The organism is Corynebacterium sp. BF-R-2, assembly GCF_024586525.1.
GTDB lineage: Bacteria > Actinomycetota > Actinomycetes > Mycobacteriales > Mycobacteriaceae > Corynebacterium > Corynebacterium singulare.
The window spans coordinates 1-57,671 of sequence record NZ_JAMFTP010000009.1 but is presented as its reverse complement, the minus strand read 5'-3'; the positions used below and the strand labels follow the sequence as shown (position 1 = coordinate 57,671).

The following is a 57,671-nucleotide window of genomic DNA, read 5'->3' as shown; positions in this document are numbered from 1 at the left end:
ACTCGCCTGGGCTTTGAGGCCACGACCTCCATTAACCGCACCGACTTCGGCATCGACTTCAACGCCCCGCTGAAGACCGGCGGCGTACTGGTCTCCGAGGAGATCAAGATTGAGCTCGAGATCTCTGCCATCAAGCAGTAAGCCATCAAGCACGAAACCTGCCCGTAGGCAGTAATTTTTAGTTGTTGCCCGTAGCGCCCATGTCGGCACTACGGGCAACAACTTTTCAACAATGAGAAGCACAATAATCGAGTAATAAACAACTCTGAAACAACTTCCAAACAACGTGTACAACTCTGTTACCTGCATGTTTCAGAGTGATTCTGCGGCAGAGAGCGCCATATTAGCCAATAGTTGTTTATTAGTTGTTGCGGAGTTGTTTGAAACAACTCCGCTATACTACAGGGCTATGAGAGAGGACGAACTCGACTTCATCATCCAGGCGCTGCGCTCGATTGAAGCCGGTGCAACCGCCGATAGCCTGGAAACCGAGATTCTCGATTTTAAAGAGGACCCCGCCGTCCACCCGCGAAATCGAAACCCAGACGCATCCCTTGTTGAATTCCTCATCGATGAAGCAGTGTGCTTCTCTAATGCCGATAACGGTAACGCCTTCATCGTGCTCGGAGTCGCAGATAAGACACCTGGGCCAGCGGCTTTTACAGGTACCCAGCGGGAATTGGACTGGCTCATAAGAAAAATCTTCGAAGGAACACAGCCCAACATCCACGTCGAGGCGGAGGAGTTGGAGTGGTGCGGAGCCCGGCTCATCGTTTTACGCATTCCCCGTGGCATCACGCTGTATCAGCGCCCGAAGGGACAGGCAAGCAAGCGAGTTGGCACTCGCTGCGTGCCGCTCTCCGAACATCAACGCCGCGCACTCTTTTTTGACCGCGCCAATCCGGATTACACCGCTCACCCCTCCCGGCGAGGACTCGAAGAACTCGATATGACGGCCGTCGATCAGGCTCGACACCTTTTAGCTCAAGCGAGGGCAATGTCCGGTTCCCAGGAACCTGTTCCCGCAACAGCCCGCGAACTCTTGGGAGAATTGGGGCTGCTCGATGGCTCACAAAACCCCACATACGCGGCCGAAATCCTTTTCATGCCTCCGGTATCCCAGCAGGTTACAGTTCGACACCTCCTCCGTCTTGTACCTGGCGGTGAGCCGAGAACAACGGAAATCTCTGCACCCCTCATCACCACATACTTGCGGTTGAAAGAGCTAATTCAAGTCAATGCCCAGCAAGAAGTGGAGCGCATCGCCCTTGCCACGGGTCAAGAAGTATCGATCAAGGCTTTCCCAGACACCGCTGTCGACGAGCTTGTCTCTAATGCCTTAGCCCATCGCGACTGGGACGCGTCGGCTGCCGTAGTCATCGATCAATCTCCCATAGCCTTCTCTGTATGGTCTCCCGGTGGTCTCCCCACAGGTGTACAACGCGATCGGGTTCTCACAACAAAATCAATTCCTCGAAATCCCCGCCTTATGACGGCGTTAAGGATGCTGGGGTTAGCAGAGGAATCCTCCCGTGGATTCGACCGCATGTGGGCATCCATGCTGTCGAGTGGTCGCCATATTCCGGAACTTCGCGCCGAGGATTCCTTCGTCGAAGTTCTTTTGTCCTCTGGGCGCGTTGACACCGCGTTCGTTAAGGCCTTGACCGAACTCAAAGGTGCTTTCGGCGCTGAGCCTTTCGACAGCGTCAATGGCCTCATCATTGCCCGTCACCTCATGGACAACCAGATCCTGCTGTGCCACACTGCTGCCCAACTCATGCAAGTCAGCGAAGATCAGGCTGCGGATACCCTTCGGTGGTATGAGAGCCTCGGTTTCGTAGAACAACTACGGGAAGCGCGAGAGTGGATACTTACCACAAGGGCCCGATCGCTGATGGGGCTTCACATAGAAGGACATATTGCAGCGACCTCCGTTCAGGATTGGATCCTGGCTCAACTCAAAGAAGGAGCAGCACTGACCACGCGCGAAGTCGCCGAAGAACTGGGAGTAGACCGGGCAATTGTCACAGGAATACTGCGCCACCTACGAACTATAGGCCAAGCGCGCATCGATCCCGATGGCCCACAGCGCGGTCCCAACACGCGGTGGATTCTTTCCTGACCACTCTGTGATGCGCACCGCAGCGGCGTTTAAGATGTAGCGCATGACTACCGCCAACCTCACTCACGCAGAAGCCACCGCCCGCAGCGCCGCGCTGCGCTTGAGCACCTATGACCTGCACCTTGACGTCACGAACGCGCCCACCGACGTTGATTCTTACGAGGTCACCGCGCGTATTACGTTCACGACCACCGAGCCCGAGACCTTCGTGGACTACCTGGGCAAAGCCGTGCATTCGGTGCGCGTTAACGGTGAGGAGGTGGAGAACACCTTCGACGGCGGCCGCGTGTACCTCCGGGATCTCCCAGTGGGGGAGGAGCTCACCGTGGAGATTACCGGCTCTTCTTACTACACCCGCACCGGCCAGGGCCTGCACCGCATGCACGACCAGGCCGATGGCACGACGTACCTCTACTCGCACCTCGAGCCCTCTGACGCGCGCCGCATCTTCCCCTGCTTTGACCAGCCGGATCTCAAGGCTTGTTACACCGTGCACCTCACCGGGCCGGAGGGCTGGCAGCTCCTCAGCAATCAGCCCGAGGTCGCCCGCGAGGAGGCGGCAGACGGCAACGTCACGGTTCACTTCGCCGAAACCCCGCTGTTGTCGACGTATCTGACGGCGTTCGCGGCTGGGCCGTACGTCGCCAAGCACAGCACCTGGACCGCGCCCGATGACTCCCTCACGGTGGAGTTGCGTGCCTTTGCCCGCGCCTCCATGGCGGAGTACCTGGATGATGAGATCCTGCAGGTCACCGCGCAGGGCATGGACTTCTTCCACGCGAACTTTGGCTACCCGTACCCGTGGGGCAAGTATGATTCCATCTTCGTACCGGAGTACAACCTGGGCGCGATGGAGAACCCCGGCCTGGTGACCTTTACGGAGCACTACCTCTACCGTTCCGCCGCTACCCGCGCGCAGCATGCCGCGCGCACGAACACCATCCTGCACGAGATGTCCCACATGTGGTTCGGTGACCTGGTCACTCCGCAGTGGTGGGATGACCTGTGGCTCAAGGAATCCTTCGCGGAGTTCATGGGCGCGGATTCCTCCGTGCACGCCACCGAGTACACCGAGGCGTGGGTCAACTTTGCCGGGCAGCGCAAAAACTGGGCCTACCTGCAGGATCAGCTGCCCACCACGCACCCCATCAAGGCGGACATCCCGGACGTGGATGCCGCGCGCCAGAACTTCGACGGCATTACTTATGCCAAAGGTGCTGCGGTGCTCAAGCAGCTGGTCCACTACGTGGGACGCGAGAACTTCTACGCCGGCGCGCGCGACTACTTCCAGGAGCACGCCTTCGGTGCCGCCACCTTTGATGACCTCCTCAAGGCGTTGAAGAAGCACACCGATCGTGACCTCGACGCCTGGTCCACGGCGTGGCTGCGCACGTGGGGTCCGGACACGCTGACCCCGGAGCTGCACACGGATGGTGACACGATCCACGAGCTCGCCATCACCGTGGATGCTGAGGACACCACGCGCCCACACCGCCTGAACCTGACGCTTTTCGACGCCTCCCTCACCAAGTACGCCACCCTCGACGTCGATCTGGAGGGTGAGCGCACCATCCTCGACGAGGTGTCGGGGCTGGCCGCGCCGGGGTTGCTGCTGCTGAACGACGGCGACCACACCTACGCCAAGGTCCGCTTCGACGAGACCTCTCTGGAGACCATCCGCACCCGGCTTTCCGAGGTGCCCGATGAGCTCTCCCGCGCGGTCATCTGGACCTCCCTGTGGAACCTCACCCGTGATGGCGAGTGGCCAGTGCGTTCCTACCTCGATACCGTGCTCAATCACGCCCCGGCGGAGGCCAACCCGACTCTTCTCACCACCGCCTTTGCCAATGCGCGCTACGCCATCGACCACTTCGTGGACGAGGAGTCGCGCGAGGACATCCGCGCCGACTACGCAGAGCGCCTGTGGCAGGTGCTGCAGCAGGCACCGGCCGCATCCGACGCGCAGCTCACCTTGGCTCGCGCCGCGATCCAGGCGTTGGCTGCGACCCCCGAGGAGTCCGGTACGCAGCGCCTGCGCGCGCTTTACGACGGCTCCCTCGACGGCCTCGCCCTCGACCCAGACATTCGCTGGTCCATCCTCCGCGCGCTGGCCGCCCGCGATGCCGTCAGCGCCGAAGAGCTGGATGCAGAAAAGGAGCGTGACAACACACTGACCGGCGCCGCCGCCTACTTGGGTGCCTCTCACGCCTTCCCGTCGGCCGAGGTAAAGCGGGAGGTCTTCGACCTCGTGCGCACGCCGGGTAAGTACTCCAATGCGGAGGTGGACTCCCTTCTCGCGGCATTCAACGCTCCACGCTCAGGCCACCTCACCGAGGTTTTTGCTCAGGAGTACGTCGACTCCCTGGCCCAGCTGTGGGAGGAGCACCCGATCGAGATTGCCAACCGCCTCGTGCGCGGCCTGTACCCGGACGTTGCCATGGCTGATGGCGCCACGAGCGAGTTCCTCAGCTCCGAGCGGCCCCGCGCGCTGCGTCGCGTGCTGCTGGAGTGCCAAGACGCGCTGCGCCGCGCGGCCCGCGTCCGGGCCGCGCAGTAAGCTTCCGCTTTGCGTAGCGGACAGAAGAAACTTCCCGTAAACTCGCAGACACATTAACGGGGGGACAATCACACCAATAGGCTGCGGCCAGGGCATGTGGTGACCCGTTTGTTATTTGTAGTTTCCGGGGGGATTCTTCGTGTCAACACAGCCGACCGATCGTGAACTTGTCGATGCCTTCATTGGCGGAGATACCAAGGCTTTCTCGGCAATCGTCGAAAAGCACCGCGCGCGCCTGACCGCCATGGCGCGGCGCTATACGCGCAACGATGACGATGCCCAGGACATCGTGCAGGAGGCGCTGCTCAAGGCCAGCTGCAATATGCAGTCCTACCGGCACGATGCCACGCTAAGCACGTGGCTGCACCGGTTGGTGATGAACTCCGGCTATGACTTCCTCAACCACCGCTCCAACCGAGAGAACGCCTCCTTGGATGCAGAAATCATCGAAGACGACCGCAACTACGCGCTAGCGCACAATCCCAGCGAGCACCTAGCCGAGCACATCACCGTGGCGGATGCCCTGGCTCAGCTGCGCGAAGACCAACGTCAAGCGCTGTATCTCACGGATGTTGCCGGCTATCCCATCGACATGGTGGCCAAGGTCCAGGGCGTGGCCCCAGGCACGGTGAAATCTCGCCGAGCCCGGGCTCGGCAGGCGCTGCGTGCGGCGATAGACTAGGCCCGAGTAGAATCTTGGTGTCTTCCGCGCGCGAAGCACGGACACGAACCAAGATTCTGTATAGGAATTGTCGTCTCAAGGGAGTTTTTAGTGACCATCCACGATGTCGCCATCGTCGGCTCCGGACCTGCCGGCTACACCGCAGCGCTGTACGCGGCGCGCGCCGAGCTCAACCCCATCGTCTTCGAAGGTTTCGAATACGGCGGCGAGCTCATGAACACCACTGAGGTAGAGAACTACCCGGGCTTCCAGAAGGGCATCATGGGCCCGGAGCTCATGGAGGAAATGCGCGCTCAGGCCATCCGCTTCGGCGCGGACCTGCGCATGGAGGTTGTGGACTCCGTCGAGCTCGAGGGCGAGATCAAAAAGCTGCACGTCGGAGACGAGGTATTTGAAGCCCGCTCCGTCATCCTCGCCACCGGTGCCGCCCCGCGCTACCTAGGCATTCCGGGCGAGTCCGAGTTGGCCGGCCGCGGTGTCTCCGCCTGCGCCACCTGTGACGGCTTCTTCTTCAAGGGCCACAACATTGCCGTTGTTGGTGGTGGAGATTCCGCTATGGAGGAGGCCACCTTCCTCACCAAGTTCGCCGAGTCCGTGACCATCATCCACCGCTCGGAGAACTTCCGCGCCTCCAAGATCATGCTGGAGCGCGCCAAGGAGAACAAGCAGATAAAGTGGCTGACCAACACCACCGTCGAGCGCGTCCTGGACAAGGACGGCAAGGTGGGCGGCCTCGAGGTCAAGAATGTCCTGACCGGCGAGACCAGCGAACTGGATGTCACCGCCATGTTCGTGGCGATTGGCCACGAGCCGCGCTCCGGATTCCTTGAGGGACAGGTGTCCACCAACGCTAACGGCTACGTTGAGGTGGAGCAGCCGTCCACCAAGACCTCCTTGCCGGGCGTGTTCGCCTGCGGTGACCTTGTGGATGACCACTACCAGCAGGCCATCACCGCTGCTGGCTCCGGCTGCCGCGCGGCCATTGATGCGGAACATTTCTTGGCCGACAACCGTTAGTAGTCACATGAGCAACATTAAGAACGTCACTACTGATTCCTTCCGCACGGACGTCGTCGAGGCCGGCAAGCCCGTCGTCGTGGACTTCTGGGCCGAATGGTGCGGTCCCTGCAAGAAGCTGTCCCCGATCCTCGAAGAAGTTGCCGATGAGCTCGGTGACGACGTCTCCGTGGTCAAGGTCAACGTGGACGAGGAGCGCACCCTGGGTGCCATGTTCCAGATCATGTCCATCCCGTCTGTGCTGATTTTCAAGAACGGCGAGAAGGTCGACGAGTTCGTGGGACTTCGTTCCAAGGCGGACATCGTGGCACAGGTGAAGAAACAGCTCTAACTGGTAGTCTTTAACTCGTTGACGGCGCACCTAGGTGCGCCAACCTTGATCACGAAAGGGGTAGGTGTGAATCGCGTTTTACGTGTTGGTGACCAGAGCGTTCGGGTCGCCGAAGCACGCGCAACTCTTGCCCGCCTCGGCCTCATGAAGGACTACCAGGGGACGTTGTCCGACTGGAAGAAGCAGAAGTACTCCGAAGCCGATAAGCACTTCGATGCGGAGCTGTCCGAAGTTCTCAAGGCCTTCCAGCAATCACGCGGTATTGTTCCCAGTGGCGAGATCGATGACCTCACCCTCCGCGAATTGCGCCAGGCCTCCTACACCTTGGGCGCCCGCGTGCTTGCCTATGAGCCGGGCAACCTGCAGGTGGGCGATGATGTCGCGCAGCTCCAAGAGCAGCTGCAGGAGCTCGGTTTCTACCAAGAGCGCATCGACGGGCACTTCGGCCCGGACACCTACGCTGCCTTGGCGGAATACCAACTCAACTGTGGTCTGCGCAGCGATGGTGTGTGTGGGCCCAACACCATCAATGCGCTCAGCCTTCTGGGCCGCCGCATTACCGGTGGCTCTGCCCACAACATCCAGGAGCGCGAGCGCGTACGCAACGCCGGCCCGAAGCTCGCCGGCAAGCGCGTCGTCATTGACCCGAGCCTCGGCGGCTTCAACAAAGGCCGCACGGTCAAGGGCCGCTACGGCGACATCACGGAGGAAGAAATCCTCTGGGACTTGGCTGAGCGCGTTGCCGGCCGGATGATTGCCGCCGGCATGGAGACCATCATCTCCCGCCCACGCACCGATGACCCGTCCATCCGTGACCGCGCGGGCCTGGCTAATGCTTTCGGCGCTGACCTGGTTATTTCCCTGGCCTGCGATGAGTATCCCACGGACAAGGCCAACGGCGTGGCCACCTTCTACTTCGGTTCGGAGTCCGGCAACTCCTCACTCATCGGCGAGACGCTCTCCGGCTTCATCCAGCGTGAGATCGTTGCCCGCACCGAACTGGGTAACTGCCGCAACCACGGCCGCACGTGGGCATTGCTGCGTCTGACTCAGATGCCAGTTGTACAGGTGGTCTTGGGCTATCTGACGAGCCCGAAGGATATTGCAGTCCTCACCAACCCGGACTGCCGCGATGACATTGCCGAAGCAATCGTTGTCTCCGTTAAGCGCCTGTATCTTCTTGATGATGACACCGCCGTCACCGGAACCTATCGCTTTGACGAGCTCCTGCGCGCGGAACGATCTTCTTGAGAAGTGGGGCAACGGGACGTTGCTCCACAAAACAAGAATTCCTGCACAATATAGGTCTCTACTATTCACGCTTTACGACATTCCAAATATCTAACTCGCCCCACTCAGCGGGGAACCCCATATCTTTCTCAGGACTTATGCCTTCGATGGTTGGAAAGTCCGCCATCAGCAGTGTCAACTTGCGGCGCCAGCTTTCTCCATCTCCGATGGACAACAAAACATATGCGATCAGAGCAAGTGTGGGATAGATTTTATTGAAACTTGCGCTGGATTCACTGGCACGGTCTTTGGCACCTTCTTCTCCTTATACACAGACAACGGCTGTCTAGTTCCCTGGTGGCTGTTTTCTGACCACAGCGATCGTGGCTTGCATCCCGCCATATGGAAGTTGTCTTTGAAGGCTAGGCTACGATTTCAGGGTGGAATCACAGCTAGTCGCCTACATCGATGAGTCCTCCGCCCTTAGACCCCCAGACCGGCAGGAGTACATGGTGTGTGCAGCCATCATCGACACTCAAGACTTGGAAAAAATACGCGAGGAGCTGCGTCCACTACGACTTCCTGGCCAGGTCAAACTTCACTGGACCGACGAACGTAAGAGCCGACGCCGAAAAATCGTGGACACCCTTTCTGAGATCGACTCCATGCAAGCGATCATCACCCACCGGAGTGAAGTGAGCAAGAAGACGGAGAGGCACCGCAGGAAATGCTTGGAGCAGATGTACTTCGAGCTCTCCGAGATGCACGTCCACAACGTCACTTTGGAAAGCCGGCAAGAAGCACAAAACAGGCGAGACGTCGCCCATATAGTTGCCCTGCAGGGCCAGGGACAAAGTGCTGGCATCCGACTGCGACACGTACGCGGAGGCGATGATCCCCTGCTCTGGATTCCAGATGCCGTTCTGGGAGCACTGAACTCCGTCCATCTAGGGGAAGAGCAGTACTGGGAGAAGCTGCACGAGAAAGTGGTCCTCAAACGTCCCACCCCGGATTCCCTCTAGAGGCAGGCGAAGACCCTGGGTCCAGTCGTCCGGCTGGGGTCCCAGGGTCTTCTTCCGATCCTGTCGTAACAGGTGGCAATAACACTAGGGTAGCACCATTTGGCACCATTTGGCACCGATAGGCCCCGTCCGTTTCCTTAGCTGGATCGGCGGCCTCATCCTGGTTTCCTGACGAAATCCACATCGACCAAGCCGAACGCAGCGGGCTAAATATCACTCTGCTCAATACCCCTAGACGTTGGCACCGATAGGCCCCGCCGAGATACAGCAGTGAAGTGCCCCGAGTTTTGTTCCTAGGCATTTGCCTTGATTTCTATTATTTCCTGTGGCGGGTTCTGCTTCCAAAATTCGGTTTCGACCTCGACCGGGGTTCGGTATCCCAAGCTTTGGTGGAGTCTATCTTCGTTCCACCATGACACCCACTCGAACGTCGCGATTTCTACCTCGACAACATCATCCTACCTGCGAGTATGGATCAGCTCGTTCTTGTAGGAACCATTAACGTTTTCTGCCAGAGCATTGTCATAAGAATCCCCGACAGTTCCGGTGGAAGTGGCAATCCCGTGCTGGGCAAGTCGCTCGTTGTAGACCACGCTGACGGACCTGTTCATTGAATAGGTCTTTGAAGCCTAGGCCCTACGCCAGGGCGCGGGCGAGGAGATCCTCCACCGCAGCTGCGGTAAGCAAATCGAAGGCAGGAGGCAGCTCGAGGCGCAGGCGTGGCGTAATGGGGTGATCCTGCACCACCATGAAACCCGCGGATTCCAGCGTTTCCACAGAAAGCAGACCGATGCGGCCCGGCTTGTCCCGCAGCAGATCCTCAGCCTTGCCGTGGTCACGATAGCCAAAAGCCTCGATAGCGGTGGCATCGCGGGAGGTGAGGTGCATTATTGTGGCGTCGAGAAGCACTGCTTCCAAGCCCTTGGCCGCACGCTCCGATTTCACAAAGAGGGACGACACCAGCACCGCGTCCTCCGAGACAGGGGAGGTGGGCAACTTTGCGGTACCCGGGGCCAGATCCGGCGGGCAGAAGAAAACGGTCGCCTCATCACCCACGGTGAAGCCGCAGTCACCGTAGCGCAACAGGGTAGCGCTGAGCCAGGCTTCTTTCTCGAAGGCGGGATCAGCGACGGTGGTCTTCATCTCCCAGAAGATAGATCGGGCCGCCAAGGGATTGATGGCAACACCTTCCTTGACGGCCTGAACGAACATGGTTGGGCTAGCTGCTTTCGGTGCCTTCAATAAGCGCCATGATGCGCTCGAAGTCTTCCTGGTCGCCGAATTCGACGACCATCTTTCCCTTACGCTTGCCCATGGTGACGGTGACCTTGGTGTCGAAATGATCGGCCAGGCGCTCGGCGGACTCGGTGAAGAACTGCGGCTGCGGGACCGCAGGCTTCTTTGTGGCCTCGGCCGGTTTCCCATCGCGCTTGTACAAGGTGACAGCTTCCTCCGTAGCGCGCACGGAGAGACCCTCCGCCACGATGCGGTTAGCAATGAGCTCCATGGCCTCTGCATCCGGCAGGCCCAACAAAGCGCGGGCGTGACCACCGGACAGGGTGCCGGCAGCCACGCGCTTCTGTACGTTCACCGGCAGCTTAAGCAGGCGGATCATGTTAGTCACCTGGGGGCGGGAACGGCCGATGCGATCAGCCAGCTCATTCTGAGTCACACCAAACTCTTCAAGGAGCTGCTGGTAAGCGTGTGCCTCTTCCAGCGGGTTGAGCTGCACTCGGTGGATGTTCTCCAGCAGGGCATCACGAAGGAGGTCATCATCCTTGGTGTCACGGACGATGGCCGGAATGGTGGCTAGGCCCGCCTTGGAGGAGGCGCGCCAACGGCGCTCACCCATGATGAGCTCGAAGCCGCCTTCCTCAGAAGGACGAACCACAACTGGCTGCAGCAGGCCGAACTCCTTGATGGAGTGGACCAGCTCTGCCAGCTCGTCCTCATCAAAGACGGTACGCGGCTGCTTCGGGTTGGGGAGAATGTCACCGACAGAGATCTCGCGGTACGTCGCACCAATCACCGAGGGCTTAGCCTGGCGCTTCTTGGAGCCGGAAGATTGCTGGATGGTTGGCGCACCCTGTATCTTCTTCGGGCCGGAGTCCTTGGGTGCGCCGGTAGAGGCGCCCAGAATGATGTCCGCGGCGGAATCTCCCAAACGCGGCTTGCGGGAGGGAGCGCCCGGGCCGGAGGGGATAAGCGCGGCTAGGCCCTTGCCTAGGCCGCCCTGGCGCTGCTCCGGCTTCTGGTCTGCCTTCCTATCTGCAGTGCGATCTGCCACAGTGTCCTATCCTTCCAATTCCGCGAAAATCTCGGGGCTCACGCCAATAGCACCCGTGGTGGGGTGCGGCGTGTAGTCCCCGCGTCTGTCCAGTTCGCGCGCGGCGGCCGCGTATGCGCGGGCACCGGTCGACGACGGGTCATAAGCGATAACCGTCTTACCATAGCCCGGAGCCTCCGAGACGCGCACAGAGCGGGGGATAACGTTACCCAAGACAACGGCACCAAACTGCTCACGGACCTCATCCGCAACCTGCTGGGCCAGCTTGGTGCGGGCATCAAACATGGTAAGGAGGACGCCGGAGATATGGAGCTCTTCATTGAGGTGCTCCCGGATCATCGAGATGTTGCCCAACAGCTGGCCCACGCCCTCCAGCGCGTAGTACTCACACTGGATGGGGATGATGACCTCTTCGGCGCAGGACATCGCGTTGATGGTGAGCAAGCCCAGGGAAGGGGGGCAGTCAATGAACACGTACTCAAAGCCGTGGTCCTCCAAGAAACCCTTGTGCAAGGCATCATAAAGACGGAATTCACGGCGTACGAGGGACACCATCTCGATCTCCGCGCCGGCTAGGTCAATGGTGGCGGGGATGCAGTACAAGTTCTCATTATCGGGGGAGTGCTGCAGCGCATCGTCAGCAGTGCAGTCCCCCAAGAGCACCTCGTAGCTGGATTGAGTACCGGAGGTGTGTTCAGCGCCCACGGCGGTGGAGGCGTTGCCCTGCGGGTCCAGGTCGATCACCAGTACCTTCTTGCCGGCCTCTGCGAGCGCGGCGGCAAGGTTGACGGCGGAGGTAGTTTTACCCACGCCACCTTTCTGGTTCGCGATGGTGATAAGACGAGGATGAGTCATGCCGTCTACTCTAGTTCACGCGGGGGACACGGATAATCGTGGTGCCGTGAATGGTCATGACCTCGGCTTTTCCTCCACCGGCGCGCTTGATATCCGCAGCGTCACGCTCAAGTTCCTCATGGACAGAGGAACCTTTAAGGGCAATCATTTCGCCACCTTTGCGAACAAGCGGCAGCGACCACTTAGCGAGCTTGCCCAGCGGCGCCACCGCGCGGGAGGTCACAATGTCTGCACCCTTCACGGCCTTCTTGACCGGGCCTTCTTCGGCGCGACCACGAATGACGGTGACGTTGTCTAAGCCGAGCAGGTCGACGACCTCGTTGAGGTACGTAGAGCGCTTGAGCAGCGGCTCAATGAGGGTGATCTGAAGGTCAGGTCGCGCGATGGCGAGGGGGATGCCGGGGAGGCCGGCGCCACTGCCGACGTCGATAAGCACGGCGTCCTGAGGCATCACCTCTGCCACCACGGCGCAGTTCATGAGGTGGCGCTCCCACAAGCGCGGGACTTCGCGGGGGCCAATAAAACCACGAGTGGACCCGTCCGTGGCGAGTGAATCGTGGTACTTCTGCGCGAGCGGCAGACGCGATCCAAACACGTCAGACGGGTCCAGTGGCACAGTGTCGGATACAGTGTCGGTCACTGTGAATTCTCCTGGGTAGTTCTAGTTATTCTTGCGGCGCTGCTTCTTGGAGCGATTATCCTTCTTGCGAGCGCCCGGCTTAGGAGCGGAGGTGCGCTTGAGCTCAGCCTTAGCAGCTGCTTCCTCTTCCTCCTCGCGGTCCATCTTGGCGTAGACGAGGCGCGTCTGGAAGAAGGTCCACACGGTGTTGGCCAACATGTAGAAAAGAAGACCAATCGGCCAAATAAAGCCGGAGAAGACCAGCATGGCCGGCATAAACCACAGCATCATCTTGTTCATCATGGCCATTTGCTGCTGCATCATCTCAGCGTTCTGGCCCTGCGGAGTTGCCGTCTTACCAGCAGCGCGACGCGCCTCCTGGCGGTTGAGAGACATACGCGCGTTGAAGTGGGTCAGCGTTGCAATGATGGCGATCAGCGGCACGATGATGACAGCAACCTGCGTCGTCGTGGTTTCCTTGACGATCTCCAGACCAGAGTTCAGGCGCAGGTTGGCCACGAGGGGCACACCGAAGATCTTCGCGTCAACAAATTCTTGGACCTGCTCCGGCTTGAAGATGTAGTTCGCGATGGAGGCATTCATCTCCTCCGACATGGCCTCGCCAGCCGGGTGGCCAAAGCCACCGGCGACGGCGACAGTGCGGTCAAAGGATCGCAGCACGTGGAAGAGACCAATGAACATGGGAATCTGAGCGAACATCGGCAGACAGCCTGCCACCGGACGCACACCGGACTCTTTGTAGATTCGCTGCATCTCCTGTGCAGCCTTGGTCTGATCATTGCCGTACTTGGCACGGATTTCCTGGATCTGCGGCTGGATCTCCTGCATCTTGCGTGAGGAGCGCAGCTGCGTGATGGTTGGCTTGACCATGATGGCCTTGAGCGTCCACGTCAGAAGAACGATGGCGATAATCCAGGTTCCACCCCAGGCGGAATCAAGGACGAAGCTCAAGAGCCAATGCCAGAACCAGAGGACGGCTGAGATTGGCCAATAGATGAAATTAAGCACGAGTGTTGTTTACCTTCGTTGTTGTTTGGTCGGTACCGGATCGAATCCGCCCGGATGCCAGGGCCCACACTTGCAGAGCCTGGCGACGGCCATGCCCGTTCCCTTGAGCGCTCCGTGGACGGAGATTGCCTCTAGGGCGTAGGCACTGCATGTCGGTTCAAAACGACAGGTCGAAACCATCTTAAGGGCTGAAACATGCTTTTGGTAGAAGCGCACCCCGTGAACTAGGACTCGCCCGAAGCCACGAGCTTCAGGGATCTCTTCCCCCTGAGAGTTCAGATATCCCATTTAGCTAGGGCTTTGCGGATATCGCGCTCAAGGCGCTCACTAGTAGCCTCTGCGCTGGCGGGCAAGGCGCGGATAACAATGTCAGTATGCGGGGGTAAAGGTGCGCCATGAGCGCCATCCTTCATGACCGCCATGCACACATGACGAAGCCGCCGGGAGGTGCGGTGGCGAACCACGGCATTCCCGACGGCCTTCGAAACGATGAGGCCAAATCGCGGGCCAGTGGCCGCGATGGCGTCCTCACCATCGTTGATGCGCATATGCACGACAACGGTGCGCGTGCCCGCCCGGCGTCCGCCCTTGATGGTCCGCCGAAATTGTCTCGGGGACGTGAGCTTGTGCTGGGCTGGAAGCATGAATTAAGCGGTGAGCTTAGCGCGACCCTTCTTGCGACGAGCAGCGACAATGGCGCGGCCAGCGCGGGTGCTCATGCGGGTGCGGAAGCCGTGCTTACGAGCACGACGACGGTTGTTCGGCTGGAAGGTACGCTTACCCTTTGCCACGATTAACTCCTTGAAGTTGTGCGCAGATAACCCAAGACCACCGCCGAATGCGGTGGGGCCTGTGCATCCACTGATGAATGGTGTTCGCGGGGATGAGGCTTCGCCCGGAAGGCGCCGCAAGGCGGGGCGAGGCAGTCCCACATGCAACATGTGCTCCATGCACTGCTGCGATAGACCATCACAGGTTACGTGACAGGTGGGGCGTAGAACAAATCGACACACTGGGTGTACCCGAAATGACATCGATGTTTTTATCCGCAGCTAGAGCGCTACTTTTCGCCCTCATGCTGCGGGTCAAGCGCGTTCCGGCAGCAACGCCAAACCGTCCCTGCTCGCTCCGGCTGAACCCTGCATAAAAAGTGCGTTAGACAGCCTCGGATCAACACGGTAGAACTAAGGAATCAAATTCCACAGCCGTCAACAGGGTGTGGATAACTCTCAATCACACCTTGAGACTTTTAGAGTTTTCGCAGCTCAATGGCATTAGGGTGCCGATTGAAAGTTATCCACAGCCATGAGATAGGCTGTGAATAAACCGCCTTTCCACACCTGTGGATAACTTTGTGGAAACCGAGGTGACGCGCTAAAACATCGTGTGGAATCTTCGGTGGAAACCCGGTGGAATTCTCACTCTCTTCTCAGTCCATCCGTCCATCCCCATCACTACAAGAATCACTGCGTTACCCGAGTTACCTGAATACCCGCGCAGTGGTCGAGTACGTGTCATGTGGCCTCGTACCAATGGCACTGTGTGAACTCGAACTACACAGAAGGTAGGCGTCTTGTCTGATCCGCAAGCGGCCCTCAGGGCCAGCTGGAAAGCAGTGGTCACTGACCTGCTAGCACAATCCGAGCAACCCAACTCGGCCGTGCCGAATTTCACCCACAGCCAGCGCCTTAACCTGCAGCTCGTCGAACCCATCATGATCGGCGATGGCTACGCACTCATCGCCGCTCCGCACGAGAATGCAAAGAATGTCATTGAGACCGAGCTGGGGGAGCACATTTCACGCACCTTGTCGCAGCACATGGGCAGGCCGTGTTCTTTAGCCGTGACCATCACCGCCCAGCAGGCGGCCCCAGAGCAGCAGGCACCGCAACCGTCCGAAGCAGCTCAGGAAGCAGCACCACAGCGCCCCGTCCAGACCGAGGCACCACAGCACGGCATGGGTCACCAGACTGAACCGACCTATCAGCAGCCACAACGCCCTGCGCAACGGCCAGCAGAGCAGTCAGCACAACCCCAGCAGCGGCCGATTAATTGGGATTCCACCTATTCACCGGCCAGTTTGGACGAGCTGGCCCAGCACTACACTGAACAGCAAGCAAGCGGCCCGGCCGGCTACCCGGAGGCCTCCGGTCCGCGCATCCCCCGCGAGGAACCTGCTCATAACCCGAACCGCGAGAAGTCCCTCAATCCGAAGCACACGTTTGAAAACTTCGTCATTGGTTCCTCAAATCGCTTCGCCAACGGTGCGGCCGTGGCGGTGGCGGAGAATCCCGCCCGTGCTTATAATCCGCTGTTTATTTGGGGTGGATCCGGCCTAGGCAAGACACACCTACTCCACGCCGCGGGCAACTATGCCCAGGTGCTGCATCCGGGCCTGCGCGTGAAGTACGTCTCCTCCGAAGAGTTCACCAATGACTACATCAACTCCTTGCGTGATGACCGCCAGGAGTCCTTCAAACGCCGCTACCGTAACCTGGACATCCTCATGGTGGATGACATCCAATTTTTGGAGGGCAAGGAATCCACCCAGGAGGAGTTCTTCCACACCTTCAACGCGCTGCACCAGGCCAATAAGCAGATCATTTTGTCCTCTGACCGCCCGCCGAAGCAGCTGACCACGCTGGAGGATCGCCTCCGCACGCGTTTCGAAGGTGGTCTCATCACAGATATTCAGCCGCCGGACCTGGAAACGCGTATTGCGATTCTCATGAAGAAGGCTGCGGCAGACGGCACCGACGTGGACCGTTCGGTCCTGGAGCTCATTGCCTCGCGCTTCGAATCCTCCATTCGCGAGCTAGAAGGCGCACTCATTCGCGTTTCTGCATACTCCTCGCTGGTCAACGAACCGATCAGCATGGAAATGGCGGAGATTGCGCTGCACGATCTCGCGCCGGATTCTGCTGATCGCCAGATCACCGCGGCCGCCATCATGGAGGTCACCGCGGAGTACTTCAACATTGACGTCGACACCCTTCGCGGCTCTGGTAAGAAGCGCGCCGTCGCCCATGCCCGCCAGCTGGCGATGTACCTGTGCCGTGAGCTCACCGAGCTGTCTCTGCCCAAGATCGGTGATCAGTTTGGCGGCAAGGACCACACCACGGTCATTTATGCGGATCGCAAGATCCGCAAGGAGATGACAGAGAACAGAAATACCTACGATGAAATCCAGGCGCTGACCCAACGCGTAAAGAATCACAACAGTCACTAAGACGTCGTGCACTAAATCCACGGCGCCACGTGCTTGCCGACGCCCCTCCCACCAGCACCATCTCACGGTGTCACCCGGGGAGGGGCGTTTGTTGATCGTTATCCACAGAGTTATTCACAGCTGTGTAATTCCACTGTTGTAATTCATAGATCCTGGTCACATTTTCTGCATCCACAGCAGATCAGAAGCGGTTCTTCGCGTGTGGTTAACCCTGTGATCAGCGCCGATGGATCTGGGGATGAATTGTGGATAACGTCGGCCCCCGGAGGGTTACTCACATTTTGTGTCATTTGATCACAGCAATCCCACACCCTGACTCACAGATCGCTTCGCCGGAACGAGCTTGGGATTTACATGGTTGTCCACAGATCTCACAGCGGTTATTACTACTCCTATTTTGTTTTCTCCCTAACCAAGAAGAAAAAGGATGTGTGTGATTCGCTGGTGCCCACCTGGCCGCCCGGCCCCAACGAAGAGCTACGAAGTGGAATGACAAAACTCCTGTGGTTCGGTGGCGATCCTGTAAGTTGGAGTGAGCTTCCAAGAATTTATCCATCCGCAACTAGAGGAGCGTCTCACCACCATGGACCAGTCCGTGTCATTTCGCGTTGCCAAAGATGACCTCGCCAACGCCGTCGCGTGGGTCGCGCGCAGTCTGCCGTCGAAGGTCACCCAGCCGGTACTTCGCGCAATGCTGATCACCGCGGATGACAATGGTTTGGAATTCACCGGCTTCGATTACGAAGTGTCCACTCGCGTGCGCATTGCCGGCATGGTGGATGAACCGGGACGCATTGCCGTGGCCGGTAAATTGCTTTCTGACATCGTTGCCTCATTGCCCAACAAGGAAGTGGAGATGACGCAGGAGGATTCCAAGGTCCTGCTTACCTGTGGTTCTTCCCGCTTTGAACTGCCACTTATCCCGCTGGATGATTACCCGCAGCTGCCTGTGCTCCCGGAGGTCACCGGCACCATCAATCCGCAGCTCTTCGTTGAGGCAATTAGCCAGGTCGTAGCCGCAGCCGGTAAGGATGACACGTTGCCGATGCTCACTGGTGTGCACATTGCGATCAACGGATCCCACGTCGAGATGACCGCCACGGACCGCTTCCGCTTGGCCATGCGCACCTTCGAGTGGGAGCCGGTGTCTGAGTCCGTTGAGGCTAAGCTTCTTGTCCCAGCCAAGACCCTCCAGGAAACCGGCCGTTCCCTGGATACCCACCTCAACATCCCAGTGGAGATCGCCGTGGGTACTGGTGAGAACATCGCTGCTGAGGGCCTGTTTGGTCTGCACGCAGATAACCGCGAAACCACCACCCGCATGCTCGATGCGGACTTCCCCAACGTGGCACCGCTACTGCCCAAGACCCACACGGCTATGGCCAGCATCGAAGTTGCCCCGCTGCAGGAAGCCATCCGCCGTGTGTCCCTTCTGACAGACCGCAACGCGCAGATCCGCATGGAGTTCAGTGAAGGCGAGGTCACCCTCGCCGCCGGCGCTGATTCCGGCCGCGCCACGGAAACCTTGCCCTGTGCGTTCAACGGCCGCGATAGCTTCGTCATCGCCTTCAACCCGTCCTACCTCAAGGACGGTTTGGCCGTGGTTCACACCGATCGCGTCGTCTTCGGCTTCACCGAACCTTCCCGCCCGGCGATCATGATTCCGGAACCGGAGGAACTGCCGGCGGCCACCGAGGATGGCACGTTCCCGACTCCGGAGACGGACTTCACGTACCTGCTGATGCCGGTACGTCTGCCAGGCTAGGCCGTATGTACATTCGCGAACTCGATGTCAGGGACTTCCGTTCCTGGCCCGAGCTCACCCTCGAGCTGAAACCGGGGATTACCCTTTTCGTTGGCCGCAATGGCTTCGGCAAAACCAATATCGTCGAGGCCATTGGTTATGCCGCGCATCTGTCTTCGCATCGCGTTGCCCACGATGCCCCGCTGGTGCGCCACGGGGCAGCCAACGCGCGTATTTCTGCAACCGCGGTTAACCAAGGCCGTGAGCTCACCGCGCACCTGCTCATCAAGCCGCATGCGGCGAACCAGGCGCAAATCAACCGCACCCGTCTCAAATCTCCGCGGGAGGTGCTCGGCGTGGTCACAACCGTGTTGTTCTCCCCCGAAGATCTCTCCCTCATTCGCGGTGAACCAGCAGCAAGACGCCAGTATCTCGATGACATCATTGCATCGCGGACCCCGCGCCTGGCCGGCGTGAAGGCCGACTACGATAAGGTGCTCAAGCAGCGCAATGCTCTGCTGAAGTCGGCGTCGCCTAGCTTGCGCCGCGGCTACAGCGACAGTGATGGCGCCTCAGCCCTGGCCACGCTCGACGTCTGGGATACCCAGCTCTCGTCCCTCGGTGCACAGGTGATTCAGGCACGCCTCGCGCTTGTCGACGCCCTCCAGGATCTCATCCCCGCCGCCTACTCCGGCCTTGCTCCGGAGTCCCGCCCGGCCAGCATCGAGTACAAGTCCACCGTGGACGTCACTGATCGCGATGTCATCGAAGCCATGATGCTTACGGAGCTCGCCTCCATGCGGCAGCGAGAGATCGAGCGTGGCATGTCGCTGGTGGGCCCGCACCGCGATGACCTCGTAGTGAACTTGGGCACGGCCCCTGCGAAGGGCTTTGCCAGCCACGGCGAGACCTGGTCTTATGCCATTTCCCTGCGCCTAGCGGAATTCAATCTGCTGCGCCAGGATGGCACCGATCCGATCCTCATCCTTGATGATGTCTTCGCTGAGCTGGATGCCAAGCGCCGCGAAAAGCTCGTGCACCTTGCAGCTGAGGCTGAACAAGTGCTCATCACCGCAGCCGTTGACGAGGATCTCCCTGGCAACCTGCGGCCCATCGAGCGTTTCACAGTCACCGTGAAGGACACGGAGGAGGGCCGGATTTCTGAACTTACGCCGCACGACCAGGTGGATCAGGCGACTGCTGGTGATGACGATGACTGAGCCGGAATTCGATCCAGTCAAGGCCCTATTCGAGCGCACGCGAAGTAATTCTAAGAATGCGCCCAAGCTCAACAAACCAGCGCCGAAGATGAACCTGGCGCCAACGCCAGCGGAACAACAACCCAAGCCTTATCGCCGCGGTCGCCCGAGCGGACCTGATGGGCGCCGTCGTCGTCGCAGCCTTGATGTGCCAAGCCTGGGTGCCCAGATTCAGCGTGAAATTGGAAAGCGTGGCTGGGAGCATGAATTGGCCCATGGTTGGGTGATGGGCAATTGGGACAACCTCGTCGGTGAGCGCATCGCTGCGCATACCCAACCTCTCACCATTAAGGAACACGTGGTCTACGTAGCGTGTGATTCCTCGAGTTGGGCCACCGAACTTCGCTACCTCCAGCGCCCAATATTGCAGAAGATCGCGGACCGTCTCGGCCCGGATGTGGTGGTTAAGCTGCACATTCAAGGCCCTAAGCAGCACCGCAATTACGAGGGCCGCCAGTGGGTAAAGCCGCAAGGCTCGCAGGATACCTACGGGTAATCCCGATACTTATGGGTAATTCTGTCCCTGGACAGCCAGAAGAATCTTCATATTAAAAATATGGAATTTTAGGAAACCGCGAAATTCCGTCAAATTCGCCGCTCTCACTGGCGTGCAGTGTCTCTGCGTGGGGGGACACAGTGTAGAATGATTGAAGTCTTAGATTTAGCTCTAGCCAAAAGGAGAACACGAATCCGTGGCTGAACAACACGCATATGATGCGGGGTCAATTACGATTTTGGAGGGCCTTGAGGCCGTCCGTAAGCGCCCCGGCATGTACATCGGTTCCACCGGTGCCCGCGGCCTGCACCACCTGATCTGGGAGATCGTTGATAACTCCGTCGATGAGGCCATGGCCGGCTACGCCGACAAGGTCATCGTCACTCTCTTGGAGGATGGCGGCGTCGAGGTCATCGATAACGGCCGTGGTATCCCGGTGGAGATGCACGCTTCTGGTGTTCCGACTGTCCAGGTGGTCATGACCCAGCTGCACGCCGGTGGCAAGTTCGACTCTGAGTCCTACGCGGTCTCTGGTGGTCTTCACGGTGTGGGTATTTCCGTGGTCAACGCATTGTCCACCCGCGTTGAGGCGGACATTAAGCGTGATGGCAAGCACTGGTACCAGAACTTTACCAACGCCATCCCGGACGATCTCGTCGAGGGCGACAACGCCCGCGGTACCGGTACCACCGTCCGTTTCTGGCCGGATCCGGAGATCTTTGAGACCGTCGAGTTTGACTACGACACCATCGCCCGTCGCCTCCAGGAGATGGCCTTCCTCAACAAGGGTCTGACCATCGTTCTGCGTGATGAGCGCGCCATCTCCAAGGAGCAGGCCGAGCTCGATGAGATTGCAGAGGCCGGCGATGAAGCTGTAAGCCTGAGCTCCCTGGATGAGAAGGATGCTAGTGGGGAGGACAGTGAGAAGAAGGCTTCCAAGAAAAAGAAGGAAGTAACCTACCACTACCCGAACGGTCTGCAGGACTACGTTGAATACCTCAACCGCAACAAGTCCTCTATTCACCCCACCATCGTTGGCTTTGACGTCAAGGGCGAGGATCATGAGGTCGAAATCGCACTGCAGTGGAACCAGGGCTACAAGCAGTCCGTCCACACCTTCGCCAACACCATCAATACCCACGAAGGTGGTACCCACGAGGAGGGCTTCCGTGCGGCGCTGACCTCCCTGATGAACCGCTATGCCAAGGAACACAAGCTCCTGAAGGAAAAGGATGGCAACCTCTCCGGTGATGACTGCCGCGAGGGTCTTGCTGCCGTCATTTCCGTCAAGGTGGGTGACCCGCAGTTCGAGGGCCAGACCAAGACCAAGCTCGGCAACTCTGAGATCAAGGGCTTTGTCCAGCGCGCAGTCAACGAGCACCTCAATGACTGGTTTGATGCCAACCCGGCTGAGGCCAAGGTCATTATCAATAAGGCTGTTTCTTCGGCGCATGCCCGCGTCGCTGCGCGCAAGGCCCGTGAGCTGGTTCGCCGTAAGTCCGCCGGTGACCTCGGTGGTTTGCCCGGCAAGCTGGCGGATTGCCGTTCCAAGGACTCCAAGCTCTCTGAGCTCTACATCGTGGAGGGTGACTCCGCAGGTGGTTCCGCAAAGGGCGGCCGCGATTCCATGTTCCAGGCCATCCTGCCGCTGCGAGGCAAGATCCTCAACGTGGAGAAGGCCCGTATGGACAAGGTGCTCAAGAACGCCGAGGTTCAGGCCATCATCACTGCGTTGGGTACCGGTATCCACGAAGAGTTTGATATTTCCAAGCTGCGTTATGACAAGATCGTGCTCATGGCTGATGCCGACGTGGACGGCCAGCACATCGCAACGCTGCTTCTCACCCTGCTCTTCCGCTTCATGCCGCAGCTGGTTGAGGATGGTCACGTTTACCTGGCTAACCCGCCGCTGTACAAGCTCAAGTGGGCTAAGGGCCAGCCAGGTTATGCCTTCTCCGATACCGAGCGTGACAAGCTTTTGGCAGAAGGCCTAGCTGAGAACCGCAAGATCAACAAGGATGACGGCATCCAGCGCTATAAGGGTCTCGGTGAGATGAACGCTTCCGAGCTCTGGGAGACCACCCTGGATCCGACTACCCGTATTTTGCGCCGCGTGGATCTTGAGGACGCCCAGCGTGCCGACGAGCTCTTCTCCATCCTCATGGGTGATGACGTTTCTGCTCGCCGTTCCTTCATTACCCGTCGTGCGAAGGACGTGCGCTTCCTCGACGTGTAAGCCGGCAACTGCACCAGCACGGCACCAGCACAGCACACGCACAGAGCGAAGCACAGGCACAGAGAAACGAGAAAAGACCAGCCCTCGCGATGAGGAGCTGGTCTTTTTGTCTGATTACCCTATGTCATTGCCTATACAGTGCTCATGTGGCGCTGTAGGACACGGCCGATGGTCGGAACGTTGGGCTCCAAGATGGAGGAAGCCTTGCCGCGCAGTGACTTATAGGTGCGCGCGATGCCTGGTGTTTTAATGTCCTTTGCGGATTCATCTGCAGTGGCCATGATGGTGTCAGTAATTTCAGAGCTGCGACCATCCAGGTAGGTGCCAAAATCGGATTGCTCAGAACCTTCGAATTCCTTCCAATAGGAATCTAGGGCATTGAGAAGCTCCGGGAGCAACTGGTTGATTCCTTTAGAGAGGACCTTGGAATCTGCCTTCTTTGCGGCGGCCAAGGCGCCTTTGAAGGCCATTCCGGAAATGCCACTGAGGGAAGAAACGGCCTCATCGGCGGCTGTGGACAAGTCCGCAACCACGGCATTGCGGGTGGGGGACTGGAGAAGCTGGGTGAGGTTTGTCATATACCTGAGCTTACTGTGCTGGCGCGCTGGAATTAGCCTTGAGCGCGGCGAGCTGGTCAGCAATCTCCGGGAAACCATTCGTGCGGGCAAGGCGCTCAAGATCAAAATCAAGACCACCCTGGTTGAGACGGCTGTCCTCAGAGGATCCGGAGGAACCGGCTAGGCCAATCTGTGCGGCGAATTCGTCAACCTGCGCACGCAGGGCAGGAACGTTGTCCGTGATGAGCTTCAGAAGCAGGGCAGCACCGGCAATGGAACCACCAATGATGAGAGTGGTGTCAATAGGAGAGGAGCCAGTCAGGGAGGAGCCGGCCTCGCCCTGCTGGAAGTCAGGATTAACGTTCTTCTTCCAGTCATGGTTGGTGGTCTCAGCACTAGCGACCGGAGCGACCGCAGTCGCGAGGGTGGTGGCGATAACTCCCGCGGCGAGAAGCTTCTTCATGGACATAGGGAATTCCTTTCTGCAGGGGGTTGGGTGGTGGTCATAGTAGAACCACCGCCAGGGAACGAGACGGAACAGTCGTCGTGCCCTTCTGTATCATGTTTAACTTACATAACTTCTGCCACAGAGAGATAGACCTCCGCGCAAAAGTGGGCGAATTCTTCATTCTTTCCGCTCAAGGCGGCAACCGCTCGTAAAACGGTCTCCAGCGACCGGGCGGCATCCTGGTGACTCCCGTGGATGCGTATTCCTTCCACCGTCGCCGTACTAGCACCCGCTGCCGCGGCAAGGGCCGCAAAGGACACAATGCGCACTCGATAAACCCGACAAAATTCCCGAGCTATCAGCACTAAGTGCTCAACGCTCATGCGTGACCACGTGCCTGACGAATTTCTGCCTCCAGCTCCGAGCGGCCGGGAAGCAACCTGCGTGCGGTGTCTTGTACTGCAGCATCCGACAGCGTGCGCGATGCCGCAGCGACAACGGCCCGCACCACAGCCTCATGTTTCGAGGTTCCTTGCGCGGAAGCCAACAGCGTGAGTGCGTGATCCTGCTCTGGAGTCAGCCTTAAAGTCATTGCCATACCTACGATGCTAGCAAGATGATACCGCAGTGATACCACTCGTGCGCACAACCCGCGCCATACACAGCCTCAGGGAGTTATAGCCGGTAGGATAAGGCGTTATGAGTGATAACAACGGCGATCTTTTTGATCGTATTCATCCGATTGACATCAATGAGGAGATGGAGTCGAGCTATATCGACTACGCCATGTCCGTCATTGTCGGCCGTGCTCTGCCGGAGGTTCGTGATGGCCTCAAGCCAGTACACCGCCGCATCCTCTACGCCATGTTTGACTCCGGCTACCGCCCGGATCGCGGTTATGTGAAGTCTGCCCGTCCGGTTTCGGACACGATGGGTCAGTTCCACCCGCACGGTGACTCCGCCATCTACGACACGCTGGTGCGCTTGGCCCAGCCGTGGAACATGCGCTACCCGTTGGTCGATGGCCAGGGTAACTTCGGTTCCCGCGGTAATGACGGCCCTGCTGCTATGCGTTACACCGAGTGCCGCATGACGCCTCTGGCCATGGAGATGGTGCGCGATATTCGTGAAAACACGGTCGATTTCGCCCCGAACTACGATGGTAAGACCGAAGAGCCGGTTATCCTACCCTCCCGCGTTCCGAACCTGCTGATGAACGGTTCCGGCGGTATTGCCGTGGGTATGGCCACCAACATTCCGCCGCACAACCTGGGCGAGTTGGCGGACGCCATTTACTGGCTGCTGGAGAACCCCAATGCTAGTGAGGAAGAGGCTCTTGAGGCGTGCATGAAGTACGTTAAGGGTCCGGATTTCCCCACCGCTGGCCTTATTGTCGGTGACCAGGGCATCAAAGATGCTTACACAACCGGCCGCGGCTCCATCCGCATGCGCGGTGTGACCTCCATTGAGGAGGTGGGCAACCGCCAGACCATCGTTATCACCGAGCTGCCGTACCAGGTCAACCCGGACAACATGATCTCCAACATCGCGGAGTCTGTGGTTAACGGCAAGATTGCCGGCATTGCCAAGATTGAGGATGAGTCTTCTAACCGCGTGGGCATGCGCATCGTTGTCACCCTGAAGCGTGATGCTGTGGCCCGCGTTGTTCTCAACAACCTGTACAAGCACTCCCAGCTGCAGACCTCCTTCGGCGCGAACATGCTCTCCATTGTCGATGGCGTGCCGCGCACGCTGCGTCTGGACCAAATGCTGAGTTACTACGTGGCCCACCAGATTGAGGTCATCGTTCGCCGTACTCAGTACCGCCTCGATGAGGCCGAGAAGCGCGCCCACATCTTGCGTGGTTTGGTCAAGGCGCTTGACATGCTCGATGAGGTCATCGCACTCATCCGCCGTTCCCCGACGGTGGAGGAGGCCCGTGAGGGCTTGATGCAGCTTCTCGACGTCGACGAGATCCAAGCCGACGCCATTCTGGCCATGCGTCTGCGCCGCCTGGCTGCCCTGGAGCGCCAGAAGATCGTTGACGAGTTGGCGGAGATCGAGGAGATCATCGCAGACCTCAAGGACATCCTTGCCCGCGAGGAGCGCCAGCGCCAGATTGTCCACGATGAGCTCGAAGAGATTGTGGAGAAGTACGGTGATGAGCGCCGCACACAGATCGTCGCCTCTTCTGGTGACGTCACCGATGAGGACCTCATCGCACGTGAGAACGTCGTTGTCACTATCACCGCTACGGGCTACGCCAAGCGCACCAAGGTGGATGCCTACAAGGCACAAAAGCGCGGTGGCAAGGGCGTGCGTGGTGCGGAGCTCAAGCAGGATGACATTGTCAAGAACTTCTTCGTCTGCTCCACGCACGACTGGATCCTGTTCTTCACCAACTTCGGCCGTGTCTATCGCCTCAAGGCTTACGAGCTTCCAGAGGCCGGCCGTACCGCCCGCGGCCAGCACGTGGCAAACCTGCTGGAATTCCAGCCGGAGGAGAAGATCGCACAGGTCATCCAGATTCAGTCCTATGAGGATGCTCCTTACCTCGTCCTAGCCACGAAGCAAGGACGCGTTAAGAAGTCCCGCCTCACCGACTACGAGTCTGCACGTTCCGCCGGTCTTATCGCCATCAACCTCAACGAGGGTGATGCTCTCATTGGCGCACAGCTTGTCAATGAGGGCGATGACATCCTGCTTACCTCTGAGCAGGGCCAGGCCATCCGCTTCACCGCGGACGATGACCAGCTGCGCCCGATGGGCCGCGCTACGGCAGGTGTGAAGGGCATGCGCTTCCGCGGTGATGACCAGCTGCTGTCCATGTCCGTGGTCAATGACGGTCAGTTCCTGCTTGTAGCCACCTCCGGCGGCTACGGGAAGCGCACAGCCATTGAGGAATACACCCCGCAGGGCCGTGGCGGCCTGGGTGTCATGACCTTCAAGTACACCCCGAAGCGCGGCAAGCTCATCTCCGCCATCGCAGTGGACGAGGATGACGAGATCTTTGCCATCACCTCTGCCGGCGGTGTTGTCCGTACCGAGGTCAACCAGATTCGCCCGAGCTCCCGCGCCACCATGGGCGTGCGCTTGGTCAACCTGGGCGATGACGTCGAGTTGCTTGCTATCGACCGTAACGTTGAAGACGACGGTGAGGAAGATGCCCAGGCAGTAGCCAAGGGTGAGAAGTCCGTTGAGGACGTCAAGCCTGAGCACCTCAAGCTTGGCGAGGAGTCCAAGGACAACACGGATTCGGCCGCTGACAACAAGACCGATGAGGAGTAAGCCATGATCGGACGAGAGCTTCACCTAGCGCGGATTTCACCGATGTCGGCCTTCCGCGTGGGCCTCGCCATGTCACTCGTCGGGCTTGTTGCCTGGATCATTGCAGTTTGCCTGCTCTACATGGGCCTCGATCAAGCTGGCATTTGGGATTCCCTCAATAGCTTGGTCGGCAGCGTAGGCGGTGGCATTGAGGTCAGCTTTGGCCTCGTCGTCTCTGCTGCGGCTCTCTTCGGCGCCATCATCGCTGTCCTCATGACCATCTTGGCACCACTCATGGCTGTTATATATAACGCCATCGTCGATGTCTTTGGTGGGTTCAAGGTGCGTCTCCAGGACGAGGCGCAGCGGTAGCCAAAGAGATCGATGCATTAACATTCCAAAACGACCCACAAAATATAGATTGACCTGGCGATTTGTAATAGATCGCCAGTCCTATGTAGAGTTACTACTCGTTCCGGTCAGGGCCTATAGCTCAGTCGGTTAGAGCGCATCGCTGATAACGATGAGGTCGCTGGTTCGATTCCAGCTAGGCCCACCACGGAACAATGGGGCATTAGCTCAATTGGTAGAGCATCTGCTTTGCAAGCAGAAGGTCAGGAGTTCGATTCTCCTATGCTCCACAGCTTAAAAATTAAAGACGCCCAGCGATGGACGCTGGGCGTCTTTCTTTATTTCAACCCTAGGCGCGACCGGGATATGCAACAAAAAGCGACCAGACGCTGTGGTGGACAAGGGATTAGATCTCTGGAAAAGCAACAAATCTTGGGGCAGTCCCAAGAGGGCACCCTCACGGCCCATCCGAATGACATACATGTAATTATTCCCCGGATAGGGGTAGAATCATTCACAGCTTTCACATAGGTTCGAAATAGTTTCACCAGTCCCTCACGTATAAAACACTGTCATCTACCTGCTAATAAACCGGTCAGGCCGGTCCGAGTGTTGGAAAAACTCTAAAAAGTTGTTGCGTTTGACTGGAAAGACCCGCGAAAGTCCGATAATCTTGCCAACAGCGACAAAAGCTGCACTACTTGTTGAGAATGTGAAGATCATTCTGAAAGAACATTTGCTAGCGTCGCCCTACACGACGGTTATCGAAAGATAATTTTCACAGACCGACCTCAACTCTCATAGGGGAATTACATGTTCAAGAACCGTGTTCGCACCGCCGCTCTCGCAGGTGCAATCGCAGTAGCCACCGGTGTTTCCGGTGTTGCAGTCCCGGCTTTCGCTGAGGACACCGACGTCAACTCCATCCAGGGTCCGGAGTTCAACGAGCCTGATGCATCCAAGGCTAAGGACGCCAAGGCTGAGAACTACACCGAGCAGCAGCTCGCTGAGATGACCAACTCCACCGACAAGTTCATCCAGAGCTACAACCAGTACAAGGATCTGTACCCGAAGGTTGCTGCACTTGCTGGCGACGGCGTCGATATCTCCGAGGAGCAGGAGTACAAGGACTTCCAGAAGTTCGCTAACCTCACCACTGAGCAGCTCGCACAGGCTGAGAAGAACGTTCAGGCTGCACGTGCTTCCGTTGCTTACGCTCTGGAGAAGGACAAGGCTGCTGACGCTGCTTGGAACAACTACGAAGAGAAGGCCTTCGACTACAACGTTACCGTGACCAACGTCACCGGCGTTAAGAACGGCGGCAACAACCCGCAGGGTAACAAGGGCTCCCAGTACGAGACCGACGAGTACAAGAATGCTGGTCTCCTGAAGACTGACATCGAGAAGGCCAATGCATACCTTGCTAAGGCAAACGGCGGCCAGTCGGTCGAGATCAAGGACGACAACGACCAGCCGATGGGCACCATGGACCTTCAGGCCCCGGACCTGAAGGAAATCGATCCGAACAACTTCTGGAGCACCGAGAAGACTCCGAAGGAAAACCTCAAGAAGTTCGAGAAGGCTATCGAGGAGTACAAGCTTCGTCTCGCTTACGCAGGCGACCGCGCTGCTGATAAGACCCCGGGCAACTACATCCCGCGTGACTACATCGGCTACCTCGAGACCGTTATCTCTGACGCTGAGATGCTCTACGAGCAGCTGAAGGCTGACACCGCTGCCCTTAACGAGGCACGCGACGCTGCTCGCGAGGCTTCCCGTGAGGCTCAGAAGTCCGACGTTCTGGTTCGCCAGGGCCTGCTGGACCGCGCCTGGGCTCAGGTTTACGTCCTGCGTCCGATGGAGGCTGAGTTCGCTATCGGTGCTCGCGTTCTCGAGCTCTACGAGTCTGGCGAGAACGGCACCGTAGTCATCAACGGTGAGCAGCTCACCCTGCGTCAGGCTTACGAGCGCCTGATTCAGCACGATGCAAACGTCGACCGCAATGGTGGCAACGACCACGACGGCAAGATCCAGGGCCCGAACTACGTCAACGAGGCCATCAACGAGAACTACGAGGCATACAAGTCCGCAACCGCCGAGGCTGCTAGGATCTACGCCAACTTCGATGGTGACAAGCAGAATATCGACGGCCCTGGTATCTGTGGCCCGCGTGACTCCCGTGATGAGGTTGCAACCCCGGGTGAGGATCCGTTCAACACCAAGCAGAAGGATTGCACCGAGCCGCTGGATAAGGTCTTCTTCGACGGTGCTTCCAACCAGAACGATGAGGCCGATTTCTACAAGCAGATGAAGATCGCTGCTGCTAAGCGCCTCTTCGGCCCGAACAACTTCAACCTGGCTTGGGAAGAGGAGTACAAGAAGGTTCTGAACGCTGACAACGGTGTTCAGAAGGCTATCTCCGACGACGCTGCTGCTGCAAAGAACCGCGACGACCAGGCCAAGCTGGCTAAGCAGAACGCCGACAACGCTGCCCGCATTGCCGCTGCTCTGGAGAACCTGAAGAATGGTAACTCCAACGGCGGCGACAACGGCAAGGACGGCAAGGACGGCAACGCTGGCGACAACGGCAAGGACGGCAAGGACGGCAACGCTGGCGACAACGGCAAGGACGGCAAGGACGGCAACGCTGGTAAGGGCGGCGACAAGTCCTCCGTTAAGGACAAGCTGTCCTCCAAGGATGGCAAGCCGACCACTCTGGGCATCTTCGGCATCGTTGCTGGTGTCCTGGCTGCAGTTGCTGCTGCCTTCCCGGCAATCGCCAAGGCTCTGAACATCAAGCTCCCGTTCTAATCCCCGGTTGCTGATGTCGCTCCGCCCCTAACGGAGTAACTCAGTAGATGAGCCCCGCCACTAGGCGGGGCTCTTCTTGTTTTCTTGTGGCAGTAGGACAATGATTGGGCTCCATCCAAAGTGGTTTGGAGCCCACTGTCTGTTTTAACTCGGTGCGGTGCTTGTGGCAGCCGTAAACGTGCGCTTGAAGGAGTGGCTACCTAGCGGTTCGAATAGTGGCGTCCCGCTTCCGTGTGAGGTATGAGGCGGTCTAGGTTGACTGGTTCAAGGCCCTTTGCGCGGAGACCGTCGATGATGCAGGTGCTTGCTTCGACAGTGGTGGGGTGGATGTCGTGCATGAGAATTATGCTTCCCGGCAACGCGCCGTCGACAGCGGCGGTGCAGACGTGTTCGGCGTTGCGGTCTTTCCAATCAAGTGTGTCGACTGACCACAGTGCTTGGGCCTGTCCGTTAGCACGTGCTGCGGCGTCGACAGTGCCGTTAGTAGCGCCGTAGGGAGGTCGCAGCCACTTCGGGTTCTGGCCGGTAGCGGCCTTGATGGCGTTTGCGCCGGACTTGATTTCAGCGTCGACCTGTTCTGAGGGCAACGTAGTGAGCTCCCTGTGCGAATCGGTATGGTTGCCCACAGTATGGCCCTCGGCCGTCATGCGGCGAAGCAGCTCGGGGTGAGCGTAGGCATTGGGGGCTAGAACCATGAAACTAGCGTGGGCATCCTTGGCCTTGAGCGTGTCCAAAAGCTGCCCGGTGAGATTGCCAGGGCCATCGTCGTAGGTGATAGCGACGCAGTTGGAGCACGCCTCGTCAGCAACGGATTGTCGCCGGGGTGCCGGGTTGTGCGCATCCTTGGCGGTGAGTGCCTTGTCCTGTTTCTGAGGCGAGCCCTGGGGTCTCGAGGAACCGCCAAAGACAGGATTGTTCTGAAGCTCCTTCGGGAGGGCGTTGTAAACGTTCTGCTCCATGCGGACGACCTCTTCTTGGAGGTCAGGGAGCTGGGGCTGCGGAATCTGCGTCGTGTTCACGTGCGGTCGCGGCAGCGGAGGAACCGTGGGCAGTTCCTGGGCGTGGGCGCTCATCGGCGCTGCAGTAATCGCGGCTAGTGCGAGGGCGGTGGCGGAGCGGACAAAGAATCGACGCATGGCAGCCTTCCAAGAACAGCAATAGGCAATAGTAGACGATTCATTGTTCCGCTGACCGCGCCTGCCAGGTCGCTTCGACACGCAACTAGAGTAAAAATAGTTAATTAAAGTGACTGATGGTGCATTCATTCCGCGGGGGCTTCCTTGTGATTTTCATGTTGAATGCACGCGGGAGTATGCTCAACAGTCACTGGGGCATTAGCTCAATTGGTAGAGCATCTGCTTTGCAAGCAGAAGGTCAGGAGTTCGATTCTCCTATGCTCCACAAGGAAGCTCCCTCTCTTCGGAGAGGGAGCTCGTGGTGTTTTGAGCGGGGGAGAGGCGGAATCGAACTAGGGGTTTATGCCATGCCTATTGGAAGCGCTTGACCAGCACCACGTGACCGTCGTTGTCGCCTACTGGCTCAAAGCCGAGGTGCAGGTAGAGGCGGTGGGCACGCTCATTGGCCGTGGCCACCGACAGTGAGATGCCCGGCGCACCCATTTCGCGGGCGAGGTTGGTGGAGGCGTCGATAAGCGCGGTGCCCACGCCTTGGCCGCGGAAACGCGGCTCCACGGCAAGGCCGATTTCGGGGATGCCGTCAGCCACGTGGCCGTAGCCGTGGCGCTCAGGAGTTCCCCAATTGAGCCACACCCCGCCGGCGGGCACGTGGCCTTCCCAGGCGATGAAGCCGCCGCGTGAAGGATCCCAACCGGAAAGGTAGTACTCGAAATCTTCCTCAAACTGCGGGGTGAGCTCTTTGTGCTCGTCGCCGAAGGTATCCGTGAGGAAGTTGAGGCGGGCGAGATACGTGCGGTCAGCTTCAGTCAGGGGGAGAAGGTGCATGAATTCCAGGATAGAGCGCGAACGCAGATGCGTCGGTGCTACCCGCGTTCCCACTGGGCATAGGCCTTGGCATAGCGCCCGCCCAGCGCCATGAGGTCGGCATGGGTGCCGTCCTCGACAATCTGGCCCTGTTCCATGACAATGATGCGGTCAGCCTCACGGGCTTGGTCCAAGCGGTGGGCAACGACGAGTGCGGTGCGGCCCTCGGTGACGGCCTTAGCTGCGTGTTCGAGGACCTCAGCATGTTCCGAGCCGGCCTCTGAGGTGGCCTCGTCCATGATGAGGACGGGTGGCTGGCGCAGGATCATGCGGGCAAGGGAGAGCTGTTGCTCGGCCTCAGCGCCGAGATCCTCGTGGCCGGCGCCAATGAGGGTGTCCAAGCCTTTGGGGAGCCAGCGGGAATGCTCAGTGAGGCCAACGGTATGCAGGGCTGCCCACAGTTCTTCATCGCTGGCGCCGGGTTTGGCTAACAGAAGATCGCTGCGCAGGGTTCCGGAGAAGAGGTGCACGTCTTGGGTAATGAGCGCGACGTGTTCGGTGATCCACGTGTTGGGAACGGTGGACGTGTCGATGCCATCGAGGCAGATGCTTCCCTGGGTGGGATACTGCAGTCCGGCGACGAGGGAAGCCAGGGTGGATTTACCCGCGCCGGAGGTGCCCACCAGGGCGGTGGTGGTGCCGGCGGTGAGGGTGAGGGAGACGTCGCGAAGCACAGGCGCACCACCCGGGTAGTTGTAGGAGAGGTTCATCATGGTGATGGTGGGGGCGTGGGTGAGATGCGGAGTGTCCTTGTGGCGTTCTGCGCCGGCGGCGGCGTCGAGAGTGGCCAGGGCGACGGCGCGGCCGAGGGAGGTCACGGAATGCTGGATTTCGCCGGCGAAGAAGAGGATGTTGAACACGTGGACCTCCAAACGCATGACCAGGAGCACCGCGGAGGCAGCCTGACCCTGGGTGACCCAGCCGGCCATGACCATGGGGACGGACATGGCCACCGAGCCCAGCAAGAGAACGCCGAAAGCCAGAGAGCCCTGCCCCAGGACGCGGTTGATGAGTGGCACCTTATCGCCCCAGGCCTGCACCGTGTCCCAGGAGTAGCGCTCCATGCGCGTGTGTGCCCAGTCCTTGAGGGAGAACTGGCGGAGGGTCTCCAGCGCGCGGATGGTGTCCAGCAGCACATTGTTGCGGTAGGCCTCCACCGAGGAAACCTCGTTGGCCACGGTGGGGATATCGCGCATGGTGGCGCGGATGAAGGGGTAGAGGAGCAGGCCCACCACGAGGAAAAGGAGGGCGTAGGCGGGGTGGATGAACACCATGGCGAGCGCGGTGAGCGGCAGCATGAAGAGCGTCAGAACAAGGCGCTCACCCATCATGGACATGGCCATGACCACGGTGTCGATGTCCTTGGACAGGCGGGTAATGATGTTGCCGGTGCCCAGCTCCATGACGGCAGGTACGGGGGCGCCGAGGGTGGAATCGAGGGCTGCGGTGCGCAGATCCACCGAGAGGCGGCGGGTCGTAGCAGTGATGAGGTAGCGGGCCACCGCACGGCCGGTGACCTCCACGAGGAAGCCAAGGGCGATGATAATGAGTGCGCCCACCATGGCGCGGCGGCCAGTGCCCAGGACGGGCAATTCCATACCCTGAATGATGTCCACGACGCGGCCGAGGACCTGGGAAACCAGGTTCATCATGATGACCGTGACGGTGAAGAGCGCGAAGAAAAGGGCGATGCCGCGCCTGGTGGGGGCGCTGGGCAGGGTTTTCAGAAAGCGCAGGCATTCCTTCGGAGAGGCGGGGGCGAGGGCATCGGCGCGGCCCTTGTTGGTGGTTTGTTGGCTCATAGTTCCCGCACCTCATCGGCGTTGGCCGCCCAGGTGGAGGCGGAGGTGATGACGACGGTGACCTTGCCGGCGCGGAGCTCATGCACGCGCTGGGCGACGTCCGCCAGTGTCAACGAGTCCAGTCCCGTCGTGGGGTTATCGAGCACGAGGACCTCGGGATCGCGGGCCAGCGCCCGGGCAAGGGCCACGCGCTGGCGCTGGCCGCCGGAGAGGTTGAGTCCGGCCTCGCCGATGGGAGCGGTGGGTAGCTCACCGTTGGGGCCCACCCCGCCGAGGCGGGTGATGATGTCCTCGCAGGCGGAGGCATGGAGGGCGTCGCTAAGCTGCGCGGCGCTGGCCGTGCGGAGGGGGTCGACGTTGTCCTGCAGAGTGCCCTCGAGCACGGAGATGCGATGCGGTGGGCACAGCGCGCCCTGGGCGTTCAGATAACCTACCCAGGACTCCACGGTGCTGCGCCCGGCGGCGGTGGTGGGCATCCACACGTGCAGGCCGGGCTTCACGTCGATGGGTGCGCCGACAGACCCAGTGGCGTTGGCGGAGAGATCGCTCAGTAACTCGCCGACGCGCTCCACGGAGGCGCGCGCCCGGGCCCAGTTTTCCGTGAGCAGGCCCAGGGAGACGCCCAGTGCAGTCAGGGAGGGTGGAACGAGCATGGTGATGGCCATCATGCCGCCGGGGGAGATACGGCCCTCGAAGGTCTCCCACGAGGTCCACGCCAACAGGCCTATGGCGAAGGATGCGGGCACGATCTGGCGGAACCAAGACATCACGGCAGCGCGCCTGGCCTCCGTGAGCATGGCGGTGAGCGAGTCCTGGGCAGCATCGGAAAAGCGCTGGCGTGCGATATCCCTCGCGCCAAGCCCCTTGACCACGCGGGATCCTTGCGCAAAGTCCGTGGCCAGGGAGAGAGCGGTGTTCTCCAATTGGCGGCGGCGGGCGGCAACCTTGGTTAGGGGTTTCGTCGTGGCCCACGAGGCCAGGGCGGTGGCCAGCGCGCCAAGGAGGAGCACCCCGGAGACCGTCCAGGAGATGGGCGCTAGGCTCACGACGGCCCCGAGCAGGTAGCCCACCATGATGAGAGGGAAGTTGAGAATCTGCTTGAGCTGGCCGATGTAATGCGAATCCTCATCCATCGTGTTGAGCAACCGCCCGGGGCTCTGGCCGGCGGTGGAGGCCTCCATGAGCCGGTCCAGCAGGTTGAGGCGCAACGTGTGCGTGGTGCGTGCCTGGCTGAGATCCGTGAAGGCATCCGTCGTGGCCTCGCTGATATAGGTGATGTAGAGGATCAGCGCGGTCACCACAATGGGTAGGGCTACCGTGCGCCAGGAGGGATCAGAGAAAGCATACTGGGTGGTCTGACCGATGATGACGGAGACCAACGCGCCCAGCGGGGCATTGATGAGGGCACTGATGAAGATGCCGATGACGCCAAGGCGCTGGGCAAAAAGCAGACGCCACGTGGCGGCACCGGGGTGAGAAAAATCGGTGGTATCAGTGAGAGAAACCTCCCCGGTGGGAGGCTCATCTGGGAGGTACCACGACCACGTCTTCATGCGCGGGTAGTGAGTCATAAAGACTCATCTTATCGCTCCGCAGGGCTGCGTGGTGACTTAGATAACAGTCTTAGGAGAGGTGGTAATTGTCCACGTCGTAGCCGTTGAACTCGCGGTCCACGCCATAGTCATCCACGGAGCTGAACTGCGTACCGTTCTCGATGGCGAAGCGGAGGTTGTCTAGGCGGGATGACGGGTCGCCCGCAACGGCACCTGCTGGAAAGTAAAAGGTGTCGCCACCTTTGAGCTTGACGATGAGTGATTCGAAGCTCATGTTTTCATCTCCTTGGGGGTGCTATGACCAATACAACTGCAGTGCGAAAACTGCGCGCGGGCACCGATCGTCCACGATCGATGCCAATTAACCTCTGATTCAAGCAGCTCGCACGCGCAGGAGCAAAGTAGTGAGATCTAGACAACGAAACCCCCTCCCCCCAAAGGCGGGGGAGGGGGCTGTATGGGAAGTGAATTTTAGTTCTCGTCTTCGGTGCGCAGGCGGTGCTTGCCCTCAGACTCGTGATCATCGGTGATGCGGGAGGTGTCAACGCCTTCGGAGTCGGCGTTGCTGACCTCAATCTCGGTCTCAATAGCGTTCCGAGTGGCGGTTTCTTCCTCGCGGTGCTTGGCCAGCTGCTCATCCAGGGAGCCCAGCAGCTCCTCATCGCGCTCGACGACGCCATCCTCAGCCAGATCCGAGCCCTGTGCCGGAACCTTGGTGTCATCCTCAGTGGTGGAGGTGTAGACCAAGGTGGAGCCCTGCGGTGCGGAGGTGGACGGGGTGGCGAAGTCCTCCACGCGCGGCGGAACCTTGGACTCTTCCTTCTTCTGGGTGAAGAAGTAGAAGACGCCACCAGCGATAGCAGCTACGGCGGCCACGAGAGCGGAGATGAGCCAGACCTTTGAGCCCTTCTTCTCCTTGCCAGCGGCCTTACGGGCCTTCTTCTTCACCAGGGCGGCCTTCTTGTGGGCCTTCTTCTCAGCCTTGGAGGCCTTCTTCTCCGCCTGCTTGCGTGCCTTCGACGCCTTCTTGTCGGCCTGCTTCTGGACCTTGCTGAGCTTCGAGGAGGCCTTGTTCTGGGCGTCTTCAGCAGCGGAGGCGAGCTTCTCAGCGGTGTCCTCGCTGCGTTCCTTGAGCTCCTCCAGGGCGCGCTCCAGGCGGGAGTGAGCAGCCTTGGTCACGGCGCCGGCCTCACGGCGGGCCTCCGGGAACCAGTCATTATCGCGCTCCTCCATGCGGGCAGCGGCGGTCTCGAGGACGGAGTACGCCTCGCGGGACTTCTCCTCGCGGTAGTCCTTAGCGCGCTCCCACAGGGAGGACGCAAGCTTGATGGTAGTGGACAAAGCGGCGGGGTTCATAGGGAGTGGTGCTCCTTCACAGTGCGTTTCTTGCCCGAGTGTTACTCGAGCTTGTTTTATCGCTGGGTTCTCCCTTTCAGCGTAGTGGCGCCGCGCACGCCCCGCCACTGGGTGTGTGAAGCATCAAGCAGTTCACCAAAAATAGACAGCTTTGTACGGAAGGGGGACGTTTTTATTCACCTTGGGTTTTGGGTAACGGCGCAGCTGATTGGGGTGGAATGGTATGACCATTCGAGATGCAGGTGCCGAAAAAATGAACAGCTTGGTACGTTTTCACCAACAGCACCGATGACTTACCCCGACAACCTGCAGAGGAGGTGACCATGTCCCCGCGACTCTCCGCATCCGCGCCACTAGACCAAATCAGCGAAGATACACCCGAGCGCCTCGAGCGCACCGCGCTGTCCTTCGAGGTGATCCCGCCGCGCCACGACGCAGATGCCGCCAAAATCGACCGTCTGCTTGCCACGTTGTCTGCGTATAACCCGGATTACATCGCCGTGACGAGCTCCCAGCGTTCGGGCTGGCTGGAGGGTACCGCCGCCTTCATTGAGAAGATTTCCCGCGATACCTCCATGCGCCCGTTGGCCCACCTGGCCTGCACCGCCGGTACTGAGCAGGAACTTGAGGAGTGGGTCGACACGCTTGTTGACGCCGGCGTGCGCGGCCTCCTCGCCCTGCGCGGCGACCTCCCCGAGGGCGGCATGCCCGAGGGCCACCTGCCGCATGCTGATTCCTTGGTCCGGCTCATCCGCCGTTGGGAATCTGCCCGGGTGGCGCGCTTGGCTGCCGGGCGCCTTGCAGTCGGTGTGGCCTGCTATCCCAACGGCCACGCCGAGTCCGCCACCGCCGATGAGGACATCGACGTCCTTCTGTCCAAGCAGCGCCTCGGCGCCGACTTCGCCATCACCCAGCTTTTCTTCGACGCGGAGGATTACGTCCGCTTTGCCGAGCGCGCCCGCCTGGCTGGCGTGCGCATTCCGCTCATCCCCGGGATCATGCCGATGACCAGCCGCGCTCGGGTGGAGCGAATGTGCCAGCTGTCGGGGCTGGATGGGCCGACAGCGGTCCTGGACCAGCTCGTGACAGCGACCTCACCCGAGGAAGAAAAAGAAATAGGCATGCAGATTACAGCTTCCTTGGCGCAATCGGTGTTGAACGCCGGCGCTGATGGGCTGCACATCTACACACACAACAATCCTGACATTACGACTGACCTGCTTAACCGAATTGGAGTCACCCCATGACCGCATCTTTCCCCAAGGCAACGATTGAGGGCTACCCCCGCGTTGGCGCTCACCGCGAGCTCAAGCGCGCGTTGGAGTCCTACTGGTCCGGCAAGATTGACGCCGAGACCTTCGAGTCCGCCGCGCACTCCCTGCGCCTCGAAACCTACGCCCGCCTCAAGGACCTGGGCCTGAGCGAGGACTACGCCATCCCGGCTGACGTTGCCTACTACGACCACGTCCTGGAGACCGCGCTGACCGTGGGCGCTGTTGAGGGCGAGACCCTCGATGACGAGTTCACCTTGGCCCGCGGCAACAAGGACACCGCGCCGCTGGAGATGACCAAGTGGTTCGACACAAACTACCACTACATCGTCCCAGAGATCGCCGATACCCAGTCTTTCACCGCCCGCCCGCAGCGTGTGCTCAAGATCGTCGAGGAGGCTCGCGCTGCTGGTCACACCGTCCGCCCGGTTCTCGTTGGCCCGGTGACCCTCCTGGCCCTGTCCAAGCAGGCGGAGGGCGCCACCAAGCAGCCGCTCGACCGCCTCGACGAGCTCGTGGAGTCCTACCTCACTGTGTTGGCCGCGCTTCACGACGCCAACGTGGAGTGGATCCAGCTCGCCGAGCCGGCCCTCGTCGCTGACCTCGCGGCTGCCGACGACTCCACCCTCGCCGCCGCCCTCAAGACCGCTTATGGTCGTATCCTCGGCGCCGAGAAGCGCCCGCAGGTCTACCTCACCTCGCCGTACGGTTCCCTCAACGCTGGCCTTGACGCCATTGCTGAGCTTAAGCCGGAGGCAGCCCAGGTTGACCTCTCCGTGGGTACCTTGGCGTTGGATGATTCCTACCTCGAGCGCGTTCAGAAGCTCGCCGACGCTACCCACCTCGCCGCTGGTCTTGTCGATGGCCGCAACGTCTGGGCCGCTAACCTGCGTGACCTGCGCGAGAAGCTCGAGTCCCTGGGTGAGGGTGTCTCCGTGACCACCTCGGTTTCCCTTCAGCACGTGCCGCACACCGTCGAGGCCGAGACCTCCCTGCCGGTGGATGTCGCCACGTGGTTCGCTTTCGCGGATGAGAAGGTCCGTGAGGTCGTCGCACTTGCCACCGGCCCGCTCGATGCCCCGGAGGCCTACGCTCAGGCGGACCGTGCCGTGCGTACCCGCGCCGAATCCGCTCGTACCCACAACCAGGCCGTGCAGGATCGCACCGCCGCCCTGCCGGAGGGTCAGGTACAGCGTCAGCCGGAGTTCGCCGAGCGCAACAAGGCTCAGGAAGCCCTCGGCCTGCCGCAGCTGCCGACCACCACCATCGGTTCCTTCCCGCAGACCTCCGAAATCCGCGCCGCACGTGCTGCTCACCGCAAGGGCGAGCTTTCCGACGCCGACTACACCGAAGCCCTGCGCAACGAGGTGAAGTCCGTCATCGAGCTGCAAGAGCGTCTGGGCCTGGATGTCCTCGTTCACGGCGAGCCGGAGCGCAACGACATGGTGCAGTACTTCGCCGAGCTTCTCGACGGCTTCGTCGTCACCGAAAACGGCTGGGTTCAGTCCTACGGCTCCCGCTGCACCCGTCCGCCAATCGTCGTCGGCGACATTTCCCGCCCGGAGGCCATGACCACCGAGTGGGCACAGTTCGCTCAGTCCCAGTCCGAAAAGCACGTCAAGGGCATGCTCACCGGCCCGGTGACCATCCTGGCCTGGTCTTTCGTCCGCGATGATGTTCACCAGTCCGTCTCCGCTGACCAGCTGGGCGTCGCGCTTGCCGACGAAGTCCGTGACCTCGAGGAAGCCGGCATCGACATCATCCAGATCGATGAGCCCGCCCTGCGCGAGCTGCTGCCGCTGCGTGAGCAGGACCGCAAGGCTTACCTGGAGTGGGCCGTGCGCTCCTTCCGCCTCGTGGCGCTGGAGGCTAAGCCGACCACGCAGATCCACACCCACCTCTGCTACTCGGAGTTTGGCCAGATTATCGACGCCGTCGCCGGCCTCGACGCCGACGTCACCTCCATCGAGGCAGCCCGCTCCCGCATGGAGCTCCTCGAGGATATCGACGAGAAGTTCCACTCCGAGATTGGCCCGGGTATCTACGACATCCACTCGCCGCGCATCCCGTCTGTGGCGGAGATGGCAGAGCTCATCCGTGCCGCTCTTAAGAACGTGCCGGTGGAGCGCCTGTGGGTCAACCCGGACTGCGGCCTGAAGACCCGCGGTTACGAAGAGACCGAGGCCTCCCTGCGCAACTTGGTCCTTGCCCGCGACGAGGTCCGCGCCAGCCTCTAGGACCGCGCCAGCCTTTGGGCCCGCGCGCGTAAACCTTAGGTCCTAAGTCCTCCCTTTCCGGAGGGCTTTCGCCCGTTTTTCGCCCGTTTACAGCGCCCTGAAATTCACGCTCTGCAGATCAGTTAACGTGGCAAGGTCCCCACGCCCTTCTCGGTCGAAGTGCAGTGCTTTCAGTCCCGCCGCGCGTGCGCCCTCGACGTCATTGGCCACAGAATCACCCACCATGAGGGCATCGGCAGGCTCCACACCTAACCGGCGGCACGCTTCCAGATAAGCTTCGCGCTGCGGCTTTGGGTGTCCCATTTCGACGGTCGGGAACAGTTCCACCCCGGGCAGGTCGAGCCCGCCCGCGCGCAGCTTGCCCTCCTGCATCTCACGCGCCCCGTTCGTCAGTACTCCCACCTTGAGCCCCAACTTGAGGACATACTCAAGTGCTTCCCGCGCGCCCTCGACCGCGCACCAGTGCTTCGCGTACGCAGTCAGATATTTGTCATATTCCGCCAGTGCTTCCTGCTCCGTCATCTCGGGCCGTCCCAAGAACTCGCGGCAGCGCTCCACCCGTTGTCCTTGGTGGCTGACCTCGCCGCGCTCAAACGCGGCGAACCATTTCTTTTCAATGTCGGCGAAGCGCTGCTGATGCCCGCCAGGAAGCCACTCCTCGACGGCCGCTTGCATTGCCGCAGTGTGGTCCATGAGGGTGTCATCAAGATCGAAAAGAATAGCGCGAATCATGTTCGCCAGACTACGCAGATCGCTGACAGCGTCGCGCCGGAACGACGCGATGAGGGAAAAATCCATACAATGGCAGGCATGACTCAGAAGACCGCAACTGCAACGATGCACACCAACTACGGTGACATTGTTATCGACCTGTTCGGTAACCACGCACCGGTAACCGTGGAGAACTTCATCGGCCTAGCGAAGGGCGAGAAGGACTACACCACTCAGAACGCGAAGGGCGAGCAGTCCGGCCCGTTCTACGATGGCGCTATTTTCCACCGCGTCATTGACCAGTTCATGATCCAGGGCGGCGACCCGACCGGCACCGGTCGCGGCGGCCCCGGCTACCAGTTCCAGGACGAGTTCCACCCGGAGCTTCAGTTCGACCGCCCGTTCCTGCTGGCTATGGCGAATGCCGGCCCGGGCACCAACGGCTCCCAGTTCTTCATCACCGTGGCGCCGACCCCGCACCTGAACAACCACCACACCATCTTCGGTGAGGTTACCGATGCCGCCTCTCAGGAGGTCGTGTCCAAGATTGCTAAGGTTTCCACCGACCGCATGGACCGTCCGGCTGAGGATGTCGTCATCGAGTCCATCGAGATCGCCTAAGCGCTCTCACCTTTTCTTTCGAGCCCGCTGCCACATGACGTGGTGGCGGGTTTGTTGCGTATAAGGAGTCTTTGTGAAGAATTATCTGAAGTCAATGCCGGCGACCCTCGTATTCATGGTGCTGTGTATCGGTGCGTGGTTGGCCACAGCTGCACAGGCCAGGACTCTCGCCGCACCGTATTACCGCAGTTCCTTAGCCCAGGACTGGACTCTGTGGGGCCCGGATGTCTCCGCACACCCGGCAACGGTGATAACAGCCGGGTTCATGCACCTCGACGCCGGCCATCTTCTGGTCAACATGGTGATGCTTTTCTTCGTGGGCAGGGAAGTGGAACGCGCTCTCGGCAGCGTGCTGTATGTTGCCGTCTACCTCATTTCCGTGGTCGGCGCGTCGGCCGCGGTGTTGTGGATGGATTTTGACACTCCCACCGTGGGTGCCTCTGGTGCGTTGTTTGCGCTCATGGGGCTTCTGATCGGTGTATACCGCAGCCGTGGCCTCGACCTGCGCGCACCAATCGTCCTCGTGGTGGCCAACGTTGCCTACAGCTTCATCGCGGACAACGTGTCGGTGTGGGGACACCTGGGAGGCCTGCTTACGGGGCTGCTCCTGGCACCGTTCGTCTTCCGCCAGCGCCTGTGGCTTCGCTGGCTGGGAATCTGGATTATCGCACTAGCCGCGGCCATTACGGCAGCGCTGCGAGCTGGGCTTTGGGGATAACTCGGGCGTGTTATTCACCAAAACCTCTGTGCGAAAAGATTCCACAAGAGTTATCCACATTGTGGATAACTACATTTTTGTAATTTACCGAACGTGTGGGCCAAGATTTCTCCAGATCAGCAGGTGAATCGCGTTCGATTGCAGTTTTTGGGCGCCCTGTGAGGGGCGTGAAAACACTTATCCACAGGCTGTGGACAAGAGCTGTGAAATTCAATTTTCACAGAGTTATCCCCACCCTGTGGATAACTTTTTACCCAAGGTGTTAACACCCTTCCGGTTGCGGGGTTGGTTAGGGTGGTTTAGTGTTCTGGGTCATGGGGGATTTAGAGACCTATTTCTCCTTCCGCAACTCGGGGATCACGTTGGTGGGGCAAGCGGGAGGAGGAGAACAAAACCTACGCGCACTCGGCGCGGCACCGGCTGATGCCGCCGAATTAGCACGCCTGCACCACATCTACTTCGGTGCTACCAAGTTCACTGGTAAGCAACGCACCGCGCGTGCGCGTGCCCTGGACCAGGGCCATGATGTGGCCACGTTAAGTCTTATTGAGTCCTATACTTCGAAACTCAAGAATCAGTTGGATGCCTGGAATCTAAGACTCAGACTTGCCGGCACCGACGCACACAACATTCCAGCCGTGGCGGCTAAGCGGTTAAAAGAGCTCAAGCCCAAGCGTGTGCCGAAACCCGGAGTGCGTATGACTTATCGTAAGCAAGGCCCGCACTCGCTGACTATTACTGGGGATGCGTTGATGATTACTGAGATGCACGGCACCTTAGAATCCATCAACCACACCAACCTGCTGGAGGCTTGCAAACAGGTCTTCTTCACCAAGTCCCATGGTGGAACAAAGCCTGCGGTGTTAACCAGCGTGGTGGTGACCTTGGATAAGCTTGACAAGATTGTCTCCGGTGACGGTGACGACATCGTCCTGGAGTTAACTAATGGTGGGCGTATGACCGGTGCTGAGTTTTTGAACTACAAGTTTGCGGAAATCGGCTACGTCACCCTAATCCACCCCACCATCGGGCCAGTGTGGCTACACCGCATGCAACGCTTCGCTGGGTTTGAGCAACGCATGATGGCTAGTGCGGAGCACCCTACGTGTGCCAGGGAAGGTTGTAATAAGCCTGCTGATTTTGCCCAGGTGCATCACCTGGTGCCGTGGAAAGCAGGCGGTACCACCGATCCGCCGAACCTGACCATATTGTGTGCCTACCACAACGGGATTAATGATGATGACCCGGATAAACCCACCGGGGCAGGCTACGTGTTTAGGATTCGCGGCGAGGTTGACTACATCCCGCCCTAGGCAGAACCAATCACTGCCCACGCTGCCTACCAGCAAGCCCAAAACAACCTGCCCCGACCAGGCTAAACCCCCAACGCCACACCGCCGACGCGGACGCCCCACCAGGCATCCGCGACATCGGCGATCCACTACAACAAATTAAAAGCCAGTGCCGCCAAGAATCTTGGTCACCAGGTTCAGGCGCGTCGTGGCGCCGAAGGTGGTGATGAGGCGCGACACATGCTTCTTCACGGCGGACTCAGAAAAGCCTGTGGCAGCGGCAATCTCAGAGTTGGAGTTGCCGGCAAGAAGTAGCTTGAGGACGGCAATTTCGGCGTCGTGAAGCTCGTGTCCTTCGATGGCCGCAGCCACGGGATCGCGTGGAGTAGTGGGTTCGCCGATGTAGTCCACCAAGCGGTGCATAGCGGACGGTGCCACAACGGTGCCGCCCTCTACGGCAGCGCGAACCGCTTCGATGATTGAGCGGGGGCGTTGGTTCTTGAGGATGTAGCCAGCACCGCCCGCACGCAGAATCTTCAACATCGTGTCATCCGAGTCGAAGGCGGTTACCGCCAGGAACGTCGGAGGGTTCGGCGCGGAGTTGAGGTGCTTCAGCAGGGAGATGCCGTCCATCTGCGGCATGTGAATATCGGCAAGGACGAGGTCGGGCTTAGCCTCCTCGATCTGGGCTAGGCAATCCGCACCGTTGGTTGCCTCACCGACCACTGAGATGTCCTCCGTGGTCTGGAAGTAGACGCGGAAGGACGAGCGAACAAGCTCGTCATCATCCACAAGGAAGACTCGGATTCCCATTAGTGCCCTGGGTTAGTCCCAGCGGCCACCACACCACCAGCGCTGCGGGCTGGTGGAGCAACGGAATTCATCGGCAAAGTCCGAAGCGAAGGAGCTATAAAAGCCGAAACTGGTGGACTCCGCGTCGGCGTTGGTTGCAGTGATCTCAGACGCACCGGCAACCGGGGCGGAAAAGAGGGCAAGCGCCGCGGCGGCGATGGCAAGGGAAGTACGCATAGTGTGCCTTTTATATTCAAGGAGCAATGTTTACGGACAAAGCCTACTATATTTTTCTCAAACAAGCAGTAGGAAGCGACAAGCGTGTGACCCAGTGCTCAGCCTCCTTGCCGCTCCCGAAGCTTCCCTGCATCCGGCGGACGCGGCGAGCAATTTCGCCCAAGCCCAGGTTTGTCGTCATATATTCGCGGGATTGGCGCGCCGCAATCATAGAGGTGATGTGAACGTCGAGGTTCTTGGAAGTCCCCGTGGCTTCGATCGTCACCCGTGAATCGGGCTGGGCGTACTTAAGGATATTCACGGCAAGCTCGGAGAACACCAACGACAGCTTATCCGGAAGCGCCAGCTGCCCAACTTTCCCTAGAGAAATATGTACCTCGCACTGAAATCCATGGCTGCCCAAGAAGCTCACCATGGTTTCAAGGTCGTCCTCCACCGACTTAACGCCGTGGGTGACGCTTTCGTTCTTCATCACCCGGAGGAGATCCCGGACCTCGCCCATGGCTCTACGGGCGTCGTCGGCAATTGCTTCCGCGGAGTCGGCGGCGCTAGGTTCCGTTTGCGTCAGCGCGAGGGTTTCGGAACGCATAACAACAGAGGTCAACGTTGCGGCCACGGAATCATGAAGAGCAGTCATCAGCGATTCACGTTCGGCTGCTGCACGCTCTTCGATAGCAAGGCGCTGATCGCGGGCTCGACGAATACTCGCACCGATAGCAATGGCGATCGCGTAGAGGATGGCGGGCAGCAAGATACTCAGTGGATCTGAAATGCGCAGAGTCCGGCCCGAAGGGTCGGTGGAAACGACAAGAGTGTACAAAAACGCGGGAGCGATCGCCCACCACCAGCGCTTCTGAAGCGCCACGATGCCCACGATGACCGGGCTCCACGCCAGAAGCAGAAATGATCGCCACTCCGGGTACCAGATGGCGAATGCAAAAAGCGCACCGTACCCGAAAGCCGCCACGAACGGGCGGCGGATGGCGAGCGGCGTCAGCGCGACACCGAGGCTTGCGAGCACAAGTGCGCCAGGGTTGAGGAACGACGCATCCACCGTGACGGTGAGCATCACTAAGATGATGCAGCCGACACCGGCGACGCTATAGAACCTCGAGGAGTTCATAGGAGATGAGGCGGGAGACTAACGCCAACCCATCGTCATGAGCAGGCCAATGATGGCCAGGCCGAAGCCGATGCCGTAGTTCCACGGGCCAAGCTCGTGCATGAACGGGATGGACTCACCGGCGAGATAGTTCACCACGAGCCACAGCAGGCCAATGAGCATGAGGCCGAGCATGATGGCGATGTACCACTTCGGGGTGCCCTCAGAGTTGATCTTGACCGGGGTGCGGTTAGTAGCAGAGCTGGAGGACTGGGGGAGCGCGGAGCCCTCCGTCGTGATCTTGGACTTTGGCATTTCTACACCTTTGAATAGGGGGTTTAATCTGTGGGATACCTTAGCAGCTACTGCGGCAGCAGCGCGGCTGGGTCGAATTCCCAGAAGCGAACCTGGATGACGGCATCCTTCCGGATGACATCGCCGCGGCTGGCGGAAGCCCAGCCGATCTTGTCGGTGTCGATTGGGTTCGACGTAGCAATAGGTTCACCGACGTCCAGCGATCCCGTCCAGCCCTTAGCACGCAGCGCCGACTCCGCCTCACTCTGCGTGGAGTGCAACAAATCCGGTGCCTGAATCATCATGCCGTTCGACACCTCGATGGTGACTGGGGCGCCCTTAGGCAGTTTCTGGTCTTTTTCAGCGATTTTGATGACCTGATTTTCCGGCAGCTCAGAATCCACCGTCGACACCGAGACATCGAAGTCCATCGAGCTCAGCATTTCCACGGCCCTATCGCGATCCATACCGGAGACATCGGGAACACTGACCTCGCGCTGGCCCTTCGACACCGTGATGTGAACCTTCGACCCCTTCGAGAGCTGCGCGCCGCCCGCCGGGTTCTGGGACACGATCTGTCCGCGTGGAGCCTCGTCATGGACCTGCTCAACGTCGGTGTTGAGTTCGAGGTTGGCGTCATCAAGCGCCTGCGTGGCCTCCTCCACGGTCATGCCGGTGAGGTCTGGAACCTCAGTGATCTCCTTGCCAGAGGACACCGTCACCGTGACCGAGGAATTTTTCTGCAGCTCAGAACCTTCCGCCGGGTTCACGCGGATGACCTTGCCGCGAGCAATATCAGGGCTCGGCTCCTCATTGACCGTCACGAGCAGACCGAGCTTCTCCAGCTCCTCCACGACCTCGTTGCGCAGGCGATTCGCCACCTTCGGTACCACGACCATGTTCGCGCGCTGCGCAGCCTCTTCCTGAGCCTGCTCGCGCTCACGAGCCTCCTGCTGGGAACCTTGCCAGAAATCCCAGGCAAAGTAGCCAATGATGGCGATGAGAGACGCGGCCAACAGGGCAGCGAGCCATTTCAGGCCGCCACCGCCTTCATCCTCTTCGCTAGGTCTTGTCGACGCCACCGGGGCGCGGTGCTGCGCCGAGACCGGAGCCACCATCGTGGTGGGGTGATCCTCCTCATTCACGTGCGAGCGCGCCGCCTCCGGAATCTGACCCTGCGCCAAACGGTCGAGGTCATCGCTCATCTCCCACGCGGACTGGTAGCGATCCGCCGGGTGTTTGGCCATGGCGGTGAGCACCACGGCATCGACACCGAGGCGCTGCTTCTCCGTCAGATCCTCCCTGATGAGTTCCGACGGCGGGGTTGGGTCCTCCTGCACGTGCTGGTAGGCCACGGCGAACGGGGTCTCGCCTTCAAACGGGGTGCGGCCCGTGACCGTTTCGTACATGACGCAGCCGAGGGCGTAGACGTCGGAGCGGGCGTCGGCAGGCTTGCCCCGAGCTTGCTCCGGCGAGAGGTACTGCGCGGTGCCGATCACCGCAGAGGTTTGCGTCATCGCGGACGTCGAGTCATCGAGCGCCCGGGCGATGCCGAAGTCCATGACCTTCACCTGTCCGGTGTTGGTGAGCATGATGTTCGCCGGCTTGATATCGCGGTGAATGATCCCTGCCTCGTGGGAGGACTGCAGGGCATCGGCCACTGGCTTGAGCACGCGCGCGGCTTCCGCCACCGGCATGGGCCCATCCTCGCGGACGATGTCACGCAAGGTGCGGCCCTGAACGTATTCCATGACGATATAGGGCACCGTCATGCCGTCGACGTCCTTCTCGCCAGTGTCGAAGACGGCCACGATGTTGGGGTGGTTGAGCTTGCCCGAGTTCTGGGCCTCGCGGCGGAAGCGTTCGCGGAAGTTGACGTCGCGCGCCATATCGGGGCGCAGCATCTTAATGGCGACGGTGCGTCCCAGGACGGTGTCGTCGGCCTTGTAGACCTCGGACATGCCGCCAGTGCCGATGGACTGGCGGAGGTGGTACCGATCACTGACCATGGTGGGTTACTGGCCTCCCTGTAGTGCGGATTCTTCGGTGGGTGTGCCCTGTGAGTCTAGTTCGGGTGTGTCCGTTGGGGCGTCATTGACCTGCGGTTGTGTCTCCTCGGGTGTGGCAACCTCGGGCGTGGGTTGGTGCGTCGTGACCTCTGGTGTCGGCGCAGGCATGACCGAGTGTGTCTTCGTGACCGTGACGGGTGCCGGGGGTTCTTCCTCCACGATGGTGGTCTCTACTGGTTTCGGGGAGCGATAGGTGGGTTCCTCGGTAACCTCTGGGGTCACGGTTTCCGTCACGATGATTTCCGTCGGCTGCTCCGTGGGGGTTGGGACTGGGTCGGTGGAGTTGTCGTTCCAGAATTTATAACCGGCGAGTCCGATTGCCACGAGGGCGGCGATGGCCACGGCGATGAGCAGTCCGGTGCCGAATCCGCCCTTCTTGGCCGGGGGTTCGGCGGCTGGGCGCACCGTGGTCGGGTTGGCCATGTTGGCCAGCATTTCCGTCGAGGCGGAGGGCGAGGGTTCGGCGGCCGGGGGCGCGAGCGCGGCGGACTTCGGCTGCGGCGGGCGTTGGCCTTGGCGTACGGCCGAGATGGCGTTGGTGAATTCATTGCCGTCGGCAAAGCGGGTGCCCGGGTCCTTGCGCAGGGCTAGGCTGATCAGTTCCCGGGTGGGCGCGCTTATCGACGTCGACAAGGGCTCCGGCGCCTGACTAATATGCGCCAACGCCACCGATACCGAGGAATCGCCGCTAAAGGGGCGACTGCCGGCGAGCATCTCATAGCCCACAACGCCGAGCGAGTAGACGTCGGAAGCCGGGCCCACGTCGAGGCCTTGGGCCTGCTCGGGGGAGACGTACTGGGCGGTGCCCACGACCATGCCGGTGCGGGTGAGCGGGACGGCTGCGGCTGCCTTGGCGATGCCAAAGTCGGTGATCTTGACCTGCCCGTTTTGGGTAATCATGAGGTTGCCGGGCTTGATGTCGCGGTGCACGAGCCCCATGTTGTGGATAACGGACAGGCCGTGGGAGGCCTGCTCCATGACGTCAAGCGCGAGCGTTTCCGGCAGCGCGCCTTCGCGGGCCAGCAGATCGGCGAGGGATTCGCCGCGGATGTATTCCAAGGCCATGAAGCAGAAGGCGCGGCCGTTGTCCTCGAGCTCGCGGTAGTCATAGGTGGCGACGACGTTGTCCGACGTGATGGATTCTGCTGCTTGGGCCTCGTTGCGGAAGCGCGAGAGGAATTCGGAGTTGTCGGAGAATTCCGGGCGCAGGACCTTGATGGCCACTTCGCGGTCATGGTGGACGTCATCGGCCAGCCACACGGTGGACATGCCGCCGTGGCCGACGATCCACTGCAGCCGGTAATCGTTGCCGATGAGTGCTTGCAGGTGTTCTTTGTTCTCAGCGCTATTCACTACTGCTCACCTCCGTATGCGCGCAGGATGGCGCGGCCGATGGGCGCGGAGACTTGGCTGCCGTAGGCATTCTGGCCTAGGTGCCCGCCGTCCTTGACCACGACGCCCACCGCGATATCCTTGTCCGGGTCGAAAGCCACGTACCACGCGTGCGGGGCAAGGCCCTCGCCGTGCTCGGCGGTACCGGTCTTCGAGGCAAAACCGTTCCCGTCATAGCCATAGGTGCTGTGCTCGGAGGCAAACATGAGGTCCTTGATGGTGTTGGCCGTCTCTTCACTGACAGCTTCGGCTGCCTGACGTGGTTGAGTCGTGCGAAGCTCATTCATCTGGGCATCGGTGATGCGGTTAATGAGGTAGGGCTCCATGCGCTTGCCCTGGTTAGCGATGGTCCCGGCCATGATGGCCGCCTGCAGGGCGGACATGGTCACGTCGCGCTGGCCGATCACGGATTGGGCGACTTGGGCGCCGTCGCCAAGATCGCCCAGCGCACCAGCGGAAGTCTCCACACCGAGCGAGTACTTCTCACCCACGCCGAAGCCCTCCGCATATTTACGCAGCTCATCGGCGCCGATGCTCTCCGACATCTGCGCAAAAGCCGTGTTGCAGGACAGCGCGAAGGCCGTATGTAGGGTGACGCTCTCCGCGCCGCCGCAGGCTCGGTTGCCGTCGTTGGTCAGCTCCGTGACCGTATCCGGCAGCGTGATGGACGCCGCGCCGGTCAGCGTAGAGTCCGGGTTAAAGCCGTTGTTGAGGCCAGCGGCCGTGGTGATGATCTTAAAAATGGACCCGGGGGGCAGGGTGTCTTGCGTGGCATGGTTGATGAGCGGATTGCCCTCTTGATTCTGCAGCTGATCCCACGTTTCGGCCGCGTTGTCCCCGACGAGGTCGGAGACGTTGAAGCTGGGCGTGGAGGCCATGGCCAATATCTTGCCCGTTGAGGGCTGGATGGCTACGGCCGCGCCTTTGTAGCCTGGGCCGGCCAGCTGGTCGTAGGTTGCCTGCTGCAGCGCTGGGTCGATGGTGACCTCCACGTTGGCACCCTTCTGCGGCTTGCCGGAGAGCATATCGAGCCAGTTGTGTGCCAACAGCGAGTCGTCCTTGCCGTTGAGGATGTCATTCTGCGAGGCCTCCAGCTGGGAGGCGCCGAAGCGCTCCGAGAGGTAACCGGTGACATCGGCAAAGGCTGGGGAATCAGTGGGGTAGGAGCGCGAGTAGTTGCCGTTCTCATCCGCGGTGGACTGCGCCAGCACGGTATCGCCCGCGAAGATTTGGCCGCGCGGCGTCGTGCGCATCTCAAGGTAACCGCGGACATTCTTGGGATTATGTGCGTACTTATCCTCCGACAATGCCTGCACCACCGTGAGGTTCACAAGGAGTACGGCGGTGAGGAGGATTGCAAAGAGGGAGACGAGGCGGATCGATTTATTCATCGGGTGGCCTCCTGGATGGCGGGGAACATGGACGTGTCACTCGGTGCGTTGGAGGTCAACTCGCGCGCCGGGCGACGTGCCGCATTGGAAATGCGCAGCAGCAGCGCCAAGAGCATGTAGTTGGCCATGAGCGAGGAGCCGCCGGCAGACATGAACGGTGTGGTGAGGCCCGTCATGGGCAGGAGGGCGGAAATGCCGCCGGTGACGACGAAGACCTGGACGGCCAGCGTCAGCGCGAGCCCGGAGGCCACCAGCTTGCCATAGGTATCACGGCAGGTCAGCGCGGTGCGGAAACCGCGGGAGACGAGCGTGGCAAAGAGGATGAGTACCGCGGCGAGGCCGACCAAGCCGAATTCCTCGCCGATGCCTGCCAGGATAAAGTCCGAGTGCGCCACCGGCACCATGTCCGGGTGGCCCTGGCCCAGGCCGGTGCCGGTAATGCCGCCGGAGGACATGCCGAAGAGCGCTTGGGAAAGCTGAAAGCCGGTGGTGTCATAGTTGCCCAGCGGGTCAAGGAAGTTGGAGAAGCGCTGCTGGATTTTCTCCGAAACCTGGTAGATACCGAAGCCACCAATGCCCACGAGGATGACGCCGATGAGCAGCCAGCTCACGCGGTTGGTGGCCATAAACAGCATGCCGAGCACGGTACTGAAGAGCAGCAGAGCCGGGCCGAAGTCATTAGAGATGCCCATGATGACGATGGCGATGCCCCAGATGATGAGAATGGGGGCAAGGTCGCGCAAACGCGGCAAGGACAGGCCCAAGAATTTATAGCCGGCCACCGTAAACAGGGAGCGCTTCTGGCTAAGCAGCATGGCGAAGAACAAAATCAGCAAGATTTTGGATAACTCGCCCGGCTGAATGGAGAAGGGCCCGAGCCACAGCCAGATGCGTGCCTCTACGCCTGGCGGCTGCGGCCACACCAGTGGCAGCGCCAGCAAGATGAGGCCGAGCGCGCCGAGAATATAGGAATACCGGGTCAACGAACGGTGATCCCGCAACAGGACGAGCAGCAGCGCAAAGAGGATGAGGCCTACCACGGTCCACAGCACTTGGCGCACGGCGAGCCCGCCGCCACTAGCCAGGTCAAGGCGCTGCAGCATGATGAGGCCGATGCCGTTGAGGATCGCGACGATGGGCAGCATGATCTGGTCCGCATAGGGCGCCAAGAAACACAGCACGACGTGCGCCACAGCGAAGACGCCGATGAAACCACCAATGAGGTAGAGGACATCAAAAGTCAGCACGTTGCCCTGGGAGAGCTCCAAGCTCACCAAGGTGATGGCAAAGACCAGCGTGGCGAGGACGAGTAGGCCGAACTCCGTTCCACGAGAAAAGAGCTTGCTCACCTACTTCACCTCCCGGCACTTGCCCTGTGCGGGCGTAGCGGCGTCCTTCTTGGTGTCCGTGGCCGAGCCTTTCTCTGTGCTCTTTTTTGTGCCCACTTCCGCTTCCTTTGACGTCGCCTTCGCACAGGGCTTCAACGCCTTTTCCGACAGCCGCGACAGCTGGGTCTGCACCTCGTCATAGGACCCCGCAGGCAGATTGCCCACCGCGGCGCGCTCTGACTCCGGCAAATCCGCGAGCTTGAACGGGGCATAGTCGCCCCCGCAGTCATCGCGGCCCAGCTTGAGCGCATTCTTCTCACTCAGGCACGCATGCTGATAGGTGTGGTGCAGCGGACGGCCGAAAATCTCAAAATCTGCGCCCTGCTGGATGGTGAGGACCTCCTCCTCATCCGTGGTCACGTAATAGTTGTTGGCCAGGTGATTCTTCATCCACAGCCCGCCGCTGATCACGATGACCAGCACCACAGCGAGGGAGGCGATGACCTTCCAGCCCACCCGGCTGCGTCGCGGCGGCCGCTGCGGTTCTTCCTCGGAATCCTCTCGGGGCGTGACCTCAGCGGCCTTCGCTTTTGGGGGCGAGACCAGCTTTGCTGCGCGGCTCGCGGAGGAATCCGGGTGCGTCGGGTCCGGGACTACGCCCTGGATGGCGCCGACGGTGATGGGGGAGGCGTCGTCAAGCACGGCGTCCACGACCTCCGCCACCACGATGGTGACGTTGTCCGGACCGCCCGAGCGCAGCGCGAGATCGCGCAGCATGATGGTGGCCTCCTCCACCGAGCCCTGTCCCAGCGCCTGCTCAATGGTTGATGCCGTCACCGGGTCCGACAGACCATCTGAGCACAGCAGAATGCGGTCACCCGGCTGGGCATCCAGCGTAAAGAGCGTCGGCTCCACCGGCCGGCCCGTGTAGGCCTTAAGGATCAGGGACTTCTGCGGGTGGGAGGAGACATCCTCCGGGTCGAGCTTGCCCTCATCAACGAGGGACTGCACGTACGTGTCATCCTTCGTGATCTGGGATAGCTTGCCCTCGCGCAAACGGTAGCCGCGGGAATCACCGACGTGGCACACGCCGAACGTGGAACCGTTGAAGAGCATGGCCGTGAGGGTGGTGCCCATTCCTTCGGTCTCCGGATGCTCATCCACGTGCGCACGGATGGCAGCATTGGCATCCTCGGCGGCCGCGCCAAGCAGGGCCAGCATGTCATTGTCGCCTGGATCGCGCTCGAGAGAAGCCATGTGCTCCACCATGGTGGTGGAGGCCACCTCACCAGCGGCGTGACCGCCCATGCCGTCCGCCAGCACCAACAAATGTGGGCCCGCGTGGGCGGAATCCTCATTGTTGCCACGGACCAAGCCGCGGTCCGTTACTGCAGTAAATTTCAGGCTTAAAGTCATGCCATCAACCTCACGGTCGTTCGACCAAGTTTGATATCCGAGCCCACGCCGACGCGTTCCGGCTGGTCAATACGGGCGCCACCGACGAAGGTGCCGTTGCGGGACTCCAGATCCTCCACAAACCACTCGCTGCCCCGACGGAACAGGCGAGCGTGGTGACCGGAAGAAAAATCATCACCAGTGACAAAGTCACAGTCTTGTGCGCGGCCCATCGTACAGTCTTCGAGGGTGCCGAGTTCCATATGGGAACCGCGCAGGGGCCCATCCACGATGGCGATTTCACGCGGCGCTTCGCGACGCCTCTGTGACCCCTTCACCGGGGCCGATGCCTGGTACACACCGGCCGCCTTGTTGGCGTCCCGGCGCATGGCGTTGAGTGCGACCAGAATAAACAGCCACAGCAACACCAGCAGGCCGATGCGCAGCGACAGCAGCACAACCGAGTCCATGGAAGGTCCTTACTCTAGGGGGAACTGGGGTTTAATAATTCTGGTTCTCAAGGCCGGTAATGCGGACCTCGATGTGGGAGTGGCCGAGGGTGATCACGTCGCCGTCGGCAAGCAGCCAGTTCTCAATCGGGGTGTCGTTGACCGTGGTGCCGTTCGTGGACTGCAGATCCACCAGCACCGCATCCTGGCCATTCCACGTGATTTCCGCATGCTGGCGGGAGACACCCGTATCCGGCAGGCGCAGGTCAGCGTCGTTGCTGCGGCCGAGGATGTTGGAGCCTTCGCGCACGTGGTAGACGCGGGAGGAACCGTCCTGCAGCATGAGCGTCACCGCCGGGCCCTGCGGGGTGGGTGCAGGCTCGTTGGGGTTCGGCACCATGAAAGCGGTGGTCTTTGCCTCGTCGGCGTTGTGCGGCTGGGTCATAGAGTCCTCCTGACCATGGTCGTGGTGGAAAATCGCGTCGAATCCCGTTTCTTCGGTGGGCTCGTGGTCCAAAAAGGAAGACACGCGCAATTGGCCCGTGCGCAGTCCCGACTCCTCCGCAATTCGCACGATGACCGGCCCAGCTAAGGACCAGCCACTGTTGCGAATGAAGCGGGTGAGTTGGTCAGACAAATCCGAAGGAATATCCCGGTCTTGGGAGAGGTTCTCAATGTCTTTGGAGGACACACCGACGGTCATGACGTTGGGGCTGTACAGCTTGCCGTCATCACCGCGGGACAGGTTGTCCTGCGCCTCTTGCTTGAGGAGTTCCTCAATCTCTGCGGGGACGACCTTGCCGCCAAAGACAAAGGCCATGCCGTTGTCCAATCCGCGCTGCAGGGAGGAATCCAGCTTGGCGAGTTTCTCGAGCAATGCCATGGGGAAGTGCCGTCCTCCTTTCAGGATGTTCCAGGGAAATATCTCACCGCGACGGTGGGATACAGCGATATAGCAGCGATCAGTATAGGTGGCTTTCCTCTATTTAACGTAGACGCGCGGCCCAAAGTTCCCTGTGTATTCAGGAAAAAGTTCGGCTTTGCCAGCGGATTTGTCGATTCAACGGGGCTGCGTGCTAAAGTTAGCTGGTCGCCAAGACATCTAAACCCTGCCCGGGTGGCGGAATTGGCAGACGCGCTGGCTTCAGGTGCCAGTGTCCTTATAGGACGTGCGGGTTCAAGTCCCGCCCCGGGCACCATGTGAAGTCTCGAGACATCGTTCCGGTCGGTGTCTCGAGATTTTCTGTTTTCAAGTGCCCCAGGCTCCCGAAAATCGGGCATCCGCAACGTCGCGAGTACTCCGAGGGGCAGGCGACTGTGCGGGCCAAGATTGTGCCCCGTTTGCGGGCGTTCAACGCTATAACCGGGACTTGGTTCCGGCCTCAGTTGCCGTTAGTTGTTAGCGACACACACCTAGAACTGCTCCTGAAGGCGCTAGAAGTACCAGCGCTGGGCCTCGCACGGGCATACTCTCAGAGTCCCCCCGCTTCGGTGCGGAAAGCTACAGAGGATCGATGTCTCGAGACATCGCTTTTCGCCGTGTCTGGGCAGTTTTAGCCTCAGGGTTTTCAACTGGATCGATGTGGTGAGACATTCGTGCTGGTTGGACCGGAACGATCTCATGAGACATGCGGAACGATGTCTCCGAACCAGACATTCTCTGGGGCACCATGTGAAGTCTCGAGACATCGTTCCGGTCGGTGTCTCGAGATTTTTCGTTTTCAGTTGCGGGATATGCGGGCTTTACGTTCGATGTATCTCAGCTGGGTGTTGCGACCGGCTATTTGGTAGCAGTGTCGTGACTATCTGGTAGCGCTTCAGTGAGTATCTGGTAGCAGTTCAGCGCGCTCGGGGTGATACTTCCGGTAGCCGCACCACTCGGGTGCGGCGTGTACTGGAAGGAGTCCGCTGATGACGGATTACCGGCTCTTCCGGTTTCGGAGTGCGTAGCGGGGTGAAATAGAACACGACGGGTCCAGCGGGTCACCACAACATATAAGGGTCCCTGGTGTGAAGATGAAAGCTCCTAAACAACCATCTACACCCACCAGGGACCCGTACTGTGAAGCCTACTGGAAACCTCGTTGCCGACACCATCTGCCGTACCGCGGAAATCGGGCTTGCCATCACCGGCGCCGCTGATGCCGGACCACTGACCATCATTGAGGCCACACCAGTAGCCGTTTCCGGCGTGTGCCCGGACTGTGGGCAGCCTGGCAAGCTTCGTGACCACATCACTCGTCGACTCGTTGATCTTCCTGTCGTCGGATTCCCCACTAGGCTGCACGTAACAGTCCCCAGATTCTTGTGCACAGCCGCCTCATGTAAGAGAAGGATCTTCCAGGCTTCCTTGGCTTGCGCGGATGACGGCTCCAAGCTCACTGACCGGGTCACCCGCTGGATCTTGCAGCGTCTTGCTATTGATCGGATGAGTGTGTCGGCTACCGCCAAAGCACTCGGTGTGGGCTGGGACCTGGTCAACCACGTCGCGCTGGATGCCTGCCGCCAGCTTGTCTACGGCGATCCCTGTCACCTAGACGGGGTTCGCATCCTCGGAGTCGATGAACATGTATGGAAACACACCCGTAAACCAGGCCAGGCATCAAACCTGGTGACCATACTTGTTGACCTCACCCCGCTGGTGGACGGGCGTGGGCCTGCACGTTTGTTAGACATGCGACCAGGCAGGTCCGCCGACGTGCTGAAGCGGGTGGCTTAAGGAACGCAACCCCAGCTTCCGGGAACAGATACAGGTAGTGACCATGGATGGGTTCACCGGATATGCCACTGCAGTCGAAGAGCAACTACCACAGGCGGACAAAGTCATGGACCCTTTCCATGTGGTGCATCTAGCAGCCGACAAGCTCACCAGTTGCCGACAACGACTCCAACGTGAGACCACCGGGCGCCGCGGACGCAAAGATGACCCGCTGTACAAGCACCGGCGCACCCTGTTGACCAGGACGAACTATCTCACCGAGCGGCAAAAGCAACGCTTAGAAATGTTGTGGGCCACCGATGACGACTACGTGGCCCTAGAAGTAACGTGGTTGCTCTACCAAGACATGATTGCCGCGTACGCGCATCCGAAGAAATCGGAAGGCAAAAAGCTCATGGAACGCATCATCCACACCCTGCGTAAAGGATTACCGAAAGGCTTAGAAGAGCTCGCCCAACTGGGCCGAACCCTGTGGCGAAGACGCAAAGATGTGCTCGCCTACTTCGATATCGGTGCCTCCAACGGCCCCGTCGAGGCAATCAACGGCCGACTCGAGCACCTACGCGGCATCGCCCTAGGTTTCAAAAACCTCAACCACTACATCTTGCGGTGCCTGATCCACTCCGGACAGCTACAGGACAAAATCAACGCACTCTAAAACCGGAAGGGCCGGATTACCGTGCGGTGATGACGCTGCTTTTAGGGAAGCGTTCTTACCGCCAGATTGAAGACCAGCTCGGGTGCTCGCACCGCGCGATTTCCCGAGCGAACCAAGCGCTGCGACGCCTTGGTT

Annotated in this window: 51 protein-coding genes, 4 tRNA genes and 2 pseudogenes (1 of these 57 running past the window's edge); 26 read left to right on the top strand and 31 right to left on the bottom strand. The window is 60.1% G+C overall.

Annotated features, from left to right (window positions below; all coding sequences use genetic code 11):
- The 8 genes from M5J09_RS07670 to M5J09_RS07635 all read left to right on the top strand — a co-directional run.
- Positions 1-141, top strand: partial view of a YceI family protein gene (locus tag M5J09_RS07670; protein WP_257157469.1) — the final stretch only. The gene continues 393 nt to the left of window position 1, outside the view; 141 of the gene's 534 nt are visible here — the last part of the coding sequence; its start codon lies off the left edge, out of view; its stop codon occupies positions 139-141.
- A gap of 268 nt (positions 142-409) precedes the next feature.
- Complete coding sequence (locus M5J09_RS07665; protein WP_257157468.1) at positions 410-2,122, top strand: ATP-binding protein; 1,713 nt, start codon at positions 410-412, stop codon at positions 2,120-2,122.
- 43 nt (positions 2,123-2,165) lie between these two features.
- A complete protein-coding gene (gene pepN / locus M5J09_RS07660) occupies positions 2,166-4,679 on the top strand; it encodes an aminopeptidase N (protein ID WP_257157467.1) in 2,514 nt (837 codons plus the stop codon).
- 139 nt (positions 4,680-4,818) lie between these two features.
- On the top strand, positions 4,819-5,361 hold the full coding sequence (locus M5J09_RS07655) for a sigma-70 family RNA polymerase sigma factor (protein WP_257157466.1): 543 nt from the start codon (positions 4,819-4,821) through the stop codon (positions 5,359-5,361).
- Between the two features lie 90 nt (positions 5,362-5,451).
- Positions 5,452-6,378: a thioredoxin-disulfide reductase gene (gene trxB / locus M5J09_RS07650; RefSeq protein ID WP_257157465.1), complete on the top strand. Its 927-nt coding sequence runs from the start codon at positions 5,452-5,454 to the stop codon at positions 6,376-6,378.
- A gap of 7 nt (positions 6,379-6,385) precedes the next feature.
- Complete coding sequence (gene trxA, locus M5J09_RS07645) at positions 6,386-6,709, top strand: thioredoxin (RefSeq protein ID WP_144790608.1); 324 nt, start codon at positions 6,386-6,388, stop codon at positions 6,707-6,709.
- A gap of 66 nt (positions 6,710-6,775) precedes the next feature.
- Positions 6,776-7,960 carry an N-acetylmuramoyl-L-alanine amidase gene (locus M5J09_RS07640; RefSeq protein WP_257157464.1) on the top strand — a complete coding sequence of 395 codons (1,185 nt, stop codon included), beginning with the start codon at positions 6,776-6,778 and terminating at the stop codon, positions 7,958-7,960.
- 419 nt (positions 7,961-8,379) lie between these two features.
- The gene (locus M5J09_RS07635) at positions 8,380-8,961 is read left to right on the top strand and encodes a hypothetical protein (protein ID WP_257157463.1); all 582 of its coding nucleotides are present in this window, start codon (positions 8,380-8,382) and stop codon (positions 8,959-8,961) included.
- A gap of 293 nt (positions 8,962-9,254) precedes the next feature.
- On the opposite strand, the pseudogene M5J09_RS13310 reads toward M5J09_RS07635, so the two are convergent.
- From M5J09_RS13310 to rpmH, 10 genes and pseudogenes are all read right to left on the bottom strand, one after another.
- A pseudogene (locus M5J09_RS13310) lies at positions 9,255-9,401 on the bottom strand (IS3 family transposase); the annotation flags it as partial.
- Between the two features lie 18 nt (positions 9,402-9,419).
- Positions 9,420-9,572 carry a hypothetical protein gene (locus M5J09_RS13305; protein ID WP_374982109.1) on the bottom strand — a complete coding sequence of 51 codons (153 nt, stop codon included), beginning with the start codon at positions 9,570-9,572 and terminating at the stop codon, positions 9,420-9,422.
- Between the two features lie 25 nt (positions 9,573-9,597).
- A complete protein-coding gene (locus M5J09_RS07625) occupies positions 9,598-10,173 on the bottom strand; it encodes a hypothetical protein (protein ID WP_257157462.1) in 576 nt (191 codons plus the stop codon).
- 7 nt (positions 10,174-10,180) lie between these two features.
- Positions 10,181-11,248: a ParB/RepB/Spo0J family partition protein gene (locus tag M5J09_RS07620; RefSeq protein WP_257157461.1), complete on the bottom strand. Its 1,068-nt coding sequence runs from the start codon at positions 11,246-11,248 to the stop codon at positions 10,181-10,183.
- A 6-nt stretch (positions 11,249-11,254) separates the two neighbouring features.
- The gene (locus tag M5J09_RS07615; RefSeq protein ID WP_239179708.1) at positions 11,255-12,103 is read right to left on the bottom strand and encodes a ParA family protein; all 849 of its coding nucleotides are present in this window, start codon (positions 12,101-12,103) and stop codon (positions 11,255-11,257) included.
- Between the two features lie 10 nt (positions 12,104-12,113).
- Complete coding sequence (gene rsmG, locus M5J09_RS07610) at positions 12,114-12,743, bottom strand: 16S rRNA (guanine(527)-N(7))-methyltransferase RsmG (protein ID WP_257157460.1); 630 nt, start codon at positions 12,741-12,743, stop codon at positions 12,114-12,116.
- A 21-nt stretch (positions 12,744-12,764) separates the two neighbouring features.
- Positions 12,765-13,751 carry a membrane protein insertase YidC gene (gene yidC / locus M5J09_RS07605; protein ID WP_239179706.1) on the bottom strand — a complete coding sequence of 329 codons (987 nt, stop codon included), beginning with the start codon at positions 13,749-13,751 and terminating at the stop codon, positions 12,765-12,767.
- A 9-nt stretch (positions 13,752-13,760) separates the two neighbouring features.
- Positions 13,761-14,039 (bottom strand): membrane protein insertion efficiency factor YidD, encoded by a 279-nt coding sequence (yidD, locus tag M5J09_RS07600; protein WP_083280798.1) that lies wholly within the window; start codon positions 14,037-14,039, stop codon positions 13,761-13,763.
- Positions 14,027-14,395 carry a ribonuclease P protein component gene (rnpA, locus tag M5J09_RS07595; protein ID WP_042532961.1) on the bottom strand — a complete coding sequence of 123 codons (369 nt, stop codon included), beginning with the start codon at positions 14,393-14,395 and terminating at the stop codon, positions 14,027-14,029. Before rnpA ends, yidD begins: the two co-directional genes overlap by 13 nt.
- Positions 14,396-14,398: 3 nt before the next feature.
- Complete coding sequence (gene rpmH, locus M5J09_RS07590; RefSeq protein ID WP_003847033.1) at positions 14,399-14,542, bottom strand: 50S ribosomal protein L34; 144 nt, start codon at positions 14,540-14,542, stop codon at positions 14,399-14,401.
- A 782-nt stretch (positions 14,543-15,324) separates the two neighbouring features.
- Between rpmH and dnaA the strand changes: the two genes are divergently transcribed.
- The 5 genes from dnaA (at position 15,325) to gyrB (ending at position 22,715) form a co-directional block, all read left to right on the top strand.
- Entirely contained in the window at positions 15,325-16,980 is a 1,656-nt protein-coding gene (gene dnaA / locus M5J09_RS07585; RefSeq protein WP_042528604.1) for a chromosomal replication initiator protein DnaA, read from the top strand.
- A 583-nt stretch (positions 16,981-17,563) separates the two neighbouring features.
- Entirely contained in the window at positions 17,564-18,745 is a 1,182-nt protein-coding gene (gene dnaN / locus M5J09_RS07580) for a DNA polymerase III subunit beta (RefSeq protein ID WP_257157459.1), read from the top strand.
- Between the two features lie 5 nt (positions 18,746-18,750).
- Positions 18,751-19,944 (top strand): DNA replication/repair protein RecF, encoded by a 1,194-nt coding sequence (recF, locus tag M5J09_RS07575; protein ID WP_257157458.1) that lies wholly within the window; start codon positions 18,751-18,753, stop codon positions 19,942-19,944.
- A complete protein-coding gene (locus M5J09_RS07570) occupies positions 19,931-20,479 on the top strand; it encodes a DciA family protein (RefSeq protein WP_141741466.1) in 549 nt (182 codons plus the stop codon). The genes recF and M5J09_RS07570 overlap by 14 nt, the downstream gene beginning before the upstream one ends.
- Positions 20,480-20,675: 196 nt before the next feature.
- Entirely contained in the window at positions 20,676-22,715 is a 2,040-nt protein-coding gene (gene gyrB / locus M5J09_RS07565; protein ID WP_144790627.1) for a DNA topoisomerase (ATP-hydrolyzing) subunit B, read from the top strand.
- Positions 22,716-22,846: 131 nt separating this feature from the next.
- On the opposite strand, the gene M5J09_RS07560 is transcribed toward gyrB, so the two are convergent.
- The 3 genes from M5J09_RS07560 to M5J09_RS07550 all read right to left on the bottom strand — a co-directional run bounded on the left by M5J09_RS07560 (position 22,847) and on the right by M5J09_RS07550 (position 24,318).
- Positions 22,847-23,293, bottom strand: a complete 447-nt coding sequence (locus M5J09_RS07560) for a DUF6918 family protein (protein ID WP_257157457.1) — start codon at positions 23,291-23,293, stop codon at positions 22,847-22,849.
- A gap of 10 nt (positions 23,294-23,303) precedes the next feature.
- A complete protein-coding gene (locus M5J09_RS07555; protein WP_257157456.1) occupies positions 23,304-23,741 on the bottom strand; it encodes a hypothetical protein in 438 nt (145 codons plus the stop codon).
- Between the two features lie 358 nt (positions 23,742-24,099).
- Positions 24,100-24,318 (bottom strand): CopG family transcriptional regulator, encoded by a 219-nt coding sequence (locus M5J09_RS07550; protein WP_083280799.1) that lies wholly within the window; start codon positions 24,316-24,318, stop codon positions 24,100-24,102.
- 101 nt (positions 24,319-24,419) lie between these two features.
- Between M5J09_RS07550 and gyrA the strand changes: the two genes are divergently transcribed.
- The 5 genes from gyrA (at position 24,420) to M5J09_RS07525 (ending at position 30,149) form a co-directional block, all read left to right on the top strand.
- Positions 24,420-27,008, top strand: a complete 2,589-nt coding sequence (gene gyrA / locus M5J09_RS07545; protein WP_257157455.1) for a DNA gyrase subunit A — start codon at positions 24,420-24,422, stop codon at positions 27,006-27,008.
- Positions 27,009-27,011: 3 nt separating this feature from the next.
- Positions 27,012-27,359, top strand: coding sequence for a DUF3566 domain-containing protein (locus tag M5J09_RS07540; RefSeq protein ID WP_144790637.1), 348 nt, complete (start codon positions 27,012-27,014; stop codon positions 27,357-27,359).
- Positions 27,360-27,469: 110 nt separating this feature from the next.
- A tRNA-Ile gene (locus tag M5J09_RS07535) sits at positions 27,470-27,546 on the top strand.
- Positions 27,547-27,555: 9 nt separating this feature from the next.
- Positions 27,556-27,628 (top strand) — tRNA-Ala (locus tag M5J09_RS07530).
- 523 nt (positions 27,629-28,151) lie between these two features.
- Positions 28,152-30,149, top strand: a complete 1,998-nt coding sequence (locus M5J09_RS07525; RefSeq protein ID WP_257157454.1) for a hypothetical protein — start codon at positions 28,152-28,154, stop codon at positions 30,147-30,149.
- A gap of 200 nt (positions 30,150-30,349) precedes the next feature.
- On the opposite strand, the gene M5J09_RS07520 is transcribed toward M5J09_RS07525, so the two are convergent.
- Positions 30,350-31,285 (bottom strand): polysaccharide deacetylase family protein, encoded by a 936-nt coding sequence (locus tag M5J09_RS07520; RefSeq protein WP_257157453.1) that lies wholly within the window; start codon positions 31,283-31,285, stop codon positions 30,350-30,352.
- Between the two features lie 192 nt (positions 31,286-31,477).
- On the opposite strand from M5J09_RS07520, the gene M5J09_RS07515 reads away from it, so the two are divergent.
- Positions 31,478-31,550 (top strand) — tRNA-Ala (locus tag M5J09_RS07515).
- An 86-nt stretch (positions 31,551-31,636) separates the two neighbouring features.
- Here the strand turns inward: M5J09_RS07515 and M5J09_RS07510 are convergent.
- From M5J09_RS07510 to M5J09_RS07490, 5 genes are all read right to left on the bottom strand, one after another.
- On the bottom strand, positions 31,637-32,110 hold the full coding sequence (locus M5J09_RS07510) for a GNAT family N-acetyltransferase (protein ID WP_257157452.1): 474 nt from the start codon (positions 32,108-32,110) through the stop codon (positions 31,637-31,639).
- Positions 32,111-32,148: 38 nt separating this feature from the next.
- A complete protein-coding gene (locus M5J09_RS07505; RefSeq protein WP_257157451.1) occupies positions 32,149-33,951 on the bottom strand; it encodes an ABC transporter ATP-binding protein in 1,803 nt (600 codons plus the stop codon).
- Complete coding sequence (locus M5J09_RS07500; protein WP_257157450.1) at positions 33,948-35,522, bottom strand: ABC transporter ATP-binding protein; 1,575 nt, start codon at positions 35,520-35,522, stop codon at positions 33,948-33,950. Before M5J09_RS07500 ends, M5J09_RS07505 begins: the two co-directional genes overlap by 4 nt.
- 52 nt (positions 35,523-35,574) lie before the next feature.
- Entirely contained in the window at positions 35,575-35,778 is a 204-nt protein-coding gene (locus tag M5J09_RS07495) for a hypothetical protein (RefSeq protein WP_042528631.1), read from the bottom strand.
- A 197-nt stretch (positions 35,779-35,975) separates the two neighbouring features.
- Positions 35,976-36,860, bottom strand: a complete 885-nt coding sequence (locus M5J09_RS07490; RefSeq protein WP_257157449.1) for a hypothetical protein — start codon at positions 36,858-36,860, stop codon at positions 35,976-35,978.
- 323 nt (positions 36,861-37,183) lie between these two features.
- On the opposite strand from M5J09_RS07490, the gene M5J09_RS07485 reads away from it, so the two are divergent.
- Together M5J09_RS07485 and metE are read left to right on the top strand one after the other, a co-directional pair.
- A complete protein-coding gene (locus tag M5J09_RS07485) occupies positions 37,184-38,107 on the top strand; it encodes a methylenetetrahydrofolate reductase (protein WP_257157448.1) in 924 nt (307 codons plus the stop codon).
- Positions 38,104-40,368 carry a 5-methyltetrahydropteroyltriglutamate--homocysteine S-methyltransferase gene (gene metE / locus M5J09_RS07480; RefSeq protein ID WP_257157447.1) on the top strand — a complete coding sequence of 755 codons (2,265 nt, stop codon included), beginning with the start codon at positions 38,104-38,106 and terminating at the stop codon, positions 40,366-40,368. Before M5J09_RS07485 ends, metE begins: the two co-directional genes overlap by 4 nt.
- Positions 40,369-40,455: 87 nt before the next feature.
- Here the strand turns inward: metE and M5J09_RS07475 are convergent, their stop codons facing one another.
- Positions 40,456-41,166 carry an HAD family hydrolase gene (locus M5J09_RS07475; protein WP_257157446.1) on the bottom strand — a complete coding sequence of 237 codons (711 nt, stop codon included), beginning with the start codon at positions 41,164-41,166 and terminating at the stop codon, positions 40,456-40,458.
- 3 nt (positions 41,167-41,169) lie between these two features.
- Here M5J09_RS07475 and M5J09_RS07470 point away from each other — a divergent pair, with 3 nt between their 5' ends.
- The 3 genes from M5J09_RS07470 to M5J09_RS07460 all read left to right on the top strand — a co-directional run bounded on the left by M5J09_RS07470 (position 41,170) and on the right by M5J09_RS07460 (position 43,731).
- Entirely contained in the window at positions 41,170-41,700 is a 531-nt protein-coding gene (locus M5J09_RS07470) for a peptidylprolyl isomerase (protein WP_039672975.1), read from the top strand.
- Between the two features lie 73 nt (positions 41,701-41,773).
- Complete coding sequence (locus tag M5J09_RS07465; RefSeq protein WP_257157445.1) at positions 41,774-42,418, top strand: rhomboid family intramembrane serine protease; 645 nt, start codon at positions 41,774-41,776, stop codon at positions 42,416-42,418.
- Between the two features lie 314 nt (positions 42,419-42,732).
- The gene (locus tag M5J09_RS07460) at positions 42,733-43,731 is read left to right on the top strand and encodes an HNH endonuclease signature motif containing protein (RefSeq protein WP_257157444.1); all 999 of its coding nucleotides are present in this window, start codon (positions 42,733-42,735) and stop codon (positions 43,729-43,731) included.
- A 138-nt stretch (positions 43,732-43,869) separates the two neighbouring features.
- On the opposite strand, the gene M5J09_RS07455 is transcribed toward M5J09_RS07460, so the two are convergent.
- From M5J09_RS07455 to M5J09_RS07405, 11 genes are read right to left on the bottom strand one after another with little or no spacing between them, the layout of a single operon-like run.
- Complete coding sequence (locus M5J09_RS07455; RefSeq protein WP_042528641.1) at positions 43,870-44,523, bottom strand: response regulator transcription factor; 654 nt, start codon at positions 44,521-44,523, stop codon at positions 43,870-43,872.
- 12 nt (positions 44,524-44,535) lie between these two features.
- On the bottom strand, positions 44,536-44,739 hold the full coding sequence (locus M5J09_RS07450; RefSeq protein WP_042528643.1) for a hypothetical protein: 204 nt from the start codon (positions 44,737-44,739) through the stop codon (positions 44,536-44,538).
- Positions 44,740-44,785: 46 nt separating this feature from the next.
- On the bottom strand, positions 44,786-45,862 hold the full coding sequence (locus M5J09_RS07445) for a sensor histidine kinase (RefSeq protein ID WP_257157443.1): 1,077 nt from the start codon (positions 45,860-45,862) through the stop codon (positions 44,786-44,788).
- A gap of 18 nt (positions 45,863-45,880) precedes the next feature.
- The gene (gene crgA, locus M5J09_RS07440; RefSeq protein ID WP_042528647.1) at positions 45,881-46,156 is read right to left on the bottom strand and encodes a cell division protein CrgA; all 276 of its coding nucleotides are present in this window, start codon (positions 46,154-46,156) and stop codon (positions 45,881-45,883) included.
- 47 nt (positions 46,157-46,203) lie between these two features.
- A complete protein-coding gene (gene pknB / locus M5J09_RS07435; RefSeq protein ID WP_257157442.1) occupies positions 46,204-48,144 on the bottom strand; it encodes a Stk1 family PASTA domain-containing Ser/Thr kinase in 1,941 nt (646 codons plus the stop codon).
- A gap of 6 nt (positions 48,145-48,150) precedes the next feature.
- Positions 48,151-49,557: a serine/threonine-protein kinase gene (locus tag M5J09_RS07430; RefSeq protein WP_257157441.1), complete on the bottom strand. Its 1,407-nt coding sequence runs from the start codon at positions 49,555-49,557 to the stop codon at positions 48,151-48,153.
- The gene (locus tag M5J09_RS07425; protein WP_257157440.1) at positions 49,557-50,987 is read right to left on the bottom strand and encodes a penicillin-binding transpeptidase domain-containing protein; all 1,431 of its coding nucleotides are present in this window, start codon (positions 50,985-50,987) and stop codon (positions 49,557-49,559) included. Before M5J09_RS07425 ends, M5J09_RS07430 begins: the two co-directional genes overlap by 1 nt.
- Positions 50,984-52,336: an FtsW/RodA/SpoVE family cell cycle protein gene (locus tag M5J09_RS07420; protein WP_257157439.1), complete on the bottom strand. Its 1,353-nt coding sequence runs from the start codon at positions 52,334-52,336 to the stop codon at positions 50,984-50,986. The genes M5J09_RS07425 and M5J09_RS07420 overlap by 4 nt, the downstream gene beginning before the upstream one ends.
- Entirely contained in the window at positions 52,337-53,731 is a 1,395-nt protein-coding gene (locus tag M5J09_RS07415) for a protein phosphatase 2C domain-containing protein (protein WP_257157438.1), read from the bottom strand.
- On the bottom strand, positions 53,728-54,180 hold the full coding sequence (locus M5J09_RS07410; RefSeq protein WP_042528660.1) for an FHA domain-containing protein: 453 nt from the start codon (positions 54,178-54,180) through the stop codon (positions 53,728-53,730). Before M5J09_RS07410 ends, M5J09_RS07415 begins: the two co-directional genes overlap by 4 nt.
- Before the next feature lie 31 nt (positions 54,181-54,211).
- On the bottom strand, positions 54,212-55,042 hold the full coding sequence (locus tag M5J09_RS07405; protein WP_042528662.1) for a DUF3662 and FHA domain-containing protein: 831 nt from the start codon (positions 55,040-55,042) through the stop codon (positions 54,212-54,214).
- A gap of 228 nt (positions 55,043-55,270) precedes the next feature.
- Here M5J09_RS07405 and M5J09_RS07400 point away from each other — a divergent pair.
- Positions 55,271-55,358, top strand: a tRNA-Leu gene (locus tag M5J09_RS07400).
- A gap of 863 nt (positions 55,359-56,221) precedes the next feature.
- Positions 56,222-57,536 (top strand): annotated as a pseudogene (locus M5J09_RS07395) (ISL3 family transposase).
- Positions 57,537-57,671: the final 135 nt, after the last annotated feature.

Bases quoted from the DNA above. Each gene is read 5' to 3' on its own strand.
- M5J09_RS07500 (WP_257157450.1), bottom strand. From the start codon at position 35,522: ATGACTCACTACCCGCGCATGAAGACGTGGTCGTGGTACCTCCCAGAT.
- M5J09_RS07460 (WP_257157444.1), top strand. From the start codon at position 42,733: ATGGGGGATTTAGAGACCTATTTCTCCTTCCGCAACTCGGGGATCACG.
- M5J09_RS07410 (WP_042528660.1), bottom strand. From the start codon at position 54,180: ATGGACTCGGTTGTGCTGCTGTCGCTGCGCATCGGCCTGCTGGTGTTG.
- crgA (WP_042528647.1), bottom strand. From the start codon at position 46,156: ATGCCAAAGTCCAAGATCACGACGGAGGGCTCCGCGCTCCCCCAGTCC.
- trxA (WP_144790608.1), top strand. From the start codon at position 6,386: ATGAGCAACATTAAGAACGTCACTACTGATTCCTTCCGCACGGACGTC.
- dnaN (WP_257157459.1), top strand. From the start codon at position 17,564: ATGGACCAGTCCGTGTCATTTCGCGTTGCCAAAGATGACCTCGCCAAC.
- M5J09_RS07425 (WP_257157440.1), bottom strand. From the start codon at position 50,987: ATGAATAAATCGATCCGCCTCGTCTCCCTCTTTGCAATCCTCCTCACC.
- M5J09_RS07510 (WP_257157452.1), bottom strand. From the start codon at position 32,110: ATGCACCTTCTCCCCCTGACTGAAGCTGACCGCACGTATCTCGCCCGC.
- M5J09_RS07560 (WP_257157457.1), bottom strand. From the start codon at position 23,293: ATGACAAACCTCACCCAGCTTCTCCAGTCCCCCACCCGCAATGCCGTG.
- M5J09_RS07555 (WP_257157456.1), bottom strand. From the start codon at position 23,741: ATGTCCATGAAGAAGCTTCTCGCCGCGGGAGTTATCGCCACCACCCTC.
- M5J09_RS07570 (WP_141741466.1), top strand. From the start codon at position 19,931: ATGACGATGACTGAGCCGGAATTCGATCCAGTCAAGGCCCTATTCGAG.
- M5J09_RS07490 (WP_257157449.1), bottom strand. From the start codon at position 36,860: ATGAACCCCGCCGCTTTGTCCACTACCATCAAGCTTGCGTCCTCCCTG.
- M5J09_RS13305 (WP_374982109.1), bottom strand. From the start codon at position 9,572: ATGAACAGGTCCGTCAGCGTGGTCTACAACGAGCGACTTGCCCAGCAC.
- M5J09_RS07450 (WP_042528643.1), bottom strand. From the start codon at position 44,739: ATGCGTACTTCCCTTGCCATCGCCGCCGCGGCGCTTGCCCTCTTTTCC.
- M5J09_RS07470 (WP_039672975.1), top strand. From the start codon at position 41,170: ATGGCAGGCATGACTCAGAAGACCGCAACTGCAACGATGCACACCAAC.
- yidD (WP_083280798.1), bottom strand. From the start codon at position 14,039: ATGGGATATCTGAACTCTCAGGGGGAAGAGATCCCTGAAGCTCGTGGC.
- M5J09_RS07445 (WP_257157443.1), bottom strand. From the start codon at position 45,862: ATGAACTCCTCGAGGTTCTATAGCGTCGCCGGTGTCGGCTGCATCATC.
- M5J09_RS07415 (WP_257157438.1), bottom strand. From the start codon at position 53,731: ATGACTTTAAGCCTGAAATTTACTGCAGTAACGGACCGCGGCTTGGTC.
- recF (WP_257157458.1), top strand. From the start codon at position 18,751: ATGTACATTCGCGAACTCGATGTCAGGGACTTCCGTTCCTGGCCCGAG.
- M5J09_RS07540 (WP_144790637.1), top strand. From the start codon at position 27,012: ATGATCGGACGAGAGCTTCACCTAGCGCGGATTTCACCGATGTCGGCC.
- M5J09_RS07485 (WP_257157448.1), top strand. From the start codon at position 37,184: ATGTCCCCGCGACTCTCCGCATCCGCGCCACTAGACCAAATCAGCGAA.
- metE (WP_257157447.1), top strand. From the start codon at position 38,104: ATGACCGCATCTTTCCCCAAGGCAACGATTGAGGGCTACCCCCGCGTT.
- M5J09_RS07505 (WP_257157451.1), bottom strand. From the start codon at position 33,951: ATGAGCCAACAAACCACCAACAAGGGCCGCGCCGATGCCCTCGCCCCC.
- rnpA (WP_042532961.1), bottom strand. From the start codon at position 14,395: ATGCTTCCAGCCCAGCACAAGCTCACGTCCCCGAGACAATTTCGGCGG.
- M5J09_RS07665 (WP_257157468.1), top strand. From the start codon at position 410: ATGAGAGAGGACGAACTCGACTTCATCATCCAGGCGCTGCGCTCGATT.
- M5J09_RS07525 (WP_257157454.1), top strand. From the start codon at position 28,152: ATGTTCAAGAACCGTGTTCGCACCGCCGCTCTCGCAGGTGCAATCGCA.
- pepN (WP_257157467.1), top strand. From the start codon at position 2,166: ATGACTACCGCCAACCTCACTCACGCAGAAGCCACCGCCCGCAGCGCC.
- M5J09_RS07475 (WP_257157446.1), bottom strand. From the start codon at position 41,166: ATGGATTTTTCCCTCATCGCGTCGTTCCGGCGCGACGCTGTCAGCGAT.
- M5J09_RS07550 (WP_083280799.1), bottom strand. From the start codon at position 24,318: ATGGCAATGACTTTAAGGCTGACTCCAGAGCAGGATCACGCACTCACG.
- M5J09_RS07615 (WP_239179708.1), bottom strand. From the start codon at position 12,103: ATGACTCATCCTCGTCTTATCACCATCGCGAACCAGAAAGGTGGCGTG.
- M5J09_RS07520 (WP_257157453.1), bottom strand. From the start codon at position 31,285: ATGCGTCGATTCTTTGTCCGCTCCGCCACCGCCCTCGCACTAGCCGCG.
- pknB (WP_257157442.1), bottom strand. From the start codon at position 48,144: ATGGTCAGTGATCGGTACCACCTCCGCCAGTCCATCGGCACTGGCGGC.
- M5J09_RS07405 (WP_042528662.1), bottom strand. From the start codon at position 55,042: ATGGCATTGCTCGAGAAACTCGCCAAGCTGGATTCCTCCCTGCAGCGC.
- gyrA (WP_257157455.1), top strand. From the start codon at position 24,420: ATGAGTGATAACAACGGCGATCTTTTTGATCGTATTCATCCGATTGAC.
- M5J09_RS07625 (WP_257157462.1), bottom strand. From the start codon at position 10,173: ATGTTCGTTCAGGCCGTCAAGGAAGGTGTTGCCATCAATCCCTTGGCG.
- M5J09_RS07455 (WP_042528641.1), bottom strand. From the start codon at position 44,523: ATGGGAATCCGAGTCTTCCTTGTGGATGATGACGAGCTTGTTCGCTCG.
- M5J09_RS07495 (WP_042528631.1), bottom strand. From the start codon at position 35,778: ATGAGCTTCGAATCACTCATCGTCAAGCTCAAAGGTGGCGACACCTTT.